A 57,671-nucleotide genomic window follows, 5' to 3' on the forward strand; every position below is an offset into this window, starting at 1 on the left:
CACCGAAGCAGGTGGGCGACGCGTCATGTTTGTTTGCGGTGACGACGGCGACGCAAAAAAAGCCGTCTCATCAATGCTGTCATCAACGGGATTCTGCCCAATTGACCTTGGCAGCCTCGCGCAAGGTGGCCGGATCCAACAGTTCGGGGCACCGCTCGCGGGACCGAACCTGTTGGCGTTATGAGCAGCAGTGCCAGGCGTGCATGCTTCAACCTTCGGCGTGATCGTATCAATGTGGGTCACGCGCGTGACCCGATGGATCGAATAAGCCAATCACAGGCTCACTGATCGCCGGCATGAAAAACATCGACACCAGCGCTCCCAATTGTTGCCACAGGTCGTTGACCCCGGCGCACTGGCTGCGCCGGCTTGAGAGCGCCTGTCGCCTAGAAGCGATGCGTCATCCCGAAAATGGCCGCAACCGCGTGGCTCGTGCTCGAGTACGTCGAGCCGCTGAAGTTCGCCACGGCGGCCTTGCCGGTCGAATCCGTCCCCGCAGCAGCTTGATAGAAGCCATCCGCATAGAGCGACGTGCGCTTCGTGATCGCGTAGGTCGCGCCCAGGTTCACCTGGTTGTAGTGGGCACTGTCGTAGTTGCCGGCGCCGCTGTTGTGGGTATAGATATAGGCTGCGGCAAGCGTCAGGCTGGGATTGACTGCGTACTTGACGTTCAGTTCTCCAGAATTGAACGTGGCCGTACCACCGTGGTATTGCGTACCGTAGCTTCCGCCGGCGTTGACCTCGCCGAGATTCTGGAACTGCGTGTTCGAATACAGCACCGCCACCGTTACCGTCCCGAGCACGTACGAGCCGCCCGCAGTCACGATCTGCTGGGAACCGGCCGACGCATAGCCGCCAAAAATGCGGCTTGGCATGTTGTTGTTGGTGCCGGTGGCGGAGGTCGAGGAGTTCCCCTGATTGCCGAAGGTCGCGTAGTACGGGTCCTTCGTGAACATGTAGCTCGCGCCTAGTTTGACGGGCCCGTTGGCATACGCGAGCGCCACGTCCTTGACGGAGTTCTGGCCGAAGTTGCCAGCAACGTTGCCGAAACTGTAGAGCACGCCGAGCGTGAAGCCGCCGACGTTCGGGCTCGTGTACTTCACGGCGTTCTGGATGCGGTTGGACGTATCGACGTTGTCGACGTCGGCAGCGCGCGTGCCGTAACCGAGTCCCGAAGCCGCCCAGTCGGCACCCGATGCAAACGAGCTTGTTGCGTCGTTGCTGGCCGAGTACTGCCGCCCGGCGGTGACAGTACCCCACGTCACGCTGCTCAGGCCCACGAATGCCTTGCGTCCGAACAGCAGGCCGCCCTGCCCCAGTGCGCCGGTACCCACCGTGAAGCCGTTTTCGATATCGAAAATTGTCTTGAGGCCGCCGCCCAGATCCTCGGCGCCGAGCAGGCCCCAGCGCGACGACGTGCCGGACGACAGGCCGTACAGCGCCCCGCCTTTCACATTGTTGTTGTACAGGAAGCCGGCATCGACAATGCCGTAAAGGGTGACGCTGCTTTGCGCGTGCGCGGCGCCGGCAACGAGGCCGAGCGAGAGAGCCGCTGCGCTGAACTTGTTGAATTTCATCTGCGATGTGTTCTTGGGTGATTGTGGACTAGTCGACAACGTGCGTGTGTAAGTGCAGCGGACCGGCACGAAGAGGCGGCGACGACAAGCAAAGTGCTGCCTTGCCCAATCCGCGGGCACCGAGTCTATTCACTCCGCATTCCTTTTCAAAACAAGTTATTTGTCTAAGCTTTACGACGGACAGGCGGATCGTGGGCACCTCAGCGCAAAGCGATGATCCGTGAAGCGCGTCATTCATCTACCGTGATTTTGATTTGGATTCCTCTATAATTGATCAACACAGGTGGAACAAAGCGCATGACGGAACCCACGGCACGCCGCACACAACTGAGCTGCCCACATTCGAACGAATCGCGCTGAGCAAATCACGATAGGTTGGTTTGTTGCGGGCCGAGCCGTCACTACACTCTTCAGCGACCTTCCATCTGACGCGATCGCAGTGTGCTACGTGGCATGCGTTCCGCCGCTGCCCACAGGAGACCCTCACCACGATGAGCCACATCCCCGCCCCCGTTCTCGATCACGTCGTCGTCAACGTCAAGGACCAGCTCGACGACGCCTCGCACACGTATCGCAAGCTCGGCTTCGCGCTGACCGCGCGCGGTCATCATTCGCTTGGGTCGAGCAATCACCTCGCCATCTTCGGCGAGAACTATCTGGAACTCCTCGGGTTCGAGCACGGCAAGAGCGTGGACCGTCCCGACATTGTCAACGCGCCCCCCGGCCTGTCCGGGCTCGTGTTCAAGACGGACGATTCGCTCGCGCTGCATGAAGCGATCACTGCGCGCGGCATTGCCGTCGAGCCACCCGCCGAATTTTTCAGACCCGTTCAACTGCCGGACGGTGCAGAGGACGCACGCTTTCGCACCGTGCGTCTGGGCGCCGAGCTGGTGCGCAACGGCCGCACGTTCTTCTGCCATCACTTCACGCCGCAACTCGTGTGGCGCGACGAGGACCGGCGCCATCCGAACGGCGTGACGGATATCGTCGGTTTCGTCGTCGCTGCGCCTGCACCTGAGCAGGTCGCGGATCTTTATGAGCGGCTGTTCGGGCCCGGCATCGTCGAGCGCGCCGGCAACGATCACTATCGCCTGCCGGCCGGGCGAGCGACTGTCGAGTTCGTCACGCCCGCCGAGGCAGAACGTCGCTACGGCGCGGTCGCGGCCACGCAAGACGGAAGTGAGCGTTATGTGGCGCTCGATCTTCGCGTTCGCTCGCTCGACGCGCTGCGCCAATTGTTCGAGCGCAATGGCGTCGCTTTTGCCACGATCGCGGACGGCTCCGTGCGCGTTGCCGCCGCGCACGCCGCGGGCGTTGCGCTGCGCTTCGTCGAAGGCGGCGCGGCATGAGCGAGGCAGCCGCCTTTTGGCATTACTTCGCTCCCGACTATGCTTCGGCGCGCGAACGGTTCGTCGCCAGCGCCCAACGCGCTGGCGCGCAACTCGCGAGCTACCGGCATCCGCATGCAAGCGGCCCGGGCGGCATCGCGCTCAGCATCGACGTCGCGCGTCTCGGAGCGCAGCACGCGCCAAAGCAGCTTCTCGCTATCAGCGGCACGCACGGTCTTGAAGGCGCCGCGGGCTCGGCTGTGCAGATTGCGTGGCTTGAAAACGCGGCAGCCAGCCTGCCGCCCGATGTCGCCGTCACGCTCGTACACGGCCTCAACCCTTACGGTTTCGCGCACGCTTCGCGCACCACCGAAAACAACGTCGACCTGAATCGCAATTTCGTCGATCACGACGAGCCGCACCCGCACAATGCGCATTACGCAGCGCTGCACGAGTGGCTGATTCCGCCGCGCTGGGACCACGACACGCTCGCGGCCGCGAAGGCGGCAACCGACCGCTTTCGCGACACACACGGCGCCGACGCCCTCTTCAACACGCTCGCGAGCGGTCAGTACACACACGCTGACGGTCTGATCTACGGCGGCCGCGAACGCGAATGGTCGAACCTCACGCTGCAGCGCGTGGTCGAGGACCATCTGGCGCACGCACAGCGCGTGGCGTTCATCGACTGGCATACCGGCATTGGCGAATACGGCGAGCCGTTCTTTCTCTGCTTCAACGCGGAAGGCAGCGAACTTCAGCAGCGCGCCGCGCAATGGTGGGGCGCCGGGCGCGTGCTGGGTCAGCGCCCGCACGGTCTCGCGCGGCCCGACTATCGCGGGCTCGTGTTCCGCGGCGTCGAGCGGTTTCTCGCGGGACGGCCGATGGCCGGCGCCGTGGTCGAGTTCGGCACGCGCGGGCCGAATGTGAGCCTCGCGTCGCGGCTCGACCAGTGGCTGCGTTTTCGCGCCCCGCAAGCACCCGAACCCGAGCGCGACGCACAGCTGCGCGCCGATCTGCTCGATGCGTTCGTACCCGTTTCTTCGCTCTGGCGCGACAGCGTGATCCGGCATGGCCTCGCAATCACGGCGCAAACGCTAGACGGGCTCACTCGCTGGTAACCAATATTCATCGTACTTCGAAGTTATCCACGTTTTCGTCTCCATCATGAAAGCTATTGTTTTGCGCGAGCACGGCGGCCTCGACAAGCTGCGGCTCGAAACTGCGTTCCCCGATCCGGCGGCCGGTCCCGGTGATGTCGTGCTCCGCGTGAAAGCCGCTTCGTTGAACTACCACGACGTGTTCACACGCCGCGGCATGCCGGGCATCAATCTGCCCTTTCCCGTCATTATCGGGCTCGACGTGGCGGGCGAAATCGTCGCGGTCGGCGAAGGCGTGCGCGACTGGCGGCCAGGCGATCGCGTGCTCGTCGACCCCATCGATCGCGTGGACGGCGGCCTCGTCGGCGAGACCACGCACGGCGGTCTGGCCGAACTGTGCCGCGTGCCGGCGCATCAGCTGATCCGCTTGCCCGACGATGTGAGCTTCGACGAAGCGGCCGCATTGCCGGTCGCCTACGGCACCGCACTGCGCATGATGCGCCGCATCGGCCAGATCGAGGCCGGCGAGCGCGTGCTGATTCTCGGCGCGAGCGGCGGTGTAGGCGTGTGCGCGGTGCAGCTCGCGAAGCTCGCGGGCGCAGAAGTGATCGCTTGCGCGGGTTCGCCGGAAAAGGCACAGCGCCTGCGCGATCTCGGCGCGGATCACGTCATTCTGTACACCGAAGAAGACTTCATGCGGGCCGTACACGCGAAGTTCGGCAAGCCCGCGCGGCGACGCAACGCCGCGCAACGCGGCGGCGTGGACGTGGTCGTGAACTTCACCGGCGGCGACACCTGGACGCGTTCGCTGCGCTGCCTGCGTCTGGGCGGGCGCCTGCTCACCTGCGGGGCGACCGCGGGCTATGCCCCGCCTGAAGATATCCGTTACATCTGGACCTTCGAATTGCAGATTCGCGGCTCGAACGGCTGGGAGCGCGAAGACCTGCACGAACTGCTCGATCTCGTTCAGCGTCGCCAGTTGCGCGTGCTGATCGACCGGAAGTGGCCGCTGGAAGAAGGCGCGCAGGCACTGGCGACGCTCGAAAACCGCGAGGTGGTCGGCAAGGTGCTGGTGGCGTCATGAGCGAAGCGCGCGACATGCTCACGATCGAGCAGATCCAGCAGGCGTTCGACCGTTCACCCTACATCGCCTCGCTGCGCATGCGCGTGACCGGGGCCGACCACGAAGCGCAGGCGCTGCGCGTACACATACCGTTTCAGCCCGGTTTCGAGCGGGGCGCGGGCACGGGTCAATGGCATGGCGGCGCGCTCGCGGCGATCATCGATACGGTCGGCGACTTTGCGGTCGGCATGCTGGTCGGGCGCGGTCTGCCCACCATCAACTTTCGCGTCGACTATTTGCGGCCCGCCATCGAGACCGGCATCGAGGCCGTCGCCACCGTGCGGCGCCTCGGCCGCAGCGTGAGTGTGGCCGACGTCGAACTCTACAACGACAAAGGTGTGCTGCTCGCCATCGGCCGCGCCAGCTACGCCACCGCGTGAGACCACGACGGCTCGCGATCCCTCCAGAACCCACGCTACGCCGGCCCGTGCGGGTCGCCCCATTTCGTCATGAAGAAGAATCCGCCCTACTCCCGACGCTCCTTTCTTTCCTTGACCGCTCGCGGCGCGCTCGCAGCCGGTGCCGGCGTTAGCGGCATCGGCGGTCTCGCCACAGCGGGCCGCGCCATCGCGGCCACGCCCGCCCCGCAAACCGTCGCGCCCAGACGCGGCGGCGCGCTGGTGGCGAGCTGGGGCGGACTTGAACCCCAGGCGCTGTTCGTGCCCGGCGGCGGCGGCTCCAGCCCGCTGCAGACGTCCACGAAGATCCTCGAGCGCCTGCTCAAGCTCGACAGCACGCTTGCGTTCCAGCCGGTGCTCGCCACGAGTGTGAGCGCTTCGCCCGACTTCCAGACCTACACCATCAAGCTGCGCCCGAACGTGCGCTGGCACGACGGCCAGCCGTTCACGGCGGACGACGTCGTCTTCAATGTGCTCGAATACTGGAAGCCCATTTCCGCGGGCATCGCGCTCAAGACGCTGCAAAGCGCAAAGGCCCTCGATCCGCTCACGGTCGAACTGCGCTTCACGCGGCCCGTGCCCGACTTCTTCCTGAAATCGGTGCTGGCGGGTCAGTACCAGGTGCTGCTGCCGAAGCACCGCTATGCCGGCAAGGAAATCCTCACGAATCCGCTGAACAACGCGCCGGTCGGTACTGGCGCGTGGAAATACGGCGAGTGGGTGCGCGGCAGCCACGTCGAGTACCGGCGCAACGATCAATACTGGGGCGCGGGTCAGCCGTATCTCGACAAGCTGGTCGTCTCGTGGTGGGGCGACTCCGCCTCGCGCTCGGCAGCACTCGAAACCGGCGAGCTTGCACTCGCGTACTCGAACCCGGTGCCGGTGCGCGATATCGACCGGCTCGTGAAAACCGGCAAGGTGGTCGTCGATACCATGGGCTACGAAGATTCCGCGTGGACGGTCACGGTCGAGTTCAACCAGCGCCGCGCCAACGTGCAGCGCCGTGAAGTCCGCCAGGCGTTGCTGCATGCCATCGACCGCAAGTTCATCGTCGACACGATCTACTTCGGGCGCGGCCGTCCCGCCGTCTCGCCGATCTTTCACAGCAATCCGCTCTTCTTCACCGACGACGTGCCCCATTACCCCTTCGACCCGAAGCGCGCAGGCGCGCTGCTCGACGCGGCGGGGCTGCCGAACCGCGAGGGCGGCCGCTTCACCGTGAACCTGCTCGCGGCCGCGTGGTTCGAGGAGAACGCGAAGCTCGGCCAGTACCTGAAGCAGGCGTTCGAAGACGTTGGCGTGAAGGTGAGGCTCGATTCCGTGGACCGCGCGACCGCGCTCAAGCGCATCTACACCGACTACGACTACGACATCGCCATTTCGAACTTCACCGCGCCGCTCGAACCGGTGCCGGTAGTCACGCAATATTTCACGACCGATGGCATCGTGAAGGGCGGGGCGTTCCGTAACGCGACCGGCTATTCGAACCCGGCCATGGATGCGCTCGTCGACAAACTCAGCACCGAGACGAACCCCGACAAGCGCAAGCAGCTCGCGCACGACTTCGCGCGCCTCGCCTCGACCGAGGTGCCCATCGTGCCGCTCGTCGAAATGCAGTCGTTCACGCTCGCGCGAGCGAACGTGCGCGATTTCACCGCCAGCTCGAACGTGCAGGGCGACTCGCTCAACGCGGTCTGGCTGGCCGCGTGAGAGGGGCGCAGTCATGATCGCGCGCCTGATCGTACGCCGGCTGTTGCAGGCCGTTCCGCTGCTGCTGGGCGTCATCGTGCTCAACTTCTTCTTGATTCACTCGGTGCCGGGCAGCTTCCTCGACGTGATGACCGCCGACCAGCAGGTCACCGACCCCGCGCTGATCGAGCGTCTGCGCGTGCTTTACGGCATGGATCAACCGCTGTGGCAGCAACTGCTGCATTACATCGGCGCGGTCGCGCATCTCGATCTCGGCTACTCGTACCGGCACAACGAACCGGTGTTCGACGTGATCGTCGAGCACCTGCCCGCCACGCTCGTGCTGATGCTCTCCAGCATCGCGATCGCGGTGCTCGTCGGCGTGAGCGCCGGTGTAATCGCCGCGGTCAAGGTGAACACGTGGTGGGACACGCTCGTTTCCGCCGCGGCCGTGCTGTGTTTCGCGGCGCCGAGCTTTTGGCTCGGCATCATGCTCATCATCCTGTTTTCGGTGCGGCTCGAATGGTTTCCCGTGGGCGGGATGACCACCATCGGCGCCGACTATGGCGGCGGGCTCGCGGGCCAGTGGCATGCCGCGCTCGATGTCGCGCGCCACCTCGTGTTGCCGGCCACCACGCTGGGGCTCTTTTATGCCGCCACCTATGCGCGCGTGATGCGCGCGTCGATGCTCGAAGTGAGCCGCCTCGACTTCGTTCGAACCGCCTACGCCAAGGGCCTCACGCGCCTGCGCGTCGTGCTCTCCCATATGGTGCGCAACGCGCTGCTGCCCGTTCTCACGCTGCTCGGCATCCAGCTCGGCGCGGTGCTGGGCGGCAGCATCGTCGTCGAGGCCGTATTCAGCTGGCCGGGCATCGGCGGCGTGCTGTTCGACAGCGTGATGAGCCGAAACTACCCCGTCGTGCTGGGCATCCTCGTGCTCAGCTCGCTGCTCGTCGTGCTCGCCAATCTCGTGGTTGACCTGCTCTACGCGCGGCTCGATCCGCGCATTCGTACGGAGGCGCCATGACGACGCTCGATCCGCTCGCCGGCGCCGCGCCCGTTGCACGCGAGCCTTCGCCCGCGCGCGGCGGCGCATGGCGACAGTTCCTGCGCCATCGAGGCGCGGTGCTGGGCGCACTGCAGCTCGCGTTCACGGTGGCCATCGCCGTCGCGGCAGGCTGGCTCTATCCTGGCGACCCGCTGCGTATCGTCGGTGCGCCCGAGACCTGGCCCTTCCAGACGCGCGACTTTCCGCTCGGCACCGACGCACTCGGACGCGACATCGCGGCACTGCTCGCGCACGGTGCGCGCGCCACGCTGCTCGCGAGCCTTTGCGCCAGCCTCGTCGCAACGCTGATCGGCGTCGCGATCGGCCTCGCCGCCGCGTGGTACGGCGGCTGGATCGACGCCCTTCTCATGCGCACGACCGAGTTGTTCCAGATCGTACCCAACGTCGTGTTCGTGCTGACTATCGTCTCGATTCTCGGCCCGCGCCTGCAAAACACCGTGATCGCCGTGGCGCTCGTCTCGTGGCCGGCAATCGCCCGGCTCACGCGCGCGCAATGCCTGAGCTTCAAGAGCCGCGACTTCGTGGCGGCGTGCCGCACCGTCGGACTCAGCCCGTGGCGCATTGCGTTCGGCGAGATCCTGCCCAACGCACTGCCGCCCGTGCTCGTGATGGGCACGCTAGTCATAGCGGGCGCGATCCTCTATGAATCGGTCGTGTCGTTCCTCGGGCTCGGCGACCCGAACCTCGCGAGCTGGGGGCGCCAGATCGGCGAGGGGCGCACGCTCATCAGGTCCTCCTGGTACCTGTGCGCCGAGCCCGGCATGGCGATCATGCTCGTCGTGCTGGCGCTCAACCTGATCGGCGACGGCCTGAACGACGCGCTCAATCCCGTGTTCCGCAAGCGCTAGGCGCGCGGTCGCGTTTTTTCAAACTTATCAAGAAGGATTCCTGATCATGACACGATGGACCAATCTCGGCAGCCTGGTCGATCGCTCGCTCGATCTCGACAGCCCCGCCATTATCGATCTGCGTGACGCCTCGCGTCCCGTCACATGGACACACGCCCAGGTCGACCGTCTCGCGAACGGCGTGGCGGCCGCGCTCCTCGCGCGCGGGTTGCAGGCTGGCACGCATGTCGCCATTGCCTCGCTGAATCGGGCCGAATATCTGATCGCCTACTTCGGCATCATGCGGGCAGGACTCGTAGCGGTGCCGATCAACATCAAGCAGTCCCAGGAGAACCTGGACTACGTGCTGCAGGACGCCGAAGTGGCGCTAGCGTTCGTCGACGCGGACCGCCGCGAGGCGCTGGCCGCACGCGTACCCGTGATCGACTTCGACGACGCCGGGCCCGAAGGCTTCGCGGCGCGCATCGCGCCAGCCGACTTCGAAGCCGTCGCCGCGAACCCCGGCCAGGTCGCGCAGATGCTCTACACGTCGGGCTCGACGGGCAAGCCGAAGGGGGTGCCGCTCACGCACGCGGGCCAGTTGTGGGCGCTCGAGGCGACCTGGGTCAAGCCCGCCGCCCCTGGCGCGGAGCGCTATCTGCTCGCGCAGCCGCTCTTTCATATGAACGGGCTGTTCATGGCCAAGCGCGCCTTCTCGGTGAACGGCCTGCTCGTGATCCAGCCAGGCTTCGACGTGGCCGCCTACGTGGATGCGCTCGAACGCTACCGCATTACCGTGCTCGCCGCGGTCCCCACCATGTTCGCGCGCATCGTGAAGGATCCCGCGCACTACGCCGGCCGCGACTTTTCCGCGCTCGGGCGCGTCATGCTCGGCTCCGCGCCGATGAGCCTCGCGTTGTTCGAGCGCATCCAGGCGGTGTTCGCGCAGGCGCGCATCGTCCACGGCTACGGGACCACAGAAGCCGGGCCGAGCGTGTTCGGGCCGCATCCGCAAGGCTTGCCCACGCCCCCGCTTGCCCTCGGCTACCCGCTTTCGGCCGATGCGGTGCGTCTCGTGAACGGTCCGGATGAAAACGAAGGCGTGCTGCTCATGCGCAATCCCGCCGTGATGCACGGCTACCACCGGCTGCCGGAAAAGACCGCGCAAGTGCTCGACGACGGCTGGTACAACAGCGGCGACGTGATGCGCCGCGACGCGAACGGCTTCTTCTACTTCGTAGGCCGCGCCGACGACATGTTCGTCTGCGCGGGCGAGAACATCTATCCGGTCGAGGTCGAAAAACTGCTCGAGTCGCACCCCGAAGTGCGCCAGGCGAGCGTTGTGCCGCTGCCCGACGAGGAACGCGCCGCCGTGCCCGTGGCTTTCGTCGTGCGGCAGCCCGGCAGCGCGCTGTCGGCCGATGCGCTCAAGCAGCATGCGCTGGCGAACGGGCCAGCCTATCAGCACCCGCGCCGTATTGCGTTCGTCGCGGAACTGCCGTGGGCGGGCACGAACAAGGTCGATCGCCACGCGCTGCTGCAGCGCGCACGCGAGCTGGAAGCCGCCGGCGGCTGGAGTCGCGACAAGCTGGCCGCGCCGGGAGTCCTGGCATGAGCGCCGCCCAGAACGTCAACGCCGTGCCCGGGAGCCTCGCGGGCAAAGTCGCGCTCGTCACGGGCGCGAGCCGTGGCATCGGCCGTGCGATCGCGCTCGCGCTTGGCCGGCGTGGCGCGTTCGTCGCGGTGCATTTCGGCAGCGCGCATGAAAAGGCCGAGCAAGTCGCACGCGAAATCGCGGATGCAGGCGGCCAGGCCTTCGTGCTAGGCGCGGACCTCGCCAGCACCGATGGCGTGCGCGTGCTGCTCGACGGCCTGCGCGCCGCGCTGCGCGAGCGCGGCCTGCCCGAAGCCTTTGACATCCTCGTCAACAACGCCGGCGAGGGCTTGCGCGCACGCATTGCCGAGGTGCAGCCCGACGACTACGACCGCATCATGCAGGTCAACCTGAAAACGCCCTTCTTCCTGATCCAGCAGTCGTTGGCGTTGCTGCGCGACAGCGGGCGCATTGTCAACATCTCGTCGATGGGCACGCGCGCCGCCTATCCGCGCATGAGCGTCTATGCGCCCGCCAAGGCCGGGCTCGAAGCGCTGACGCTCGTGCTCGCCGCCGAACTCGGCAGCCGCGGCATCACCGTGAACGCCGTGCTGCCCGGCGCGACCGCGACGGACCTGAACCGCGACGCGAGCGACCCGGTCGCGAGCGTGGCCATCGCGCAAACCGTCGCGCTAGGCCGCGTGGGCCAGCCCGACGACGTTGCCGACATCGTCGCCTTTCTCGCAAGCCACGAGGGCCGCTGGGTCACGGGCCAGAAAATCGACGCAAGCGGCGGCCAGCGCCTCTAACCCAGGAAACGCGATGACTACGCTGCTCGAAGTACGCAACCTCACGGTCGACCTGCCCGCAGGCGCCGACCGGCCGCACGCGTTGCGCGACGTATCGCTCTCGCTCGACGAGGGCGAACTGCTGTGCATGGTCGGAGAAAGCGGCTCCGGCAAATCGATGACCGCCGGCGCCCTGCTGGGACTGTTACCGGAAGGCGTGCGCGTGACGGGCGGCAATCTGCTGTGGCGTGGCGATACCGATTTGCTGACACTGCCGCACGCGCAGTTGCGCCGCTGGCGCGGCAGCCGCATTGGCATGATCTTCCAGGAGCCGATGACAGCACTCAATCCGCTGCGCACGATCGGCGACCAGATTGCCGAAGTCTTTCGCACGCACACGCGCCTTGGCCGCGGCCAGATTCGCGCGCGCTCGCTGGAACTGCTCGACGCCGTGCAGATTCCCACACCGGAACACGCGCTGCGCCGCTACCCGCACGAGCTCTCCGGCGGCCAGCGTCAGCGCGCGATGATCGCCATGGCGCTCGCGCTCGAACCGGCGCTCTTGATCGCCGACGAACCGACCACGGCGCTCGACGTGACGACGCAAGCGCAAATCCTCCATCTGATTCGCGACCTGCAGCGCCGCAACGGCACCGCCGTGTTGTTCATCACGCACGACTTCGGCGTGGTGGCCGAAGTTGCCGATCGCATCGCGGTCATGCGGCATGGCGAAGTCGTCGAACAAGGCGCGGCCCGCGAAGTGCTGAACCGGCCGCGTCATACCTATACGCAGACGCTGATCGACGCAGTGCCACCGGCGCCTGCGGCAACTCGCGTCGACGCCGCGCCGCCCTTCACGCAAGGGGCCGCGCCGGCGTTGCTGAGCGTCGAAGGACTGTCGAAGACGTACCGCGCCCGCGGCCGGCGCGCGCAAGCCACCGCCGCCTTACGCGACGTCTCGTTCGAGGTGCAGCAAGGCGCGACGCTCGGCATCGTCGGCGAAAGCGGCTCGGGAAAATCGACGCTCGCGCGCGCCATCATGCAACTCGTCGCCCCCGACGCCGGCGCGATCCGCTACGGCGGCGACGACCTGGCCCGCCGCGCCCGCACCCGCGCGACGCGCGCGCACCGCCTCGGCATACAGATGGTGTTTCAGGACCCCTACGGTTCGCTGAACCCACGGCGGCGCGTGGGCGACATCGTCACGCAAGGGCCGATCGCGCGCGGCGTGGAGCCGGCGCGCGCCTATACCCGCGCGCGCGAACTGTTCGCGCTGGTCGGTCTCGCACCCGACGCGCTCACGCGCTTTCCTCATGAATTCTCCGGCGGACAGCGTCAGCGCATCGGGCTCGCGCGCGCGCTCGCACTCGAGCCGAAGCTGCTTGTCGCCGACGAGCCGGTATCGGCACTGGACGTTTCGGTGCAAGCGCAGGTGCTGAAGCTGCTCGCGCGACTGAAGGACGAACTCGGCCTGTCGATGCTGTTCATCACGCACGACCTGCGCGTGGCGGCGCAACTGTGCGACCGCGTCGCGGTCATGAAGGGCGGCAGCATCGTCGAGTACGGCGCGCCGGGCGAGATATTCTCCGCGCCGGCCCACCCCTATACGCGCACGCTGCTCGAATCGGTGCCGGGGCGGGACTGGAATCCGCCGCGGCGGCGCGAGGTCACGGCGCTTGCGCAAATCGGCTGACCGCGCGAGCGCACGTGGGCGCTCGCGCATTCACACCGAGCGCTCACCCGCGCTTGCCGCCGACCGCCTCCGGCCCCCGCCCCCTACGCCGTTGGCGGCCTGATTCGATTGCGAGCTGCGCCCGACTTCGAGCCGGTACTCGCGCACGAAACCCTCGGGCTTGAAGATCAGCGCGAGTATCAGCCCCAGTCCGACCAGCATGAGCCGCAACGCCGCGAGCTGGCTCGAAGACAACCATGTCACGTAGTCGTTCAGGAATCGCGTGCCCTCGAGCAGTAGCACTACCGTGAACGTGCTGAGCAGCATGCCGCGATTGCTGCCCCTGCCGCCGATGATCACGTTCATGAATGCGTAAGCGGTGAGAATGGGACCGAATTGCGTCGGGTCGATGTACTGGTAGTAAAAGGCATGCAGGCAGCCTGCCAACCCGATCGCGCCGCCGCCCAGCGCGAACAGGCGCAGCCGCAGCGCCAGCACGTTCTTGCCGAGCGTCGCGGCGACCAGCGGGTCGTCGCGGATCGCGCGGGCCGCACGCCCGAGCGGTGCGCGCGCAACGAGTTCGAATAGCACGAACACGCCCGCGAGCAACGCGAGCGTGAGGAGCAGAAGCGACGCGTCGCCCGCGACGGGCCGTGCGATGTTCGAGATGCCGAGGCTTCCGCGCGTGAGCCATTCCTCATGAACCACCACGAGCTTCAGACATTCCGCCGCACCGAGCGTGACGATGGCGAGATAGTCGTCGGACAGACGAATCGAGATGAGGCTGACACACGCGCTCGCCAACGCGGTAACGACGACGGCGCAGACCATCGCGAGCCACGGGTTGAGACCCGTCTTCGTGAGCTGTGCGCACACGTACGCCGCAAGCATGTAGAAACCGAAGAGCCCGAAGTTGACGAGACCCGTCAGGCCCCATTGCGCGTTCAGCCCGAGCGCTGCGATGCCCGCAATCGCGATCAGCATCATCAGAGAAAGAAAATACGGCGCCATGTCCTTGACCTATCGAGTAACGCGCGCCTGCCCAAACACGCCCCAGGGGCGTGCGAGCAGCAGCGCGGCGAGCACGGCAAAAGCGACCACGGTGCGGTAGTGCGACGCGATGACGAGCGTCGAGAGTTCGGATGCCACGCCCATGACGAGCGCGCCGAACACGGCGGCCATCGGCTTGTCGATGCCGCCGAGAATCGCCGCGGCGAACACCGGCAACAGGTAGTTCCAGCCCATTTGCGGATCGAGCGTGGCGTCGAGCCCGACGAGCAGGCCGCCGGCCGTGGCGAGCGCGCCGCTCACGAACCACATCGCGGCCACCGTCCGGTTGAGTGAGACGCCGCGCACCGCGGCAAGCGCCGCGTTGTCCGCGACCGCCCGCATCGCCCGTCCCAGACGCGAATAGCCGAACAGCGCCCACACGGCGACGAGACTGCCGAGACCAACTGCAGCGATCAGCCACTGCTCGTGATTCACACGCAAGCCGCCGAGCGCGTCGAGCGACGGGAACCGCGTCGGCCGCGCCGGCTCCACGTCGTAGCCCAGCGGCGTGCCGCCCGCCACGAAGCGCACTGCGTTTTCCATGACCAGCGCGACGCCCATGCTCGCGACCAGCAGCGTCACGCCGGAGCGGCCGCGCAACGGGCGATAGACCAGCCAGTCGATCACGACCGCGATCAGTCCGCCCAGCAGGATACCGGCCAGCGCCGCGAACGGGATTGGCCAGCCCAGCGCGACATTGAAGAAGTAGATCACGTAGGCCCCGAGCGTGAGCATTGCGCCGATCGCAAAGTTCGCGAAACGCAGAATGCTGAAGCTCAGCGCCAACGCCAGTGCGGGCAGTGCGACGAGCAGCCCGGAGACAAGACCATTGAAAAGGATCTGCAGCATGGTGCGAGGCAATCAGAGAGTCTCGGGCACGCCGGGCTGCGTGCCGAGGTAAAGACGATGCAGCCGGTCATCGGCGAGCAGTTCCTGCGCTGGCGCGAGCAGGCGAACCTGTCCCGCGACGAGCACGAGGCCGCGATCCGCTGCTGCGAGGCCGAGCTTCACGTTCTGTTCGATCATCAGCAGCGTGATGCCCGTCGCGCGAATGCGCGCGATCGATTCGAACAGAAGTGCCGCGTTGCGTGGCGAGAGGCCCGCCGAGGGCTCGTCCAGCACCAGCAGCGAAGGGGTCTGCATCAGCGCGGACGCGATCGCCACCATCTGGCGCTGCCCGCCGCTCAGCAAGCCGGCGCTCGCCGAAAGGCGGTCGCGGATCTCGGGAAAGAGTTGCAGAACGTAATCGAGCCGGTCGCGCCGTGCGGATATCTCCATGCGCGGATGCAGAAACTCCCAGCCGAGCCGCAGGTTGTCGCCAACGGTGAGATTGGCGAACACATTGCGCTCCTGCGGCACATACGCGAGCCCGAGACGCGATCGCGCGAGCGCATTCAACGCTTCGACAGGCTTGCCGCTCAGCGCGATCGATCCACGCGACAGCGGCAATAGCCCGACCACCGCCTTGAGCAGCGTCGATTTGCCCGAGCCGTTGGGCCCGACGACGGTGAGCGCGCCGCCCGCCTCCAGCTCGATATCGACGCCATGAAGAATGTCCTTGCCGGCGTATCCCGCATGCAGGCGCTGCAGTGACAGGGCCGCGCTCATGCCGGCGCTCCGAGCCAGGCTTCCTGCACGCGCGCATCGGCGGTGACGGCATCGAACGTGCCCTGGGTCAGCACACGGCCTTCCGCGAGCACATACACGTGATCGCACAGCGCCGCCATCAGTTCCATGTTGTGTTCGACGATGCCGAACGTCATGCCTTCATTGCGCAGATCCACAATGAACTCGCCGAGTTCGCCGATGAGCGCAGGATTGACGCCCGCGGCGGGTTCGTCGAGCAGCAGGATGGACGGTTCGAGCATCAGCGCGCGGCATAGCTCCAGCAGCTTCTTCTGACCGCCCGAGAGGACCCCCGCCGGTTCGTCGGCCAGGTGTGTCAGACGTACGCGCGCGAGCAGCGACAGCGCCTCTTCCGTGGCCAGCGCTTCGGCGCGCCGCACGCTGCGACGCGAGAACACTGCGCCCACGAGACTTTCGCCGCGCTGTGCGGGCGCGGCGAGCAACAGATTCTCGAGCACCGTGAGGCTATCCAGTTCGCGTGACAGCTGAAAGGTGCGTCCGATGCCCGCATGCGCGCGCGCATGGACCGCGAGCCGTGTGATGTCGCGGCCGCGCAGCATCACCGTGCCGCGCTGCGGTCGCAGCGTGCCCGCGAGCACATTGAAGAGACTCGACTTGCCCGCGCCGTTCGGCCCAACGAGCCCGGTGATCTGGCCGGCCCGCAAACCGAGCGATGCGCCGTCGAGGGCGTGCACGCCACCGAAAGCAACGCTGACATGCTCGGCGCTCAACGCGATGTCGTCGTTCATCCGAGCGTGTCGACCAGTTGATTCGCGCCGTTCTTGATGACGAAGTGCCCGTACTCGCGGTTGAGCTGATCGCCGGTCGGCGTGAAGCGGAAACTCGACCCCGCGCCGCTGTAGGCGATCGCCTGCTTCGCGCGCAGCGCCTTGAGGCCATCGACCGGATTCTCGACCGTTTTGGGATTCGGCCCCGTGCCGTTGACGACCGGCAAGATGAACTTCGCGAACACGGCGGGGTCGGCACTGCCCGCGCGTTCGATCGCGAGCGCCAGCACCGAAATCTCGTCCCACACGTTGGAAGGAAAGATTGCGAGCGTGTTCGCCGGAATGCTCGCCCGCTGCGCGAAGGTCTTGTACGCGGTCGAGCTTGCGCTCGGAATCGACTGAATGTGATGAATGCCCTCGGCCACGCTCTTGCCGACGTTCTTGATGAATGCGCCCTCCGCGTCCGCCGCCGACGAGTTCGCATAGATACGCGAGTCGCTGAAGCCGCTGCGATAGACTTCGCGCGTGATCGCCGAGAGGTCCGGCAGATAGCTCGGCAGGAACACGGCGTCGGGCTTCTTGCCGAACACCTTCTCCACTTCCGCGCGATACGAAGCCTGATCCGGGTTGTAATACACCACGTCGAGAATCTTCCCGCCACCCTTTTTGAAGGTATCGACGAACGGATTCACCATGCTCAGCGTGAACGGCGTTTGCAACGCGAGCACCGAAGCCGTATGCGCGCCGTCTTTCAGCGCGGCGCGCGCGAATGCCGCGCCCCAGTCGGTGCCGCGCGCCTGGAAGCGCCAGACGAGGCCCTTGTTGTCGCCTTGCGTGACTTCGTCGCCGGAGCCGGTCACGAACAGCGGCACGCCCTTTTCGATAGTGAGCGGCTTGATCGCCATCGCAACCGCGCTGCTCCACACCCCTGTGATCGCCACGACCTTCGAGACGTCGAGCAGCTTGCGTGCGGCGGCAACGCCCGCGGTCGGATTGCTTTCGTCGTCTTCGACGAGGATCTCGATCTTGCGGCCGCCCAGCACACCGCCGCCCTCAGTGTTGATGAAGTCCGCGGCCTTTTTCGCGGCGTTGACCATGCCTTCGCCATAGGCGCCGCCCGCGCCGGTAAGTGGCGCGAGCAGCCCGATGCGGACAGGACCACGGTCCTGTGAAAATGCGAGACGCGGAGCGGCAAGTGCGGCGAGCGCGGCACTCGCCACACCCAGGAAGGCACGGCGGTCGAAGGTGGAATCGGACATGACTAACGGTGAAAAGCGGTGAAAAGCGGTGAAAAGGAGCGGTTAAGCCGGATGCACGGCAGTCGGGTCTTCGCCGATCTGCAGCGCCTGGTTGAAGCGGTTGAAGAAGCCGCACAGCGCGATGCGCAAGGTCAGTTCGACGATCTGCGCCTCGCTGAAGTGCTCGCGCAGACGCTCGAACACCTGGTCGCGAATGCGCTGCGGCGCGTTGGTCACCGCGATCGCGTATTCCACCACCAGCTTGTCGACGGCATCCAGTTCCGGATGGTTCCGATACTCGAGCAACGAGCGCGCACCGGCCTCGCTCACGCCTTCGATCGCGAGACGCGGTGCGTGATTGCTCACACAGTACTCGCAGTCGTTCAGCAGCGAGACCACGACGATCGCCATTTCGATGTACCGGTACGGCACCGCATTTCGCGCTTTCAGTTCAAGCAGCATGCGCGGCAAATGCTCGACCGCGGGCGCGACGTGCGAAAGTACGGAGAACTGATCGGCGAAATGTGCGCCATTACCGGTGAATGCATCGAAGAGTTCACGCAGTCCGGCGGAAAAATTGGAAGGATTGGGTTCGCTGACGCGGGGCATAGGGGGTTCTACTGTTAAAGGAAGGGGATGAAGGGCTCGTACTCACTGCGCCGCGCCGGAATCGAAGCGAAAGCGCGCGCCTGCGTGTGGCGCTTCGAGATGCGCACCCTGTCCGAGCAGCTTCTCGCGCAGCGTGCCTTCTTCATAAGATGTTTTGTATGCGCCGCGCCGCTGCAGTTCGGGCACGAGGTAATCCACGACATCGTGGAACGTGCGCGGAGATTCGACCCACGCGAGATTGAAACCGTCGATGCCTGTTTCCTCCACCAGCGACTGCAGTTCGTCCGCGACCTGCGCGGCATCGCCGACGATCACGGCGCCGCGTCCGCCGATCGTCACGAACTCGACCGCGTCGCGCACCGTCCATTCGCGATCCGGATCGAGCTTGCTGAACGACGCGAGCGCGGACTGGCCCGCATCCGTATCGACATAGTGCAGCGTATCCTCGGGCTTGTAACGCGACAGATCGATTCCCGTCCAGCCTGAAAGCAGCGCCAGTGCGCCCTCGTAGCTCGCACGTTGCCGGTAGGCTTCGTAACGCGCCTGTGCCCGTTGCGCGGTTTCGTCGACGATGACAGTGCACATTGCAAACAGCAACGCGCTGTCGGACGCGCGTCCCGCTTCTCCGAGCGCCGCGCGGATCGCCTGGACCGATTTGCGAAGACCGTTGCGCGTGGGCGCGCCAACGAAGATGCATTCCGCGTGCTTCGCGGCAAACTGCGTGCCGCGTGTGGACCCGCCGGCCTGAAACAGCAGCGGCGTGCGCTGCGGCGACGGCTCGCACTGGAAAATGCCTTCGCTCTGGAAGTAACGGCCCTTGTGCACGATCGGGCGAACCTGTTGCGGGTCGGCGTAGATGCCTCGCGCCGCGTCCCGCTTCACGGCCCCGTCTGCCCAACTCCCCTCCCACAGCTTGTAGCAGACTTCCAGGAACTCGTCGGCGCGATCGTAGCGTTCGTCGTGCGCGCGCAGTTGCGTCTCGCCAAGACTGCGGGCACCGCTTTGCAGATACGACGTCACGATGTTCCAGGCTACGCGTCCTTTCGTCAGGTGATCGAGTGTCGTGAAACGTCGTGCAAGCAGGTAGGGAGCTTCATAGGCGACCGAGACGGTCACGCCAAAGCCGAGCGACTTCGTGGCGTGCGCCATCAGGGGAATGAGCGGAACGGGGTCGTTCATCGGCACCTGCGCGGCCGTGCGCACGGCGGCTGCAGGGCTTGCGCCGAAAACGTCGTAGATGCCGGTCACGTCGCCGAGGAAGAGCCCGTCGAAGAGTCCGCGCTCCAACACTTTCGCGAGGTCGACCCAGTAGTCGGTATCGAGGTAGCCGATTGAATTGTCGGCGGGGCCGGTCCACTGTCCGGGCGCAAGATGCCCGACACAATTCATCATGAAAGCGTTCAAGCGGATCTGGCGGGGCATGGCAGCAGGGAACGGCGTGTGAAACGGCTGATTGTATTGCTCGCTCATGGCCAGGTGAACGCTGCTCTTCTTATATCCTTATGGGGGCCTTCATCAAAAGCAGCACACGATTTCGAATATGGTCTTGAAGCATTGCGCAATGCGCTGTGCGAGCACGGCCATCGCGGACTCCATCTAGCCGATGGCAGGCGAACGCACGATCCGCACGGTGATTTCGGGCTTGAAGTCGCTCACCTGCACGACGGAAACCGGAATTGATTCGATGTTCGTATTATCGGCGGCCGATATGTAAATCTCGAATTGATATTGGCCGTAGTTCAAGGCGAAAACCATAATCGGCAATGAGCGGCTCTCGCCCCACACGCGCGCTCGCCCTGACGTGAAACGCGCGCTCTCAACCCCAACTGGACCGCTGCGGCTGCGAACGCTTGCGCCACACGGTGATACGCCTCGCGCCAGCGGCTGCATACAGGAGGTAACGTCTTGAGTACCACTGATCGGGCAGCTATGGCTCGGCGTGCTCGGTCAGGCCTCATAAGCCGCGCATTTTCGCGCAGCAAAGCGTTGCCGGCCGCTGTCCTTACGCCAACGAATTCCGTACAGCGATCCTGCACAACGATACCTGCAAAGGCTATCGGCAGCCCGACTAGTTCCCGCGTTGGCACGAACGCATTGCGGCGCGCGAGGCGCGCCGAATCCCGTTTCCACCACTGGAGGCACGATGAGTATCGACCGCAGGGCTTTCCTGCAACTTTCCGCGAGCCTGCTCGCGAGCGGAGCCGGCATGCCGCTCGCGGCGCGCGCACAGACGGCCGCCGCATCCCCCACGCCTGCAGCGGGCGGCACTCTCACCTACGCGGTCCAGCAGGAGCCCCCCGGCCTCGTCTCGCTGCTCGACACCAATACGGTGATCCGCAACATCAGCGCGAAAATTTCCGAAGGACTGCTGCGCTATGACGCACAGTTCCGTCCGCAGCCGCTGCTCGCGGTGCGCTGGTCGGTGAGCGACGACGGCCTGCGTTATACGTTTGCGCTGCGTCCCGACGTGCGCTGGCACGACGGCCAGCCGTTCACATCGAACGATGTGCGTTTTTCCGTACTCACGCAAAAGCGCCTCGGCCCGCGCGGGCGCATCACGCTGGCGAACGTCTCCCGCGTGGACACGCCCGACGCGCTGACAGCCATACTCGTGCTCGACAAGCCCACGCCGTATCTGCTCAAGGCGCTCGCTTCGGCCGAACTGCCGATCGTGCCGCAACACCGCTACGGCGAAGGCGATCCCGTGACGAACCCTAACGTGCTCGCGCCCGTCGGCACAGGTCCGTTCGTTTTCGACAAATGGGTGCGCGGCACGTACATCAGCCTCAAGCGCAACCCCGACTACTGGCGCAAGGGCGCGCCGCATCTCGACCACGTGGTGTATCGCATCACGCCCGATCAAGGCGCGATTTCGGCGGCGCTCGAAACGGGCGAAGTCGACGCCGCCACCAACGTCGCGCTCGCCGACTTGCCGCGGCTTGCGAGCCTGCCACATCTGCGCGTGGACGACAGCTATGACGCGTACCTCAACAATGCAGCGTTCCTCGAATTCAATCTCGACAATCCGGTGTTCGCGAACGCTGACGTGCGCCGCGCCATCGCGCATGCGGTCGATCGCAACTTCCTGCGCGATCACGTGTTCTACGGCCGTTCGCAGGTCGTCAATTCGCCGGTGCCGCCCGTGCTCGCCGACTACTACGACGACAGCACCTTCGCCTATCCGTACGACGTCGCAAAGGCCAATGCGCTGCTCGACGCCGCCGGTCAAAAACGTGGCGCGGACGGCCAGCGCTTCACGGTGAAGATCAACTACATCACGGGCAGCGATTTCCGGCGCAGCGCCGAATACCTGCGTGCGGCGCTGTCTCGCGTGGGCATCAGGGCGACGATTCTCGACGGCGATCTGCCCACGTATCTGCGCCGCGCTTATACCGCACGCGACTTCGATCTCAACATCAACGGGCTCGGGCGCCTCTACGACCCGACCGTGGGCGTGCAGCGCATCTATTGGGGCGACGGCGTGACGCATCCGCTCATCTGGATCAACGCGTCGCATTACCAGAATCAGGAGATCGACGCGCTCTTCAAGGCAGCGGCCGTCGAGCAGAACGACGCTCGGCGCGCGGCGAACTTCAAGCAGATCCAGCAGATCGTCGGCCGCGATTTGCCCGTGTTCCCGCTCGTGACCGTGCCCTCGGCGGTACAGGTTTACAACCGTCGCGTGCACAACCTCAACAACAGCATCGATCTCACGGCCGGAGACCTGTCCGACGCATGGATCGCACCGGCCTGAGCCGACCTGACCACAAGGAAAGCCACACCATGAGCACCACCAACCTGCACGACACCGACACCGACACTGCCAGCGTGCTCGATGCGCTCGCCTTCGCAAGCGCGAGCGAACAAGCCCGCGCGCTCTCCGAAGGCCGCGTGAGCGCACTCGAGTTGCTCGAACATAGCCTCGCGCGCATCGACCGCTTCGACGGCGTGATCAACGCGGTCGTCGTGCGCGACGACGAACGCGCCCGCGCCGACGCCCGTGCCGCGGACGCCGCGCTCGCACGCGGCGAGCGCAAGCCACTGCTCGGCGTACCCATCACCGTGAAGGAATCGTTCGATGCCGAAGGGCTCGTCACGACGGTCGGCAAGCCCGAACTGACTGAAAACCGCGCGCAGCGCGATTCAGCGGTGGTCGCCGCGTTGCGCGAGGCAGGCGCAGTCGTGATCGGCAAGACCAACGTGCCGCTCGGGCTCACCGATTTGCAGAGCTATAACGCGGTCTATGGCAACACCAGTAATCCGTGGGACCTTGCGCGTACGCCTGGCGGCTCATCGGGCGGCGGTGCGGCGGCCGTCGCGGCGGGCTATGTCGCGCTCGAAGTCGGCTCGGATATTGGCGGCTCCGTGCGTATTCCGGCGCATTTCACGGGTGTCTATGGGCACAAGGCGAGCTATGGCCTCATCGCCACGCGGGGCTCGGGCCTGCCGCCCGGCCGTCACGCACCACGCGATCTCGGCGTGGCCGGGCCGCTGGCGCGCTCCGCCGCCGATCTCGATCTCGCGCTCGGCCTGCTGCTCAACCGCGACCCGGAGTTGAACAAGGCTTGGCGCGTCACGCTGCCGCCGCCGCGCCACTCGCGGCTCGCCGAGTTTCGCGTGCTCGTGATCGATCGCTGGCCAGGCGTGGAGCCGAGCGCCTCGGAGCGGCTCGTTGTCGATCGAGTAGTCGAGCGCCTGAACGCGCAGCGCGTGAAATTCCAGCGCCCCGCCGATTTGCCCGATGGCCTGCTGCCCGATCTGCGCGCTTCGCACACGGTGTACCGGACGCTGCTCGGTTCATCGGCGGTGCAGCCGTTGCCCGACAAGACTGCGCAAGCGCGCCTCGCCGCCCTCGCGCACGACGACGACAGCCACGAAGCCGCCACGCTGCGCGCGCCTTCGATCTCGCATCGCGACTGGCTGGCCGCCAACGAGCGCCGTTTCGCGCTGCGCTCGCAATGGGAAGCGCTCTTCGAAGCGTTCGACGTGGTGGTCACGCCCGTCGCCCCCACGCCGGCTTTCCGCCACGATCACAGCGAACCCAAGGACCAGCGCGGGTTCGCCGTGACGTTCGCGGACGGCGTGCGTACGCTGCGTTTTAGCGACTTCTTCTACTGGGCCGGCTTGCCGGTGCTGCCGGGCCTGCCCGCGACGAGCTTCCCGCTGGGCCTGGACGACGACGGACTGCCGATCGGCGCACAGGCGGTCGGACCGTGGCTGGAAGATCGCACGCCGATCGCGTTCGCACGCCTGCTGGAAGATGCGTATGGCGGCTTCCAGGCGCCGCCGGGCTATGGCTCGGGCGAATGAGCGGCACGACTGCACGTCGCGCCGAGTGGCGGACACGCCGGCCGCGCGCTCAGGAGGCGGTCTGCGCCGCGAGCGGGCCGCCCAGGTAAGCGTCACGAATGCGCTCGTCGGCGAGCAGCGCGCCAGCCTCGCCCGAGAGCACCACACGCCCGGTTTGCAGCACGTAGCCGCGATGCGCGATCTGCAACGCGAGGCTCGCGTTCTGCTCGACCATGAAGAACGTCACGCCCTGAGCGTTGACCGTGCGGATCAGGTCGAGCACCTTGTCGACGTAAAGCGGCGACAGTCCCATCGTCGGCTCGTCCATGCACACGAGCCTCGGTCGGCTCATCAACGCGCGCGCCATCGCCAGCATCTGCTGCTCGCCGCCGGAGAGCGTGCCCGCGCGCTGGCTGAGCCGCTCCTTCACACGTGGGAACAACGTCAGCATGCGTTCGTAGTCCTCGGCAATGCCTTCGCGGTCGCGCCGCGTGAAGGCGCCCATCAGCAGATTCTCGCGCACGCTCATGTCACCGAACAGCCGCCGCGCCTCCGGCACGGAGGCGATCCCGCGGCGCACGATCTGTGCGGTGCTGAGCCCGTCGAGCGGCGCGCCGTCGAAGTTCACCGTGCCCGCGCGCGGCTTGTGCAGGCCGAGAATCACCTTCATGGTCGTCGATTTGCCACTCGCGTTGCCGCCTAGCAGGCAGACGATCTCCCCGCGCGGCACCTCGACAGTCACGCCGAAATGGACCTGACTCTGGCCGTAGAACGTGTCGATGCGCTCGAGTTTCAGAAGCGGCGTGGTCATGGCGCGGCGTTCGCGTGAAGCGTCGTTGAAAAGTGGAATGACGTGCGCCTCGCTCATAGGCCCACCGCACGCGATAGATCGTCGGCGCCGACATGGCGATGACCGAGATAGGCTTCGATCACTGCCGGATCATGACGCACCTCGTGCGGCGCGCCCGCTGCGATGACGCGGCCCTCGTCGAGCACGAGCACGCGGTCGGACAGCGTCATCACGAGTTCGAGTTTGTGCTCGATGAGCAGAATGGTCAGCCCTTCGCGCTTGAGATCGAGCAGCAGCGCGAGCATCTCGGCCGTTTCGGATTCGTTCATGCCGGCGGTCGGTTCATCGAGCAGCAGAATGCGTGGACCGAGCATCAACGCGCGCGCGATCTCCACGCGCCGCCGGTTCGCATAGGAGAGGCTATGCGCGGGCTGATCGACGCGCGGCGCGAGACGCTCGCCAAAGCGCGCGATCACGGCGTGCGCTTCGGCGCGCAGCGCCGCCTCCTCTCGCCTCACTGCGGGCGGCTGGAACAACGCGCGCAGCAATTCCACCACTGCCCCGGCAACCGGCAAGCCTTTGCGCGCGGCGTCAAGGCGTGCATGCGCGCCCATCAGGACGTTGTCGAGCACGCTCAGGTTGCCAAATACGCGGCCGTGCTGGAACGTGCGCGCGAGGCCGCGCGCGGCAAGCTGCTCGGGCGCATAGCCCGTTACATCCTCGCCTTCGAAGCGGATCACGCCTTCGTTGGGCATGTCGGCGCCCGCGAGCAGGTTGAAGAGCGTGGACTTGCCCGCGCCGTTGGGGCCAATCACGCTCACGCATTCGCCTCGCGCAATGGAAAGGCTCACGCCCGCAACCGCGGTCAGTCCGTCGAACCGGCGCGTGACATTACGCACGTCGAAGAGGATTTCGGCTTGCGCCGTGGAATGGATGGACATCGCAGATCCCCCTTCAGACCGAACCGAACAGACCCTGCGGCCTGAATCGCACGAGCAACAGAAGCACGACACCGTACACAAGCATTCGATACTCCGCCGCGAAGCGGAACAGCTCGGGCAGGCCAATGAGCGCCGTCGCGCCGATCAGTGCGCCCGCAACGTTTCCGAGTCCGCCCAGGATCACCATCGTCAGGCCGAGAATCGACACCTGCGAATCGAAAGTCTGGTAGTTGATATAGCTGTACAGGTGCGCGGCAATGCCGCCGCCTATCCCCGCCGCGAAGCCGCCCCACGCAAACGCAAGGGCTTTGTAGCGGTTCGGACGCACGCCGTACGCACGCGCGGCCACGTCGTCTTCGCGCACCGCGCGCCATGTGCGGCCCAGATGCGAACGCAGCAGCCGCAGTTGCAGCAGCGCGAGCACGATCAGAACGGTGAGCGTGAACCAGTAAACCTGGCGCGCGCCTTCGAGCGTCCAGCCGAAAAGCGAGAGCGGCGCGATCCCCGACACCCCGCTCGGGCCGCGCGTGAGACTGTCCCAATTGAGCACGATCAGTCCCACGATTTCGCCAATGCCGAGCGTTGCGATCGAAACGTAGTGGCCGCGAAGGCGGAACGACGGATAGACCAGCAGCGTGCCGAGCGCCGCCGTCAGCAATCCTGCCAGCACAATGGTCAACGCGGGCGTCCATCCGAAATGGGCGCTGAGCAGCGCCGAGGCATAGGCGCCGATCAACAGCAGCGCCGCGTGGCCCAGCGAGATCTGCCCCACGGTGCCCGCCACGAGCGTGAGACTCAGCGCGAGCAGGCCATAAATCCATGCGTTCGTGAGCGTTTGCAGCACATACGGCGAAGCGACCACGAACGGCAGCGCGGCCGCGATCACGATCAGGGCGGCGATCGCGGGCCTCGGCACGCTCAGCGCCCGCCGATTCGAAACAAAGGTGCCCGTGAGCGGCTCCGGCGGCAAGCGCCGGTTTGCGCTGAACAAGCCGTTGGGACGCCACACCAGAAACGCCAGCAGCAGCACGAACGCAAACAGATCGCGATAGCTCGTGCCAAAGAGCGCCACGCCATAGCTCTCCACGAGCCCGAGAATGAGGCTGCCCGCGATCGCGCCCGGCACATTGCCGAGCCCGCCGATCAGCAGCGCCACGACGCCTTTGAGCGTGGCCTGGAAGCCCATCGCCGGGTCGATGCTGTTGTAGTACATGCCGACGAGCAGCCCGCTCAGTCCGCCGAGGCCGCACGCGATGGCGAACACCGCACGGTTGACCGCGTTGACGTCGACACCCATCTGCTGCGCGGCGTCGCGGTCCTGGGCCGTCGCTCGCACGGCCCAGCCAAGGCGGCTGAAGCGCAGGAAGGCGTAGAGCACGCCGGCTGCACCGATGCCGATCGCCGCGATCAGCACGTCAAGCGAGCCCAGCGTGGCCCCGCCGATCGCGAGCGTCCAGTTCGGCAGCGGCGACGGCACGGGACGCGGATCGGGCCCGAAGGCGAGCTGCGCGAGCTGATCGAGCACGAAGCTGATGCCGATGGTGGCGAGCAGCGGTGCGATGCGCGCGGCCCCTTGCAGCGGACGCAAACCGATGCGCTCGATCGCCATGCCGAGCAGCGCGCATCCCGCCACGGTGGCAATGAGCGCGAGCGGCAACGGCAGGCCGAGCCGCGTGAGACACAGCCAGCCGATGAACGCGCCGACCATATACACGGAACCGTGCGCGAAGTTGATGAGGTGCGAGACGCCGAAGATCAGCGCCAGCCCAACCGCCAGCAACGCATAGATGTTGCCGACGATCAGGCCGTTGAGGGTGTAGTCAAGCCATGCGCTCATGGTCGCGGAGGTTCCGTATGGGAAGTGCGAAAAACACGGCGCCTACTGCGCGCGCAGCGCGCTCGCGCCGTCCCAGCGCGCGAACTTGCCGTCCTTGACGACGAGATCCTGATTCTTCGCGCCCGCCACGCGGCGCGTTTGCGGGTCGAAGCGAAAGCGCCCGAAGATCACGCTCGGCACATCGTCGATTTGCGCGAGGCCGTCATGCACAGCGGCGCGCGTCGCGCCGTAGCGGCGCAACAATTCACCCGCGAGGATCATCGCGTCGTAGGCGCGCGCGGCGAACGTGTCGGGATCGGCGCCGTACTTCGCGCGATAACGCTGCACGAAGCTCTGCACCTCGGGGCGCGGATCGCCGGGAAAGAAGTTCGACTCGGTATAGACGCCGTTTACGGTGTTCCCGCCGAGTTCGAGAAACTTCGGCGAATACACCGATCCGACGGCGGCAATGGGCAGCGTGACACCCGCGGTGCGCGCCTGGCGCACGATCTGCGCGCCGTCCGAGTAGTAGGAGATCAGCACGATCGAATCGGGGTTGGCGCTGCGCACGCGGGTGAGTGTTGCGCGGAAATCCTTTTCGTCGGGCGGGTAACCTTCGGCGGCCACGATCTGCGCGCCGTGTGCACGCGCGGCCTTCGCAAAGATGTCCTCGCTGGTGCGGCCCCAATCGCTATTCAGATAAAGCACGGCGATCTTCCTGAAACCAAGGCCGCCGGTTACGTATTTCGCGAGCATCGGCTGCTCCTCCGCCTGGCTGATCGCCGTGCTCCACATATAGTCGCCGCCCTTGGTGAAGTCGGGATGCGAGTTCGTGAAGCCGAACTGCACGAGCCCCGCGCGCTGATAGACGGGCGAAGCCGCCATCGAAGCGCCGCTCGAGAGGTCGCCCAGTTCCAGCAGGATGCGGCTGTCGCCCGCGAACTTCTGTGCGATGGCCACGGCCTGGCGTGGGTCGCTGCGGCTGTCTTCGAAGTCGTATTGCAGCGGGTGGCCATGAATGCCGCCGCTGCCGTTGATCTGATCGAGCGCGAGGTCGAAGCCGCGTTTCCACTGCTCGCCGTACTGGGCGTCCTGACCCGTGAGCGGTCCGCTCACGCCTACCCAGTATGGGTCGGCGGCGTGCGCCGCGCACGGCAGCGCAAGCGCGCCGAAGCACGCCAGCGCGCGCAGCCACCTGAATGACGCCAATGCGCCGCCCTCTTTGCCTACCCCGTTTGCCATGCTCTGTTCCCGTACAACGGATTGATGTGCCGAGATCTAATCACGCGGCAAAGAGGCGGACCAACCAAGTTTCGTGTCAAAGCTTTTAAGCGCGGCTGTGAAATGCTTATTCGCATTGCTGAAATGCGCTTTACGCCTGTTGAACGACGCGCCCGGCGCACTTCGCGAAGCGGAACCGGGCTCTTGCGAGCCGCATATCGATAGTTGAATCGCTTTGTTGTGCAGACGGTGGGCACGTTGGAGACTCGACAGGAAATCGCTTTCCATTCACGTGAACTCAACGAATCCACAAAGGAAGCACAGCCATGACAACATCATTTCGTGAGGCAAGACGCAAGCTGCTCGCCCGCCTCGCGGTAGCGCTCGTGCTCGCGCCAGGCGGCGCAGGCTTTCTCGCGTTTGGCACAAACGCGCAAGCCGCGGCTGCGACGGGCGAACCCGTCTGGTTCGGGGTGAGCGGTCCGCTCACGGGCCCGAACGCGCAGTACGGCGCCCAATGGCAAGCGGGCTTCGATCTCGCGCTCGACCAGATCAACGCGCAAGGCGGCATCAACGGTCATCCGCTGCGCTACGTGTTCGAGGACAGCCAGAGCGACCCGCGCCAGGCCGTCACCATCGCGCAGAAGTTCGTCTCCGATCCTCGCATCCTGATCGAGCTTGGCGATTTTTCGAGCCCGGCTTCCATGGCGGCCTCGCCGATCTATCAGCGCGCGGGCCTCGTGCAGCTCGGCTTCACGAACTCGCACCCTGACTTCACCAAGGGCGGCGACTATATCTGGAGCCCATCGGTCAGCCAGGCCGACGCGCAGCCGCTCATCGCCGACCTCGCCGTGAAGCAGGGCTTCAAGCGCGTGGCAGTGCTCTATCAGAACACCGACTGGGGGCGCGCCAGCAAGGACGTGTTCGTGAAGGCCGCCGACGCACGCGGTGCGCAGGTCATTGCCGCCGAAGGCTATCAGCCCACTGACAAGGACTTTCGCGCAACGCTCATTCGCGTGCGGGACACGCACCCGGATGCCCTCGTGCTGATCGCTTATTACGCCGATGGCGCGCAGATCGTGCGCCAGGCGCGCGAAAGCGGGATCGGCCTGCCGGTGGTCGCGGCGGGCTCCGTCTATTCACCGAAATTTCTCGAGCTGGGCGGCGACGCCGTGAACGGGGTGACAACGAACACGAGCTTCTTTCCCGGCGACCCGCGCCCCGAGGTTCAGCGCTTCGTGCAGGGCTTCAAGGCAAAATATCATCGGGACCCCGACGCGTTCAACGCCTACGCGTACGACGCGGCCATCATCGCCGCCTATGCGCTGCGCGCGGGCGGCACGACACGCCAGGGCGTGCACGACGCGCTACCGAAGCTGCACGACGTGCCGAGCGTGGTATTCGGCAAGGCGACCTTCGATCCGCATACGCGCCGTATCGACGGCGTGAAAAGCATCGACCTCGTGGTGCGCGAGCATCAATGGGCGTTGTTGCCCGTGCAGCAGACCGTTGCCGTCAGGCAGTAACAAAAAAGGGCGGCGCGTGGATGCATGCCGTGCGCCGCTTTGGCATCCAGCCGTCAGGACAGCCTCGGGCCGCCCGGGGCCGAGGTGAAAAGCCTGCGAAATTGGGCGGCACCCGAACGCGGCCCAATGTGACGTCCAGCGCAATGCGCCGATCCGGCGTATCGTTGGTGCTCCCTGTTTCCCGATGACGCCCTCGGCGCTCCACCATGAAACGTCAACGACAACTGCATCTCGGTGCCTTCATGCGCCCAGTCAGCCTGCATACCGGCGCGTGGCGTCATCCGGACGCGTGGCCGGACGCCAACTTCAACCTGACGCACCTGAGGCGCTGCATCCAGACGCTCGAACGCGCTCGCTTCGACGCATTCTTCATGGCCGATCATCTTGCAGTCCTGAACATGCCGATCGAGTCGCTCAAGCGCAGCCACACGGTGACGTCGTTCGAGCCGCTCACGCTGCTGTCCGCGCTCGCCATGGTTACCGAGCGCATCGGCCTCGTCGCGACCGCTTCGACGACGTTCGAGGCGCCCTATCACGTCGCGCGCCGATTTGCCTCGCTCGATCACTTGAGCGGCGGGCGCGCCGGATGGAATCTCGTGACCACTTCGAATCCGGACGCCGCCCTGAATTTCGGCCTCGACGAGCACGTGGAGCACGATGCCCGCTATCATCGCGCGCGCGAATTCTTCGACGTCGTCACGGGCCTATGGGACAGCTGGGCTGACGACGCGTTCGTGCGCGATGCCGAAAGTGGCCTGTATTTTGACCCGCAAAAGCTCCACGTCCTCGGCCACAAGGGCGAACATTTTTCCGTGCGCGGCCCGCTGAATATCGCGCGCCCGGTGCAGGGCTGGCCCGTCGTCGTGCAGGCCGGTTCGTCGGAGGCCGGCCGCCAGCTGGCCGCCGAAACGGCCGAAGCCGTGTTCACGGCGCAGTCGTCGCTCGACGCCGCCAAGCGCTTCTATGCCGACGTCAAAGGACGACTCGATGCGCTCGGCAGGCAGCGTGATCACCTGAAGATTCTCCCCGGTGCGTTCGTCGTGGTAGGCGATTCGCTCGAGCAAGCGCGCGAGAAGCGCGAGCGCCTCGATTCGTTCGTGCATTACGACAGCGGTATCGCATCGCTGTCGATCGCACTGGGCCATGACGTTTCGGGCCTGGAGCCCGATGGGCCGCTGCCCGAAATTCCTGAGAGCAATGCGAGTCGCACGTCCCGGCAACGTGTGATCGAAATGGCCCAAACTGAAGGGCTGACGGTGCGCCAGCTTGCACAACGCGTTGGCGGCTACTCCGGCTTGCAGATGACCGGCACGCCGGAGATGATCGCCGACGAAATGGAGCAGTGGCTTGTAGAGGAAGGCTCGGACGGGTTCAACGTCATGTTTCCATACCTGCCGGACGGGCTCGACGATTTCGCGCAGAAGGTCGTGCCCGAATTGCAGAGGCGCGGCATTTTCAGGCGCGAATACGAAGGGACGACGCTGCGCGAACATCTGGGCCTCCCGCGTCCGGACAACCGATTTTTCCCGGTGCGCGAGGCGACCTGAGATTCGCCTGAGTGCCCCGTGTCCTGCCGATGCCGCGCGACCCGCAACCGGGCGCATCGCGTCTCGCCTGCACGGGCGGCCAGCCAGTGTGTGCACGGCGCGCTTGACCCCGACAAACCGGTACGCCAAAAGCGCCGATTGCGCAATAAAGTGTCCGGCGAGGTCGTCCCTCTCCTGTGCTCCTCTTCAGGCTGACGGTCTGGTCCAGGATCCGTGAGGCGTATTGCTCTGATGAGTGATATAAAGATTGCTTACCCTGCTTCGTTAAGAAACAACCATCGAGAAGACTTTCTCCCGAAAGCGACCTGACCGGACTTTGCGGTCAAGCACAAGCAGGACGAGATCTCTGCCCTGCCGGTACAGGGTACCCTCTTCCAGCCGCTGCATGCGCTCGAATGGCTTGCCGCTACCCATGCTCGTTTCGAGGAACAGCGGCCATTCGTCCAAGCCCAGACAAAGATCCCTGGCAGGAATCGAATACTTCAGGAAGGAACGTGTAGGTTCAACGTCCTCCCAGTGAATAGTTTTGGGTTTGCAGTTCATGATCAGTATTGCTCAGGGTGGTGTCCAAGGGCGGCCATCGCATGAAAGGCCGCGTAGACCGGGTCCATCGTGGGCGACTTTTTTGCAGTGTCCGTCGATTGTTGCATGCGTGGCGCCCGGTCTTTGACGGGTGCCAGGCCACGCTTGAAATGGCGTTCGCCACTTCGGCTGTCGCGCTGCGAAACATGCACGTCGCCGCTCAACACTAGTGCCCTAAGCACGTTTGTTAGTCGCCGGCCAGCTACACCCGAGGCTGCCGCCAACTGCGCGACGCTCTGTTGCGCTCCATCAGCTAGCACATCCAGCAATCGCGCTTCCAGCGTCCCGACAAATTGTTGTTCGGTCGTCATCGCCCCTCCGTCTTTCAAGTTGATAAATCAACTATAATTGAAATTGTAAGTAATTTGTATGCGTCGGTGAGTCGCCAATGGCCGTTTAAATCTGGGTGTGGGCCTTCGGAAAACGCTGACCATGCACCCGCAAACGTGGGGAGATACCGCGGGCAGTTGTACCCCCGTAGGCAAGCATTGGTGTAGTGCCAGTCTGCAAGGCTGTTCAGAGCCGAAATACGTCCGCCCAGCGACGCATGCTCAGAGTGGCTCGTCATCGCCCGGCATCGGGGCACGCGCGACATGGACGCGCGGCAACGGTCTGTCCGAGCCACGCACGGCGGCTAGCAGAGGGTGACGGGAGAAGGAGGTCGCGAGTGCGCGCCTGCCTGGATCCTTCTCTGTATTCGCGCGAGTTGAAAGTTGGGGAAGCCGCGCCCAAAACGCATCGACCTGATTTTCGTCTTTGGCCCAAGACGTTACGAGACGAATCACAGAACGAATCGACGCCGAGATCTAGCAGATGCTCAGCGCCGTCAGCAGTCCCTTCGTCCAGTCAGGATCTGATAAACGCGAGAAGGTCGGGGTTGAGGACGTCCGCGTGGGTGGTCAGCATGCCATGCGGGAAGCCAGGGTATGCCTTCAGCGTACCGTTCGCGAGCAGGTCGACCGCGCGCGGCACCGAACTGGCGAACGGGACGATTTGATCGTCTTCGCCGTGCATGACGAGGACCGGCACACGGATCTTCTTCAGATCTTCGGTGTAGTCCTCCAGCCAGGAGAAGACGGTCTCATAGTGGGCCTGGGCGCTGCCGGCCATGCCCTGGCGCCACCAGTTCGCAATCACTGCCTCAGACGGCTTGGCGCCCGGGCGGTTGAATCCGTAGAACGGCCCCTCCGGGACTGCCCGGTAAAACTCCGACCGGTTGCCCAGCACGCCCGACTTAACCGCTTCGAACCACTCTTGCGGCTGACCGCCGGGGTTCGCGTCGGTTTTCACCATGTTCGGCGTCAACGAGGCCACCAGCACTGCCTTGGCGACCCGCTCCTGGTGGCGGGCGACGTAGCGGGCCACCTCACCGCCGCCGGTGGAGTGGCCGATGTGGATCGCGTCGCGGATATCGAGTTGCTCGGTCAGTGCAGCGAGGTCGGCGACCCAGTGGTCCATGTCGTTGCCGGTGCCGACCTGGTCGGACCGACCGTGCCCGCGCCGGTCGTGGGCGATCACCCGGTAGCCGTGGTGCAGGAAAAACGTCATCTGGGCGTCCCAGTCGTCGGCCGACAGGGGCCAGCCATGGCTGAAGAGGATCGGCTGACCGGACCCCCAATCCTTGTAGAAGATTTCTACCCCATCCGGGGTAGTGATCGTAGGCATCGCTGGCACCTCCTCTCGTGGTTTGTCCTGTGGCATCTCGCGGGGTCCACACCGTAGAACACGCTCCTGGGTATGCCGCCAGAAGCGTAGTTAATTTGTCAGCATCGCTGTAGGGAGTTTCAGCGGCGGTACGTTGGATACCGCACATTCCGTCTGGATTTTTTCAGTCCACCCGATCCCTGACTTTCGCCCCACACCGACCGGCTGGTATCTCAGACGAATACGGCATCGCCGGCCGCCGGTTCGTGCAACGGTGGCAGCCATAGGCCCATGTGCAGCTAACGGCGAAATCGGCGAGCGCGCGATCGGCCAGGAGGAGCCATACAATCACGTCGTCGCTTGTTGCAAGACCCTTAAATCCGGATGTTCCACAGCCGATGCGCTCAGGTTTGATTTGCTTCCGCGGAACGTCGGTTTGAGTGTCCTGCCAATACCGCGGTCGTCTTGATGACTTCAGACACGGAGTTGCTTCCTGGCCGAATGCCTCGTTGAGGGCCCGCATCGACAAGCCCCGGGCGAAACCATCATCGCCCGGATGTGGACATGTCTACATAATCGCACTGGCACTGGGTTCGAGCTCGGAGTGGTTTTCCCCTGCACCGGGCCGGATCTTGAACCAGATCGAATACATCGCCGGCAGAAACACCAACGTCAGAATCGTGCCGGCGAACGTCCCTCCTATCAGCGTATAAGCCAACGTGCCCCAAAATACAGAATGGGTCAGCGGAATGAAGGCGAGCATCGCGGCTAGCGCGGTCAGGATCACAGGCCTGGAGCGCTGGAGGGTGGCCTCCACCACCGCATCGAACGGCGTCATGCCCTCGCGCGCGTTCTGCTCGATCTGGCCGATCAGGATGAGCGTATTGCGCATCAGGATGCCGGAGAGCGCAATGAGCCCCACCAGCGCATTGATCCCGAAGGGCTGGTCGAACAGCAGCAGTGTCGGCACAACGCCGATCAAACCCAGCGGACTGGTCGCGAACACCATCATGGTCGCGGCAATCGAGCGTGTCTGGAAAATGATGATGAGCAGCGTCAGCGCGATCATGATCGGGAACAGGGGTGCGAGCGCCTTCGTCGCCTTGTTAGCTTCCTCGATGGAACCCGCCTCCTCTATCCGGTAGCCTTCTGGCAGCTTCGCGACAACAGGCTGAAGCTGCGCGAGCATCGCGGTCGACACGTCGGGCGGTTGCAGCCCCTCCGCGATATCGCCACGCACAGTGATCGTCGGCGTCCGATCGCGGCGGCGAAGAATCGGCTCTTCCATGCGGATATCGACCTTGCCGACCTGCGAGAGCGGCACGCGCTGACCTGCCGCGCCGATCAGCGTAAATCCGTCGATGCGCTGTGGATCGAGCCGGATGTCGCCCGCCGATCTCGCGACGAGTTCCACCGAACGAATGTCCTCGCGCACGTGCGTGACGGGAATGCCGGTCAGCAGGAATTGCAGTTGTTGTGCGACGGAGCTCGACGTCAAGCCAAACGCACCGAGTCGATTCTGATCCAGCGTGAAATGCACCGTGGGAACGCGCGGCCCCCAGTCGGCGTTCACCGTTCGCATCATCGGGCTCGCGTTCAGGGTCCGTTCGACCTGCGCGGCGATCGTGCGCAAGGTCTGGGAATCCGGGCCCATGACCCTGAACGCAACGGGGTAAGGCGAGTAAGGGCCGAACACCAGTTGGGTAACGCGCACCTGAGCCCCTGGCACCAGGCCTTCGGCAATCACTTTGCGCAGACGGAATTTGAGCGCCTCCCGCTGCTTCTCGTCATTCGTGCGGATCACCATCTTCGCGAAGGATGAATCCGGCAACTCAGGCGACATCGCCAGATAGAAGCGCGGCGCCCCCTGCCCAATGTACGACGTCACGATCTTCGCTTCCGGCTGCTTCGCGAGCCAGGCCTCGACTTTCTCCGTCGCCGCGGAAGTTTGTTCGATCGACGTACCGTAAGGCATCTGCACTTCCACGAGTACTTCCGGGCGATCGGAGGTCGGGAAGAACTGCTTTTTCACGAGTCCCATGCCCATCACGGCAATCACGAACGAGCCCACCACGATCCCCGCGACCAGCCACTTTCGCCGGATCACGCGCCCCAGGAACCGGCGAAAACGCTGGTAGTTCGGCGTGTTGTAGATCGCGGCGTGGCCGCCTTCGATCACGGGAATGTCGGGCAACAGCTTGACGCCGAGATACGGCGTGAACACAACGGCCACGATCCATGAAGTCATCAAGGCGATGCCGACAATCCAGAACATGTTGCTCGTGTATTCGCCGGCCGTCGACCGCGCAAAGCCATTCGGCATGAAGCCGACGGCCGTGACCAGCGTGCCCGAGAGCATCGGCGCCGCCGTGTGGCTCCACGCATACGCCGATGCCTGAACGCGGCTATAGCCCTCCTCCATTTTCACGACCATCATCTCAATGGCGATGATCGCGTCGTCGACAAGCAGGCCCAGCGCGAGAATCAGTGAACCCAGTGTGATGCGGTCGAAGCTCTTGCCCGTTGCGGCCATGACGACGAACACGCCCGCGAGCGTCAGCGGCACCGCAGCCGACACCACAATGCCGACGCGCCACCCCATGCTCGCGAAGCTCACGACCATCACCACGAGCAGCGCAACGAAGAACTTGATCATGAACTCGTCGATCGCCGAATGAATATTGACGGCCTGATCGGTCACCTTCGTGAAACTCATCCCGAGCGGCAATCCGGCGTTGATCGACGCGACTTCCGTGTCGAGCGCCTGCCCCAGGCTGAGTCCGTTCCAGCCGTCCCGCATCACGACGCCAAGCAGTAGCGCCGGTTCGCCGTTATTGCGAATCTGGAAGCTAGCCGGGTCTTCGTAACCGCGCTCGACGCTCGCCACGTCCGAGAGCTTCAAGGTTCGGCCCTGAATGACGATGGGCGTGTCGCGGATGGTCTGCAGCTTGTCGAAAGCCCCTTCGACACGAATGAAAACCTGCGCGCCTTTGGTATCGATCGACCCCGCGGGCGTCAGCACGTTCTGGTTATTCAGGGCTGCGAAGATGTCCTGAGGCGTCACGCCGAGCGTCGCGAGGCGGTCGTGCGAAAACGAAACATAGATTCGTTCCGCCTGCTCGCCGATAATGTTCACCTTCTTGACGCCCGGCACATGAAGGAGCCGCTGGCGCAGTCCCTCTGCGTCGCGCACCAGCAATCGTTGCGGCTCGCCTTTCGCCTTGAGCGCAAACAGCGCGAACGTCACGTCGGAATACTCATCATTGACGAGCGGACCGATCACGCCGGGCGGCAGGCTGCCCGCTTCGTCGGAGAGTTTTTTGCGCGCCTGATAGAACTCCTCGGGAACGTCCGCGGGTGGCGTGCTATCGAGCAAGGTCACGGTGGTGAAAGCCAGCCCCGGACGCGTATAGGTCTCAGTACGGTCGTACCAGCGCAACTCCTGCATGCGCTTCTCGAGCGGCTCGGCCACCTGATCCTGCATTTCCTGCGCGGTAGCGCCCGGCCATGCTGTGATGACCGTCATCGACTTGACGGTGAATGGCGGGTCTTCGGCCCGCCCCAGTTTGAAGAAGGCAACGACGCCTGCGATGGAAATCAGAAGGATCAGAAACAGCGTGACCGAGCGCTCCCGCACCGCAAGCGCAGATAAATTGAAGCCGCTCATTGCGCGGCTCCTTGCCGGGAGACCGACGCCGTCGACACGGCATCGTGGGCGAGGCGCACGCGTTCTCCGTCGTGAATCAGCTGGGCGCCGAGCGCAACGACCTGGTCGCCTTCGTGAAGATCGCCGGTCACCGTTGCAGTGTCGTCGCTCAAGGCGGTGACACGAACCTTGTGCCAGCTCGCCCGCGCCTGCGATCTGTCGACGGTCCAGACGCCCGTGCCCGTGCCCGGGTCGAACAAGGCGCCGACCGGCACTTCCATCGCGGCCGGTCCCTGGCTGGCATCGCCGGCCAGATCGATGGTCACGGTCGCACCGAGCGGCGCATTCGACAGCGCGCCCTCGAGTACGTACCTTGCCTCGTAGGTCCGCGTCAGCCGGTCGGCCGAATCGGAGAGCTGACGCAAGGCGGCGGGCACCGGCTTCTTGTCCGCGCCATACAGCGTCGCCTCGGCAATCGAGCCCGGTGCGGGACGCAGCGTCTCGGGAAGCTGGACGACGGCCTCGCGGGGCCCGGCATGCGCGAGACGCACGACGATCTGCCCCGGCGCAACCACTTGACCCGGCTCTGCCAGCGTCTCTACCACCACGCCGTCGGCGTCCGCCACGAGAACGGCGTATCCGGACGCGTTGCTGGCGAGCGCCGCCTGCGCCTTCGCCGCGACGAGCTGCGCCCTCGCGGCATCGGCGGCCGCCTTGAGCTGCTCATAGGTCGACGCCGACACCGCGCCGGCCGCAACGAGATCCCGATAGCGCGCCTCGTCGGCGGCCGTCTGCGTGGCGCGTGCCTGTGCGGCATCCACGAGTTCCTGCTGCGAGCGGGCCTGCAATCCCAGATCAATCGGGTCGATGCGCATCAGCGGCTGGCCGCGCTTGACCGATTGGCCCACGTCGACCAGACGCTCAATGACCTTTCCCTGCACCCGGAAGCCGAGATCGCTCTGAACGCGAGCGCCCACGACGCCCGAAAACGACCGGCTTGCGCCCGACGCGCCGTGGACAGCGCTTGTCTGCACGAGCGGCGCCTCAGTACGCGGATCAGCGGCAGGCCGCTCGCCGCACGCCGCGAGGGCGAGCGAAACCAGGCTCAGTGCGCAGACAAAATGATGGTGCCGGAACATGAGGTCGCCCCTCGCAAAGAACAGGAGGCCTCATTTTGATTCCAGTGACCATATCAGTCAATAGTCACTATCAAATTTATGGAGCAAGACTTCTGAGTACCAGGCTCGCGAGCTGAACCGTTGCCTCGTCGGCAGCATCGAGGTTGTACTGGAGCAGCAAAGGATTGAAGTAAGGCTTCATCACCAGAAAGATCGCATTCACGGCCTCGTCCAGTGGCGTCTTGCGCTCGAATTCGCCGGTTTCGCGTCCGAGCCGCAGGATATCGGCAATGAGTTGCCGGATCTGTTCTTCATAGCCTGCGACAGAAGGCCAGGGCGAGCCGGCCGCCACGGCGGCGATATCGTAGAGCTTGCGATCCTGGAAGAAAAGCTGGCTTCCTGCTGCCAGCAAGGTCTTGAACATACGTCGAAATTTTTCCGTCGCGCTGTGCGCGTCGTCGACGTTTTCGCTGACGGCCGCAATCATGGCGGCGAGGCGATTGGCGCAGATGACTTCGCCGATCGCCTGTTTCGAGTCGAAAAATTTGTAGATATAGGCCTTCGAAAACCCGATTTCCTTCGCAAGGTCGGAGACCGTGGTCTTTTCATAGCCGTAGCGACTGAAGTATTCCGTTGCGGCTTCGACGATCTGGGCACGAACTTCGTGGTCTGAGGGGCCACGGGACGGGGAGGCGGTGGGAATGGGCTTGTTCATGTCTCAAGCTTAGCCCCTCACCCAGCAGTTGACAACTTGTGACCATATTGTATATTGGTCACACTTTCACCGCTTCCGATGTCGCTCCCGAGATGATCATGTCTTTGCGCCGTCCACTCGCTCTCCTGACTAGCGTCGCCGCCCTTTCGGCCTGCGCCGTGGGTCCCGACTACCATCGCCCGGATGCGCCGCTGGCGCAGCGCTATGCGACCCAGCCGCCGTCCGCCAGCGCTGCAAAGGCTCCGGCTGCCGATCTGTCAGCATGGTGGGAAGGCTTCAACGACCCGCTGCTTACGCACTATGTTTCTCTGGCGCTGGCCCAGAATCTGGACCTGGCCCAGGCCGTAGCGCAAATCGCTCAGGCGCGCGCGCGCCTCGGCACGGCCAACGCCGCGCTGCTTCCCTCTGCCTCGGTTTCGGCCTCGGCGGCGCGAGCCTACCAGTCGGTCGACACGCCGGTGGGCCAGTTGCTCAATGCCACGCCGGGTTACGAGCGCTGGGGCACCGAGTACGAAACCAACCTGGAGGCCGGTTGGGAGATCGACATTTTTGGCGGCCTGCGGCGCCAGCGTGAAGCCGCGCTCGCCGACTATTCGGCGACGCAGGCGGCGGCGGTCGCCACCCGGCTCGCCGTCGCGGCCCAGACTGCGGATATCTACGTCACGATACGCGGCCTCCAGGCGCGTCTGGATATCGCAAACCGGCAGGTGCAGACACAGCAGGCGCTGCTTGCGGACGTGCAACTCCTGTATTCGAAGGGTGCGGCCGCCGACTATCAGGTTCAGCAGGCGCAAGGCTCGCTCGACCAGGTTCAGGCCAGTGTGCCCGTCCTCGATGCGGCGCTGGATGCAGCGTCGAATTCCCTCGACGTGATGTTAGGTGCGCCGCCCGGCACGCACCGGGCCGAGTTGAACCCGCCGTCGTTGATCCCTGTTGCGCCCACGCTCGCAGATTTGGGCACGCCGGCCGAACTGCTGCAAAGACGTCCCGATCTGATCGCCGCAGAACGTCACCTCGCCGCCGCCAATGCGCGCATTGGCGCTGCGATCAGCGAGTACTACCCAACGATCTCGCTGAACGCCTTCCTCGGCAGCGCGACCGCGGCCGCGGCCGGCACGTTGTTCTCGGGCGGCGCCAGCCAGGCGGCCGGGCTCGTCGGGCTGCGCTGGCGCCTGTTCGATTTCGCGCGCATCAACGCCGATGTCAACGAGGCGAAAGGCGCCGACGAGCAAGCGCTCGCGGCTTATCGCCAGTCCGTCCTCCGAGCCACCGAGGACGTGGAAAATTCGCTTTCGTCATTGGTGAATCGCGAAGCACAAGCGGCCACGCTGACGCACGCGGAATCGTCCTTATCCAAGGCCAAGGACTCGTCGATGACCGCGTACCGGAGCGGCGCGGCGAGCTTCATCGATGTATTGCACGCCAACGAAACCCTGCTCCAGGCCGCCGACGCGCGCGCGCAAGCGCAAACGGAATCCGCGCATGCAGCGATCTCGACGTTCAAGGCGCTCGGCGGTGGCTGGGATCCGGTCTCGCTCCAGATTCCGCCGTCGCTGTCTTCGCGCTGACGAAGCCACCCGGTGGTGGAGCGCGCAACGAAAATCGATACGAGCCTTGCGACCATCGCTTCGGACTGCGGCTTTTTCGCTCAGAGCCAGTTTTCGCGGGTGTTCTCGCGCCTCGAAGGGTGCGGGCCGAAGCACCGGCGCCAACAGAAGCGATAGCGTCGTGTATGCGCAAGCGTCGTTATCGACGCTTGTACGTCCGCGCGATGCTCGCCGACACACAACGCGCCGGATTTCCCTCGCCTTCGCCATTCCCCTGCAACACGAGCGACGGCAACAGATGCGCGAAGACCGCCCGCGATTTGTCCATCGAATCGTTGTTTTATCCAAGATCGGTCTGGCACCCAACAGGTACGCTTTCTCCACATCGACGAGTCGATGCCTCCGCCCCTCATCGCCCGTTGATCGAGAGGCCACCGCAGCGCGGCAGTTTCGTCACTCGCCGCGCCCGCAGCAATAGCACGCTGATTTGCCCGTAAAGCCTCGCGCGTGCGCCAGCCTGGAACGCTACGGCGCTGCGCCGGTCCCGCACAACCTTCCTGGAGTCGTGGCATGACAAATCGCGATACGTCTACGCGTCTTGATCACGCAACGGGTGCGCCCGTTGTCGACAATCTGAACATCGAAACGGCCGGGCCGCGTGGTCCCGCGCTGCTGCAGGATATCTGGCTGATCGAAAAGCTCGCGCACTTCGACCGCGAGGTCATTCCTGAACGACGCATGCACGCCAAAGGATCAGGCGCCCACGGCGTATTCACCGTCACGCACGACATCACGCAGTACACCAGGGCGAAACTCTTTTCGGAAATTGGCAAGACCACGCCGGTATTCCTGCGCTTCTCGACCGTGGCCGGCGAGCGCGGCGCCGCCGACGCCGAGCGCGATATCCGGGGCTTCGCAGTGAAGTTCTACACGGAAGAAGGGAACTGGGACATTGTGGGCAATAACACGCCGGTGTTCTTTTTCCGTGACCCGCTGCGTTTTCCCGACCTCAACCATGCGATCAAGCGCGACCCGCGCACGGGACTGCGCAGCGCAAACAGCAACTGGGACTTCTGGACGCTTTTGCCGGAGGCGCTCCACCAGGTCACGATCGTCATGAGCGATCGAGGTATTCCGCGCAGCTATCGTCACATGCACGGATTCGGCAGCCATACGTTTAGTCTTATCGATGCCGACAATCGCCGGACGTGGGTAAAGTTTCACCTTCGTACGCAGCAAGGCATCGAAAATCTGACCGATAGCGAAGCCGAGCACCTTGTGGGCAAGGATCGCGAGACGCATGGCCGCGATCTTTATGAAAGCATAGAGCGCGGCGACTTTCCTCGTTGGACGCTCTTCATTCAGGTGATGAACGACGATGAGGCCAGGTCTCTGCCATTCAATCCGTTCGATCTCACCAAGGTCTGGCCGAAAGGCGATTTCCCCTTGATCGAGGTGGGCGTTCTCGAATTGAACCGCAACCCCGGCAACTTTTTCGCCGAGGTCGAACAGGCAGCCTTCTCGCCCGCGAACGTGGTCCCCGGGATCGGCTTCTCGCCCGACAAGATGCTCCAGGCGCGCCTCTTCTCCTATGGCGACACGCAACGGTATCGGCTCGGCGTGAACTTCAATCACATTCCCGTCAATGCGCCGAAGTGCCCCGTCCACAGCTACCACCGCGACGGCGCCATGCGCACCGACGACAACCTCGGCGGCACACCGTCTTACTACCCAAACAGTTCCGGCGAGTGGGAGGTGCGTCCCGAACTTCACGAACCGCCGCTGCGAATCGACGGCGACGCCGCCCATTGGGACCATCGCGTGGACGTGGATCATTTCGCGCAGCCCGGCGATCTGTTTCGTCTGATGAACGAGGCGCAGCAGCAGTTGCTGTTCGATAACACCGCTCGCCAGATGGCCTCCGTTCAGGCGCATATCCAGGAACGCCACATCCTCAATTGCTCGAAGGCCGACCCCGAGTACGGCGCGGGCGTTCGCGAGGCCCTCGCAAGACACAGGGCGATGACTGCAACGAAGTAGCAGACCATTCGCGCGCGGCGTCTGCCAGGACGTCAACGCGCGCTCACATCTCGATGGAGAAACGTCATGTCACAGTTCGTTCAGGATGTCTCCGTACCCGACAGTCAGCTCGCACGGGAAATTACCGAGTTCGTGCGCGACACGTCCAGCCCGCTGCTCTTTCATCATTCGAGCCGTGTGTATTTGTTCGGCGCACTGGAGGGCCTGCGCCGCGGCCTGAAATTCGACCCGGAACTGTTGTACGCGGGCGCCATGTTTCATGACGTGGGCCTGGCCGGTGCGTACAGCAGCGCCACCGAGCGATTCGAAGTCGACGGGGCCAATGCAGCCCGCGACTTTCTCTCGGCCCGGGGCATCACCGCGAGCGACATCGATCTCGTCTGGACGGCCATCGCATTGCACACCACGCCCGGTATTCCGCGCCATATGCACCCGATCGTCGCGCTGGTGACGGCCGGTGTCGAGATGGACGTGCTCGGACTCTCCTACCACGAGTATTCCCACGAGGAACGCGAAGCCGTGACGCACGCGCATCCGCGCCCGCCCCACTTCAAGGAGGCAATCATTCAGGCCTTTTACGACGGCATCAAACACAAACCGGAGACCACCTTCGGCAACGTGAAAGCCGACGTGATCGCCGACAAGGAGCCGCATTTCCATCGCGGCAATTTCTGCTCGGTGATTCGCAATTCGCCGTGGCCGGGCTAAAGAAAAAGTCCTGCGGGACGATACGCGGCGATTCGTGCTACGCCATGCGATTGGCACTTCGATATCGCGACGCCGCATCGGCCCGGGGTGGCAGAAAACATTGGCGATCGCATCGTACGCGACGCGACGTCGGCTTCTATCAGCGGATTCATTCACACTGAGGTGAAAATCATGAGCAAGCTTGCAGGGAAAGTGGCGGTTGTCACCGGCGCGTCGAAAGGGATCGGCGCGGCCATTGCGAAGTCGCTTGCGGCAGAGGGAGCGTCGGTTGTCGTGAACTACGCGAGCAGCAAGAGTGGCGCGGATGCCGTGGTGTCCGCCATCACCACGGCCGGAGGCAAGGCGATTTCCGTGGGCGGAGACGTATCGAAGGCCGCCGACGCAAAAGGCATCGTCGAGGCGGCAATCGAAACCTATGGCCGCCTCGACATCCTCGTCAACAATTCCGGCGTCTACGAATTCGCGCCTATCGACGCGTTCACGGAAGCGCAATACCGCAAACAGTTCGACATCAACGTGCTCGGTGTTTTGCTCACCACGCAGGCTGCCGTCAAGCATCTTGGCGAGGGCGCAAGCATCATCAACGTCAGTTCGGTCGTCTCGACGCTCACGCCCGCCACGACCGCCGTGTACAGCGGCACCAAGGGAGCGGTCGATTCCATCACCGGCGCGCTCGCACGCGAACTCGGGCCGCGCAAGATTCGCGTGAACACGATCAATCCAGGCGTGATCGTGACCGAAGGCGCACAGCTCGCCGGAGTGATCGGATCGGAGTTCGAAAGTTCGGCGGTCAGCCAGACGCCGCTCGGGCGCGTGGGCAGACCGGACGACGTGGCGTCGATCGCGGTTTTCCTCGCCTCCGACGATGCAAAGTGGTTGACGGGCGAACATATCATCGCCAGTGGCGGGATGCGATGAGGCAGGTTCGCGTAACTGCGCACGCATGGTCGTTCTCCTGGAATCCGCAAAACAAACGTCACGTTCGTTCTGGATTCCGCGGGTTTTAGTGTGTTGCCACGTCTAGTTGAAGTGTGACGACCGAGCGGCGCTGACACAAAATGAGCACGCGCGCGCTTAACGGTAACGCACACTCGCAGGTCACCTCCCTCCCGCCCGGTCAGTTATAGCAAGCCTGGCGGCGACTCCGGGCGCCGGCCGTCAGCCATTTCAGACGACGGCGCCCGGTTAGCGCAGCAGTAATAAAATTCGGTTAGATTAACGATTCCTTCTTTTCACCTGATACCCCGCAACGGCAGAGCCGTCGGCACGGTCCCTTCGCGAGCGAGATCGATGAACGAAAGAAGCCCTGTGGATCTGAACCCGCCGTCTCTGGAGGAGGCGCTCGCCAAGCGGTTCAACCTGCTGGAAGCGCCGACCGTGCGCGCAGGCATCGTTTCGCAAGGCCCCCCGATCTCTTTTTCGAGGCTGACAAACGACCGGCCGCAACCCGGACGCTCTCTGACGCCACAACCGGAAGAGGCATTCGTCTTTCAAATTCCGCTTATTGCGTGTCCGGATTCCGACGTACGTTGTTCAGGTGCAAGCGTCTACGGGTCGACATCCTGCGTACCGGGCTACAGCTATCTGCTTGATCTGCGCGCGGGGCCGACGCGCCGGCTCGACTTGCCATTCGACAATATCCGGCTCTATCTCTCGCAGAGCACGATCGAGGAGTTCGCCTGGCAAAAAGGGCGACGGCGCATCGGGGGTCTCATGCAACGGGAATTCGGCGCGAGCGACCCTGTCCTGTATCGCCTTTCACAAACACTGCAGGCTGTTCTGGAAAAATCGGACACGGCGAGTTCATTGTTTGTCGACTACATCGCCCTCGCCTTTTGCGAGCACGTGGTGATGCGATATGGCAACGCCAATAGATCGAACCGCCCTCGCCGCGCTGGACTCGCGCCGTGGCAGATGCGGCGAATCGAAGAATTTTTCGACGCTCACCTGCACGGCAATCCGTCCATTCTCGACCTCGCGCGCCAGTGCAACCTCTCCACGAGCTATTTCACCGATGCGTTCAAACAGACAACCGGGCTCACACCCCATCAGTGGCTGCTGAAGCACCGGATCGAACGAGCGAAATCCCAATTGCGCGAGACCGACGCGAGCCTTGCCACCATCGCGTCCAACTGCGGCTTTTTCGACCAGAGCCACTTCTCACGTGTGTTTTCGCGCCTTGAAGGGTGCGGGCCGAGGGAGTGGCGTCAGCACAATCGCAGACGCTAGGTTCACGCCAACATCGCCGTTGACAGCTTCGAAGCCGAACCCGTTCGACTTTTGCAGCAACCGCCCGTGGTTTGTCCAACGTATCGTCGCTTCGTCCAAGACCACCCCGGTTCCGGCAGGTACGCTGGGCATCCAGAACGCCGGTTTCAACAGGGCGAACTATTCGAAATCGCTGATTCGGCCCGATGGCCGTATTGCTCTGCCTGAAGTATCCCTTCCATTTTTATCAACAAGGAATACGTAATGAGCTATTTCAAGTCCACGGACGGCACCGAAATTTTCTACAAAGACTGGGGCACCGGCACCCCGATCGTCTTCTCCCACGGCTGGCCTCTCTGTGCCGACGCCTGGGATGCACAGATGCTGTTTTTCGGATCCAAAGGCTATCGCGTCATTGCGCATGATCGCCGCGGTCACGGCCGCTCCGGTCAGCCGTGGGAAGGCAACAACATGGATCATGTATGCCGACGACCTCGCAGCGTTATTAAATCATCTCGATCTAAAGGGAGCGGTCCTGGTCGGGCATTCGACCGGCGGCGGCGAGGTCGCCCATTACATTGGGCGTCATGGAACAGGGCGCGTCGCGAAGGCGGTGCTGATCGGAGCCGTTCCGCCCATCATGCTGAAGACTACGGAAAATCCCGGGGGTCTGCCGATGGACGTATTCGATGGACTTCGTGCCGGAGTCGTCAACAATCGCTCGCAGCTCTACAAGGATCTGGCCGTCCCCTTCTACAACTTTAATCGTTCGGGTGCGCAAGTGTCACAGGGGACGATTGATGCCTTCCAGGTTCAAGGGTTGATGGGCTCGATCAAAGGACAATTCGATTGCATTCGTGAATTCTCCGAAGTCGACTATACGGAGGATTTGAAAAAAATCGACGTCCCCCTCCTTATTCTGCATGGCGACGACGATCAGATCGTCCCCATCGACACATCGGCGCGACGATCGGTCGAAATTGCCCCGAATGCAAGACTCAAGGTTTACCCCGGCGGTTCGCACGGCATGGCCACGATAAACGCGAACGCAGTCAACCTGGATCTTCTCGAGTTCCTGGAAAACTGAACAGTTTGTCTGCGATGGTGTGCCTGTATAGCGATCCATACAGGCCTCGCGCAACAAATTGCAGCCCCGCCGAGGCTCGCGGGCGAGACAGAGGAGACGTCGCGTGGATCGATCACTTGAACACGCCATCGAGATCATCGTTCAGACTCGTGCCGGTCAACAAAGGATGCCGGTCGTCCGGTCGTTTTTTGACGAGGCCACGTTCACCGCGAGCTATGTCGTCCATGATCCGATTTCGCTTGCGGCAGCGATCATCGACCCCGTGCTCGACTTCAACGCGCCAACCTGCCGATATTCATCGAAGTCCGCCGAGGCCATCGTTGCGTATATTGAATCCGAGGGCCTTTCGACTGAATGGCTGCTCGAGACCCATGCGCATGCGGATCACCTGTCCGCCGCGCCTTACCTGCAGGCTCGTGTCGGCGGCACGCTCGCAATCGGGCGTGCCATAACGACGGTGCAGCAAATCTTCGGCGACCTGTTCAACGCCGGGCCGGAGTTTGCGCGCGACGGCTCGCAGTTCGATCATCTATTCGATGACGGCGAGGAATTCATAATCGGCTCGATCGGGTGCAGGGTGCTTGACGCGCCTGGCCATACGCCAGCCGGTGTCGCCTACGTAATCGGTGATTCCGTATTCTGCGGCAATACGTTGTTCATGCCGGACTATGGGACTGCAAGAACCGACCTGCCCGGCGGAGACGCGCGGCAACTTTTCCGCTCCATCCGGCGCTTACTCTGCCTTCCCGACGAAGCGCGACTTTTCTTGAGTCACGACTACAAAGCACCCGGCCGCGACACCTATGCCTGGGAAACCACCATCGGGGCCGAACGCATCGCAAACGTACATGCTCGTGATGGGATCACAGAGGGCGAGTTCGTCGCGGCACGCACCGCACGAGATGCAACGCTGGCCTTGCCGAAGCTGATTCTTCAAGCGATGCAGGTGAATATGCGGGCCGGTGCACTTCCACCTGTGGAAAGCAACGGCAAGCGCTACCTCAGAATCCCGCTGAACACGATCTGATGCAGTCGGCTTCAGACAAGGAGAACGTCATGGACTACATCGACACCCTGATGCGCCGTAACGTCGAGTTTGCCGAAAAGAGCTTCAATCCTGACCTCCGGATGATGCCGACAAGCAAAACGTTAATCATTGGATGCGTAGACCCGCGCGTCGATCCCATGGATATATTCAAGCTCGCGCCCGGCGAGGCGGGGATCTTCCGCAACGTCGGCGGTCGAGTGAATCCTGCTGTATTTGAAACGCTCGGGATTCTTCGCACAGTAGCCGTTGCCGCAGGTGGGGACATTGGCCCCGACTGGAACCTCATCGTCTTGCACCATACCGACTGCGGCATTAAGCGGTGCTACTGTCATGAACCGCGGCGCCTGGCAGCATATATGGGTGTGGCGATAGATGAACTCGCAAGCCTGGAAATCAACGACCCGTATAAAGCTGTGGCGCTCGATGTGGCAGCCTTCCGGGCGAACACCGGTGCCTTCGGGGGGTACACGGTCTCGGGTCTGGTCTACGACGTTGAGACGGGCAACGTCGAGATTGTTGTTCCACCTTCTCGAACACGGTCAAACGCGGGCTAAACTCTCCGCGCAGAAAACAGGTTCGGCTTCGCGCTGCGCGTCTCGACGCCTTGTCGTCGTCTTCCCGAGCGGCAGGTGGTCGCTGGCAACCCAAGCGCAAGTGCATACTGAATCGGTGGCATCGGCAAGATGCCGCCGCCGGTTGCCAGGTCGCCACCGCGCACGCATGAAACCGCGCACGGACAGCCCGACGGCTTCGAGGCCACTCTGAACGCGCTCGAGCAGGTCGGCTCCGACGAGCCTTGATGGCCCGCACACTAGCGGAGGTCATCTGCTCTCCGGCTTGAAGCGTGACGTTACGGCTGATAAGACGAATCGACGATCGTCCACAGCGCAGCTTTCGGCTTCAGGTTCGCATCGAAGGGCAACGGCAGGTTGTTGCGCGGCACCGGCGTCGACGTCAGCCACGTATGCTTGTCCGAATAGCCCCAGAACGTCACCGCCTTGATGCTCGGCTCCTGCTCGAACAGAGCGAACACCGCACGATATCGCTCGGCTTGCGCACGCATGATGTCGTTCGGCACGGGATGGCCGAGGTCCGGCAGACATGCATGCGGATTGCTCCAGCATTCGCCCGGATCGTTATAGAGACTCACGTCGAGCTCGGTCACCTGGTTTTCGAGGCCGAGTGCGGCGACGTCGTCGAACGCCTGCTTGATGTTCGGCAGCGGTGGCCATTTCACGCTGATATGCATTTGATGCCCGACTCCGTCAATCGGCACGCCCCGCGCACGCAGATCGCGGATCACCGCGAGCAGCTTCGCGCGCTTGCGCGGATCGTCAGTGCTGTACTCGTTGATATAGAGCTTCACGTTCGGGTCCGCCGCGCGCGCCGCGCGCAAAGCGATCGCGATGTAGTCCTTACCGAGCGCGCGATACCACGGACTGTCTTCGCGATACACCTGATGCGGGTCGTCGCTGATCACTTCGTTGACCACGTCCCATGCATAGACCTTGCCGCGGAAGTGTGTGACGACGTCGGTTACATATCGATCGAGCCGCTTCGCCACGATGTCGTGATAGTGAGGGTCTTTTGGATCGCCAGCGAAGAACCAGGCCGGCGCTTCGGTCCAGTCGCCCGCCTTGAAGTGCCAAACGAGCGTATGGCCGCGCACCGCGATGCCGTGCGCCTGAGCAAACGCGACGATCTGGTCGGCCGGTTCGAAGTTGTACTGGCCTTCCGCAACGCCGATCGTGCCCGGCTTCATCTTGTTCTCGGCGGTGAGGCTCGAGAACTGTGCGGCAATGAGCGCCGCGTCGGCGGGACTGTCGATCGAATCGGGTTCGATCGCCGCGCCGACCTTGAAGTGCGCGGCCATCACACTGCGCAGTGGCGGCAACGCTTCAGCGGGCGCCGCGGCGAGCGGCGCCCCGTCGTGGGCCGCCACCGTCGGGTTGTTCGCGCAGCCCGCGGTCCATGCGAGCGCGCCAACGGCCACGGCTGCGCAGAGCATGCGCATCGAAGTCCTCGAAGGACGCATTGCTGGTCTCCTTGTGATGTGACGCTCGTCCGGGTGGTTTCTAACCACTTGCAACGTTATCGGTAACAACGCGAATGTTAGGCAGTGCCCCGCGGAGCAGCTATGAGGGATTTACCTGAGGTATGAACGAGGCGATGCAAGGTGAACGAGTGTCGAGTCGATCGTTCAAATCGAAGAACACAGTACAAAAACTCGCGTGAAATTCGGCCCCAAGGCGGAAAGCCATGATGTGGCTACTTTCGTCGAGGCGGCGCTACACACGGAGGTTCGATAAGGCAGAACTGGCCGCTCACGGCATTTCAATCACGTATCGAGAAGTCCGGGTTGCCCCATCGCGTCCAGTCTCGCACAGGAGCCAGTAAGCGTGACGGCATCGACTGATCGTTGTTAATCGCCAAAACCTTCTGCTCGGTTCAATCGCCCCGGAATTGCGTTGGTGATTTTCCGGTCCATCGCTTGAATGCGCGAGCGAAATTGCTGGTGCTGGTGAATCCAAGCAAGAAAGCAATTTCGGTTACGGAGCCGGTTCGCTGCTGGATGTAATTGCAGGCCAGTTCCCGGCGCGTGTCGTCCATGATCTGCAGGAAATGAGTGCCGCGCTGCGCTAACCGCACCTGCAAAGTCGCCGGGCTCACGCACAGCGCTTCGGCTACCTTCTCCCTGCTGCACTCGCCGGAAGGCAGCAATTCGATGATTTTCTGCGTGACACCGGTCACCACGTCGCTCTTGTCCAGGCGTGCCAGATATTGATTCGCGATATTGTCGTTGACTTGCGCCAATTCCGGGCAGGCTCCGCCGAGCGGCTGCATCAATTCATGTCTGTCGAAAGTCAGCGTCGTGGCCCGATTCGAAAAACTGATCGGCGCTCGCATCAAGGCACGGTACGGCTCGTCGCCCTCACGCGGCATTGCACGATGGAATGCCACGGACAGCGGGTTGAACCCCGGTTTGTACAACATGCGCATCGTTTGCACCAGGAAACCGACGAAGGCGTCTTCAGTCTCGCCACAAACCTCGATCCTGAAATCGGTGGCGCGCACGGCGACTGTGTCGCCTTCTTCAATGACAAGAACGGTCGCCGATTGCGACACCAGCCGGAAGTGCCGCTCCAGCCGGCGACAGAAGTCGAGCAGCGTGCTGCTGGCGGCGAGCGCGTAGCCAAGCGCATGCAAGTTGGAAATATGGATGTGCCGGGCGACCGAGAGGCCGAAATACGGATTGTTGGTGGCCTCCACGCAGGCACGGTATAGCCGGGTCAGGGTGGCAACCGGCAGCCGGACCATCGGGCCGTTCACCATCTGGGGTGGCACGCCGACGGAGCGAAAAATGCGCTCGCTGTCCATTCCGCTGGCTTGCAGAGTCTTGGCGATTGCCGAGCAGTAGCCCGCTATGGTCGTCGCTTCCTGCCTTGCGACGATGGAGGGTTGGCGGTCGGATTTCAAGGCGCGGCAATCTTGGCAGACGGTGGTGCGGTCGATTCTACACCGCCATTGAACGAGTCAAGGCGCGCTTGCGGCCGCCGCCCTTCGTCCGTGCCGGGACGACACCCCTCCTTCCACAGTCGCTTCTCACAGGCGCGTTCCACGCACGATCACTGTGGATCGCTTTGCGGAATGCACTTTTCGTTCCAAAGAGCCGCGCGGTCATCGCCCCCTGCCTAATATCACTTCCTGCTGCGGACAGGTTTGTGCCTCGCCGCCACGACAACATTCATGCATCTCCCGGAGACGTTATGACCGAAGAAACCTTGCTGTTTGAACCAACCGGTGCGGTTGCACGCTTGACGCTGAATCGCCCCAAGGCGATGAACGCGATGAATATGGCGCTGCTGGCCGAACTGGACCGCCGGCTGGCACAGATCGCCGCCGACGATGACATTCGCGTCCTGGTCTTGACCGGCGCCGGCCCCGCATTCTGCGCCGGCGCGGATTTGAAGGAAGTATTGGCCAGTCAGAACACAGAGGCCGGCGAAGCGGATTTCCTCGACCGCGCCGACGCAACGCTTGCGCGCCTGCGCAATTTCCCCAAGCCGGTGATCGCAGCACTCAACGGCGTAACCATGGCCGGGGGGCTGGAGATGGCCATGTGCGCCGACATCGTCATCGCTGCGCAAAGCGCTGCCATCGGGGACGCTCATGCCAACTTTGGCGTCTATCCCGGCGCCGGCGGTGCAGCGGTTTTGCCGCGCCTCATTCCTCAGAACGTCGCCATGTATCTGCTGTTCACCGGCAAGACGCTTTCGGCAGCCGAGATGAAGGCTTACGGCTTCGTATCCGAAGTCCATCCCGATGGCGAACTGGCCGATGCAGCGATGAAACTCGCCGGGCAGATTGCCGGAAAGAGCCCTGTCGTGTTGCGGCGCATGAAGCAAGTCGCGCGCGTGTCCGCAGACAAGAGCCGGGACGACGCGTTGCTGCATGAGCAAGTGATGTTGCGTCGCCATCTGCGCAGCTTTGACCTGCAGGAGGGCTTGCAGGCCTTCGCCGAAAAACGCGCACCGCAATTCCAGGGCCGTTGAGCCGCCCCACGCCTTCATCCTGCACTTCTCATCCCTCTTTCCGGAATGACATGAACGATATCTATGTTGCCGGTGTCGGCATGACCCCGTTCGGGCGCTTGCTCGAACGCAGCGTATACGACATGGTCGGTGAGGCCGTCACCCTGGCCTTGAAAGATGCCGGCGCAGAGGCTGCCGACATCGGCCAGGCATTCTATGCAACGCTGACCAACGGTCAGTTCCAGGGGCAGACCGCGATTCCTGGGCCCATCGCCACGCGCCGCATCGGCATCGAAGGCATTCCGGTGTTCACCGTTGAAAATGCCTGTGCCGCCGGCTCTTCCGCATTCAACCTGGCTGTGCAGGCGCTGCGGGCTGGAACCTGCGACGTAGCCCTCGCCGTCGGCGCGGAAAAAATGCACATCGCCGACAAGGCCAGGATGTTTGCCGCGTTCGATGGCGGCTGGGACGTCTCGACTGTCGATGACAACAAGAAGACGCTGCTGGCATTGGGCGAAGGCGTGGAGCCCCCGCCCGGCACGATGTCCGATCGTCCATACAGCGTGTTCATGGACGTCTATGCCGCCATCTGCCGCAATCATATGAAGCGATACGGCACCACGCAGCAGCAGATCGCCGCGGTCGCGGCCAAGAACCATCAGCACTCGGTGCATAACCCTCTGGCGCAATTCCAGCAGCCCATGACGATCGACGAGGTACTGGCTTCGCCGCCGATCACTTACCCGCTGACCACGGCCATGTGCTCGCCGATCAGCGACGGCGCCGCCGCCGCTCTCCTGTGCACCGCCACCGGCCTGAAGCGCCTGCGGGGCGCCTCCGGCCGCGCCGTGCGCGTGCTGGCCAGCGTGATTCAGACCGGCACGACGCGAAGTCTCGAGGAGCCGCAAAAAATCATCGCGCACCTCGCGGCGAAGAAGGCCTACGAACAGGCCGGCGTCGTGCCCGAGGACGTTGACGTTGCCGAAGTGCACGACGCCTCGGCTATCGGCGAAATCCTCAACGCCGAATCGCTGATGCTCGTGCCGTTCGGCGAAGGCGGCCCCGCGGCCGCGCGCGGCGACTTCACAGTCGGAGGACGCATCCCGATCAATCCGTCCGGCGGCCTCGAATCGAAAGGCCATCCGATCGGCGCTACCGGTCTAGGCCAGATTCACGAACTGGTGACGCAGTTGCGCGGCGAAGCTGGACAGCGTCAGGTTCGAGACGCACGCATCGCCATTCAGGAAAACGGCGGCGGCCTGTATGGCATCGAAGAGGCCGTAGTCGGCGTCAACATACTGGCGAAACAATAAGGATACCAAAATGGGACACGTATTTCGCACTGAAGAGCAACAGGCTGCCATCGATGGACTGAGGCGCTTTCTCGACGCCGAGATCGATCCGATCTTCAGCAAGCAATACCGCGACAAGTTCGTGCCGCGCGACAAGATGGCCGAAATCATGCGTCGGCTGACGGAATTCGGGCTGGTGTCGGGCATCGCGAGCGAAGCCAACGGCGGCATGGGCCTGGATTGGCTGACTTCGCTGATGCTGTTCGAGGAGGTGGCTACCACTTCGGCCGACCTGTCGGTGCCGGTGCTGATCAATTCGTTTGGCGTAGTGCTGCTCGAGAAGGTTGCCCCCCCGCACTTGCGTGAACGCTACCTGCCCGGCCTGTTGAGCGGAGACAGTTTCGTCTCGATGGGCATTTCGGAACCGGACGTCGGCTCGAACGTACTGGAGATCAGAACGCGGGCGCGCCGCGATGGCGATCATTTCATCATCAACGGCGAAAAGACCTGGATCAGTAATGGCGAGTACTCGGACTTCCTGATCTGCACTTGCCGTACTAGCGACGACCCGCGCAAGGGGCTCACCCACTTTCTGCTCGACCGCAAAGAACACCCCTACGAAGTCCGCGGCATCCATAAGATCGGCTTCAACAGCCAGTCGACCGCACAGATCTTCCTGACTGACGTGCGCGTGCCGGCCTCCAACATGATCGGCAACGAAGGCGAGGGACTGCGCAATACGCTCTCGCTGTTCGAACGGTCGCGCGTATTCGTCGCCGCCCAGGGACTGGGCATTGGCCGCCGCGCGCTCGAAGAAGCGATTCGTTATGCGAAGGATCGACGCCAGCACGGCAAGGTCATCGCGGGTCACCAGTTGATCGCGGCGATGCTGGCCGAAATGGCGACCAACGTCGACGCAGCGCGCCTGTTGACCTACCGCGCAGCGTCGATGATCGAAGCCGGCGTACCGGCCGAAATGGAAGCGGCAATGGCCAAGTATTTCGCCTGCGAGGCAGCCGTGAAAATCGCTCGCCAGGCCGTGCAGATCCACGGGGGTAATGGCGTCACGACCGAGTTCCTCGTCGAGAAGCTCGCGCGCGAGGCGATCGTCGCACCGATTCCGGAAGGCACGACGCAGATTCAGCAACTCATCATCGGCCGCGCCTTGACTGGCGTGCCAGCGTTCTAAGGCGCTCAGGCGCATTCAAAATCCACAGGACACGTCATGCGTATTGAAGGAAAAGTCATTGTCATTACCGGCGGCGCTTCGGGTCTCGGGCTCGCCACGGCTCGCTATCTGGTACAGGAAAAGGGCGCGCGCGTCGCCATCTTTGATCTGAACGCCGAGGCCGGCGCCAAGGCGCTCGAGGATGTCGGCGCCGACCAGGCGATGTTCGTGCAAACCGACGTCGCCAGCGAGGAATCGGTCCGGAACGCGGTCGCCGCTGTGACCGCCCGCTTCGGCACGGTTCACGTCTGCATCAATTGCGCGGCGTTGCCCACACCGTGCAAGGTGCTCGGCAGGGACGGCCAGGCCACGCCGCTGGCGAAGTTCGCACAAGTGACTGCGGTCAACGTCAACGGCGTGTTCAACGTCATGTCGAAATGCGCCGAGCAGATGGTCACGAACGAAGCAGAGGCCGGCGAGGAACGTGGCGTGATCATCAACATCTCTTCGGGTGCCGCCTACGAGGCACAGATCGGACAAGTCGCCTATGCCGCCTCCAAGGCGGCGCTGCTCGGCATGAACATGCCGGCTGCGCGGGAACTCGGTGACGTTGGCATCCGTGTCAACGCCATTGCGCCCGGCCTGTTCCTGACGCCCATGGTGCAGACACTCGACGAAAAGATCGTAGCCGCGCTGAAGACGCAGATCGAAGCCCCGAGGCGCCTGGGCGACATGCGCGAGTTCGCGCACTGCTGCGCTTTCATCATCGAGAACGCCTACCTCAACGCGCACACGATCCGCCTGGACGCAGCGTCACGCCTGCGCGCGCGCTAATCGCGCAGCACTGGTGACAGAACTGCCCTTCCTCTAAAAAGAGGGAGGGCAAAAGAACCAAGGAGACAAGTCCATGAAGATGAACTTTTGCCGCATCATGCGACTGATGACGCTGCGCTTTCGCGACCGGCAAGCGATTGTCAATGTGGAGCGCGGCCGCAGCTACAGTTACCACGACTACCATCTGCTGACCAACCGCATAGCCGATGTGCTGCGCAACACGCTCGGGGTCGGCAAAGGCGACAAGTTTCTGCTCATCCTGGACAACGACAACCTGAGCCTGATGTTGTTGCCAACCGTCCTCAAGCAGGAAGGCACGGTGGTCATGACCAACCTGCGCGACGCGCCGCAAGAACATGCGCGTCAGATCGAACTGGTCAAGCCGAAGGTCGTATTCATCGAAACGCGCCTGCTCGATGGCTACTACGCCATGTTGCGCGCGGCCGGCTGCGAGATCGTCGTCATGGACGACCCGGCGCCGGAACAGGCCTCGCGCCCCGGCGTGCGCGCGTTCTGGAGCCTGGTCGACACGGCCTCCGAACTCGACGCCAACGTCGAGCTGGACGACGACGAGCACATCTTCATGTTGCGCTTCACCGGCGGCACGACTGGCCAGGGCAAATGCGCGATGTACTCGATCGACAATCTGATGGCTTGCCGCGACGGCGGCTTCAGCAACCCGGATTTCGGCTTCGACTATCGCACACGCACGTTGCATGTGGCGCCGCTCTCGCATGGCACGCTGGTCGTTTTCTTACCGACTTTTTATGCCGGCGGCACCAACCTGACGCTCAATCAGCTCGATCTCGAGCAATGGCGGCAAACGGTCGAACAGCAGCGCGTTACCCATTCGTTCCTGGTGCCGACCGTGCTGTACCGTCTGCTCGAATTGCAGCACCACAACCCACGCGATCTCTCTTCGCTGAACACCCTGATCTACGGTGCAGCACCGATGAGTCCCACCAGGCTCGAAGACTTGATCAAATGCTTCGGCCCAATCTTCGCGCAAGTCTACGCCGCCACCGAAGTCCCCATGTTCGTGTCGACGCTCGACAAGCCCGAGCACGAAATCGGACAGCAGACTCAAAGCGACATCCAACGTCTATCCTCGGCTGGCCGGCCGACGCCAGGCGTCGAAATTTACGTGACCGATGAGCACGGCAACCCGCTGCCAACCGGCCAGTCAGGCGAAATCCACATCCGCAGCCGGGCCGTCATCAAGGGGTACTACAACAATTCGGAAACGACCGCCGCAGAGTTTGCCGACGGGGCGTGGAAGTCGGGCGACCTCGGCTACATCGACGAGGACGGTTACCTGTACATCGTCGATCGTTTGAAAGACATGATCATCAGCGGCGGCTTCAACGTCTACGCGATCGAAGTCGAAGCGGCACTGGCCTCCCATCCGGCCGTCATGATGTCCGCTGTGGTCGGCGTTCCCCATCCTGAGTGGGGAGAGGCTGTGCATGCGGAAGTGTTGCTGCGTCCCGGCGCTTCGGTCGAGGCCGCCGAACTGATCGCGCACGCGAAGGAAAAACTCGGCAGCTACAAGGCGCCGAAGTCGTTGGTGTTCGTCGAGCAACTGCCGACCTCGGTGGTCGGCAAAGTACTGCGGCGCGCGGTCAAGGAAAAGTACTGGCAAAACATGCAGCGCAAGGTCAGCTAGCCATTCCTGGCAAGGCACGCGTGCCTTGATGTGTATCCACCACACCTGCTGATTCCGTGCATCACAACAATAGGAGTATTGATGAAAAGTATTCAGGCACGCGCGTTGACGATTGCCGCATTGATGCTGGCCGCCAGCAGCGCATGGTCGCAGCCAGGCCAGACGGCCAGTGTACCTGCGGGTCTGCCGGCTGCATCGGCTACGCAAAGCGCAGCGGCTCCCGTCAGCGCAAGGAAAGCCGATCGTGCGCTGCGCCGGCAGGTGTATGCCGCCATCGGCAAGCACAAGGA

Annotated in this window: 48 protein-coding genes and 2 pseudogenes (1 of these 50 running past the window's edge); 29 read left to right on the forward strand and 21 right to left on the reverse strand. The window is 63.9% G+C overall.

Translation table 11 applies throughout. The features are described 5' to 3' along the window. Window positions 1-184: pseudogene (locus U5A58_RS16050) on the forward strand (NADP oxidoreductase); the annotation flags it as partial. A gap of 202 nt (window positions 185-386) precedes the next feature. On the opposite strand, the gene U5A58_RS16055 reads toward U5A58_RS16050, so the two are convergent. After that, window positions 387-1,577, reverse strand: a complete 1,191-nt coding sequence (locus U5A58_RS16055; protein WP_321911141.1) for a porin — start codon at window positions 1,575-1,577, stop codon at window positions 387-389. A 491-nt stretch (window positions 1,578-2,068) separates the two neighbouring features. Here U5A58_RS16055 and U5A58_RS16060 point away from each other — a divergent pair, with 491 nt between their 5' ends. The 10 genes from U5A58_RS16060 to U5A58_RS16105 all read left to right on the forward strand — a co-directional run bounded on the left by U5A58_RS16060 (window position 2,069) and on the right by U5A58_RS16105 (window position 13,186). Next, window positions 2,069-2,926 (forward strand): VOC family protein, encoded by an 858-nt coding sequence (locus U5A58_RS16060; RefSeq protein WP_321962161.1) that lies wholly within the window; start codon window positions 2,069-2,071, stop codon window positions 2,924-2,926. Next, entirely contained in the window at window positions 2,923-4,026 is a 1,104-nt protein-coding gene (locus tag U5A58_RS16065) for a M14 family metallopeptidase (protein ID WP_321962162.1), read from the forward strand. Before U5A58_RS16060 ends, U5A58_RS16065 begins: the two co-directional genes overlap by 4 nt. A gap of 46 nt (window positions 4,027-4,072) precedes the next feature. After that, a complete protein-coding gene (locus U5A58_RS16070; RefSeq protein WP_321945717.1) occupies window positions 4,073-5,089 on the forward strand; it encodes a quinone oxidoreductase family protein in 1,017 nt (338 codons plus the stop codon). After that, window positions 5,086-5,508: a PaaI family thioesterase gene (locus tag U5A58_RS16075; RefSeq protein ID WP_321962163.1), complete on the forward strand. Its 423-nt coding sequence runs from the start codon at window positions 5,086-5,088 to the stop codon at window positions 5,506-5,508. The genes U5A58_RS16070 and U5A58_RS16075 overlap by 4 nt, the downstream gene beginning before the upstream one ends. Before the next feature lie 69 nt (window positions 5,509-5,577). Beyond that, window positions 5,578-7,236, forward strand: a complete 1,659-nt coding sequence (locus tag U5A58_RS16080; RefSeq protein ID WP_321962164.1) for an ABC transporter substrate-binding protein — start codon at window positions 5,578-5,580, stop codon at window positions 7,234-7,236. Window positions 7,237-7,249: 13 nt separating this feature from the next. Further along, entirely contained in the window at window positions 7,250-8,242 is a 993-nt protein-coding gene (locus U5A58_RS16085) for an ABC transporter permease (RefSeq protein WP_321962165.1), read from the forward strand. After that, window positions 8,239-9,132 (forward strand): ABC transporter permease, encoded by an 894-nt coding sequence (locus U5A58_RS16090; RefSeq protein ID WP_321962166.1) that lies wholly within the window; start codon window positions 8,239-8,241, stop codon window positions 9,130-9,132. Before U5A58_RS16085 ends, U5A58_RS16090 begins: the two co-directional genes overlap by 4 nt. 46 nt (window positions 9,133-9,178) lie before the next feature. Continuing rightward, entirely contained in the window at window positions 9,179-10,726 is a 1,548-nt protein-coding gene (locus tag U5A58_RS16095; protein WP_321962167.1) for a class I adenylate-forming enzyme family protein, read from the forward strand. Continuing rightward, complete coding sequence (locus U5A58_RS16100) at window positions 10,723-11,514, forward strand: SDR family oxidoreductase (protein WP_321962168.1); 792 nt, start codon at window positions 10,723-10,725, stop codon at window positions 11,512-11,514. The genes U5A58_RS16095 and U5A58_RS16100 overlap by 4 nt, the downstream gene beginning before the upstream one ends. Window positions 11,515-11,527: 13 nt before the next feature. Beyond that, entirely contained in the window at window positions 11,528-13,186 is a 1,659-nt protein-coding gene (locus U5A58_RS16105) for an ABC transporter ATP-binding protein (protein WP_321962169.1), read from the forward strand. Window positions 13,187-13,216: 30 nt separating this feature from the next. On the opposite strand, the gene U5A58_RS16110 is transcribed toward U5A58_RS16105, so the two are convergent. The 8 genes from U5A58_RS16110 to U5A58_RS16145 all read right to left on the reverse strand — a co-directional run bounded on the left by U5A58_RS16110 (window position 13,217) and on the right by U5A58_RS16145 (window position 20,201). Further along, window positions 13,217-14,176 carry a branched-chain amino acid ABC transporter permease gene (locus U5A58_RS16110; protein ID WP_321962170.1) on the reverse strand — a complete coding sequence of 320 codons (960 nt, stop codon included), beginning with the start codon at window positions 14,174-14,176 and terminating at the stop codon, window positions 13,217-13,219. A gap of 9 nt (window positions 14,177-14,185) precedes the next feature. Then, entirely contained in the window at window positions 14,186-15,064 is an 879-nt protein-coding gene (locus U5A58_RS16115; RefSeq protein WP_321962171.1) for a branched-chain amino acid ABC transporter permease, read from the reverse strand. Between the two features lie 12 nt (window positions 15,065-15,076). After that, window positions 15,077-15,823, reverse strand: a complete 747-nt coding sequence (locus U5A58_RS16120) for an ABC transporter ATP-binding protein (protein WP_321962172.1) — start codon at window positions 15,821-15,823, stop codon at window positions 15,077-15,079. After that, window positions 15,820-16,590, reverse strand: a complete 771-nt coding sequence (locus U5A58_RS16125) for an ABC transporter ATP-binding protein (protein ID WP_321962173.1) — start codon at window positions 16,588-16,590, stop codon at window positions 15,820-15,822. The genes U5A58_RS16120 and U5A58_RS16125 overlap by 4 nt, the downstream gene beginning before the upstream one ends. Next, window positions 16,587-17,828: an ABC transporter substrate-binding protein gene (locus U5A58_RS16130; protein ID WP_321911166.1), complete on the reverse strand. Its 1,242-nt coding sequence runs from the start codon at window positions 17,826-17,828 to the stop codon at window positions 16,587-16,589. The genes U5A58_RS16125 and U5A58_RS16130 overlap by 4 nt, the downstream gene beginning before the upstream one ends. A 42-nt stretch (window positions 17,829-17,870) precedes the next feature. After that, the gene (locus tag U5A58_RS16135; protein ID WP_321962174.1) at window positions 17,871-18,416 is read right to left on the reverse strand and encodes a carboxymuconolactone decarboxylase family protein; all 546 of its coding nucleotides are present in this window, start codon (window positions 18,414-18,416) and stop codon (window positions 17,871-17,873) included. A 42-nt stretch (window positions 18,417-18,458) separates the two neighbouring features. Beyond that, the gene (locus tag U5A58_RS16140) at window positions 18,459-19,838 is read right to left on the reverse strand and encodes an LLM class flavin-dependent oxidoreductase (RefSeq protein WP_321962362.1); all 1,380 of its coding nucleotides are present in this window, start codon (window positions 19,836-19,838) and stop codon (window positions 18,459-18,461) included. A gap of 174 nt (window positions 19,839-20,012) precedes the next feature. After that, window positions 20,013-20,201: a hypothetical protein gene (locus U5A58_RS16145; protein ID WP_321962175.1), complete on the reverse strand. Its 189-nt coding sequence runs from the start codon at window positions 20,199-20,201 to the stop codon at window positions 20,013-20,015. Window positions 20,202-20,559: 358 nt separating this feature from the next. Between U5A58_RS16145 and U5A58_RS16150 the strand changes: the two genes are divergently transcribed. Further along, window positions 20,560-22,170 (forward strand): ABC transporter substrate-binding protein, encoded by a 1,611-nt coding sequence (locus tag U5A58_RS16150; RefSeq protein WP_321962176.1) that lies wholly within the window; start codon window positions 20,560-20,562, stop codon window positions 22,168-22,170. A gap of 29 nt (window positions 22,171-22,199) precedes the next feature. Continuing rightward, entirely contained in the window at window positions 22,200-23,726 is a 1,527-nt protein-coding gene (locus U5A58_RS16155) for an amidase (protein ID WP_321962177.1), read from the forward strand. A gap of 49 nt (window positions 23,727-23,775) precedes the next feature. On the opposite strand, the gene U5A58_RS16160 is transcribed toward U5A58_RS16155, so the two are convergent. The 4 genes from U5A58_RS16160 to U5A58_RS16175 are packed head-to-tail and all read right to left on the reverse strand — an operon-like array spanning window position 23,776 to window position 28,494. Then, entirely contained in the window at window positions 23,776-24,516 is a 741-nt protein-coding gene (locus tag U5A58_RS16160; RefSeq protein WP_321962178.1) for an ABC transporter ATP-binding protein, read from the reverse strand. 53 nt (window positions 24,517-24,569) lie between these two features. Continuing rightward, the gene (locus U5A58_RS16165; protein WP_321962179.1) at window positions 24,570-25,436 is read right to left on the reverse strand and encodes an ABC transporter ATP-binding protein; all 867 of its coding nucleotides are present in this window, start codon (window positions 25,434-25,436) and stop codon (window positions 24,570-24,572) included. Between the two features lie 13 nt (window positions 25,437-25,449). After that, window positions 25,450-27,273, reverse strand: coding sequence for an ABC transporter permease (locus U5A58_RS16170; protein WP_321962180.1), 1,824 nt, complete (start codon window positions 27,271-27,273; stop codon window positions 25,450-25,452). A gap of 42 nt (window positions 27,274-27,315) precedes the next feature. Continuing rightward, window positions 27,316-28,494 carry an ABC transporter substrate-binding protein gene (locus U5A58_RS16175; RefSeq protein ID WP_321962181.1) on the reverse strand — a complete coding sequence of 393 codons (1,179 nt, stop codon included), beginning with the start codon at window positions 28,492-28,494 and terminating at the stop codon, window positions 27,316-27,318. A 305-nt stretch (window positions 28,495-28,799) separates the two neighbouring features. Here U5A58_RS16175 and U5A58_RS16180 point away from each other — a divergent pair, with 305 nt between their 5' ends. After that, on the forward strand, window positions 28,800-29,999 hold the full coding sequence (locus tag U5A58_RS16180) for an ABC transporter substrate-binding protein (RefSeq protein ID WP_321962182.1): 1,200 nt from the start codon (window positions 28,800-28,802) through the stop codon (window positions 29,997-29,999). 206 nt (window positions 30,000-30,205) lie between these two features. Then, window positions 30,206-31,546: an LLM class flavin-dependent oxidoreductase gene (locus U5A58_RS16185; protein ID WP_321962183.1), complete on the forward strand. Its 1,341-nt coding sequence runs from the start codon at window positions 30,206-30,208 to the stop codon at window positions 31,544-31,546. Between the two features lie 264 nt (window positions 31,547-31,810). On the opposite strand, the gene U5A58_RS16190 is transcribed toward U5A58_RS16185, so the two are convergent. The 6 genes from U5A58_RS16190 to U5A58_RS16215 all read right to left on the reverse strand — a co-directional run bounded on the left by U5A58_RS16190 (window position 31,811) and on the right by U5A58_RS16215 (window position 39,251). Further along, window positions 31,811-32,089 carry a hypothetical protein gene (locus U5A58_RS16190; RefSeq protein ID WP_321962184.1) on the reverse strand — a complete coding sequence of 93 codons (279 nt, stop codon included), beginning with the start codon at window positions 32,087-32,089 and terminating at the stop codon, window positions 31,811-31,813. Window positions 32,090-32,091: 2 nt separating this feature from the next. Further along, entirely contained in the window at window positions 32,092-32,439 is a 348-nt protein-coding gene (locus U5A58_RS16195) for a hypothetical protein (RefSeq protein WP_321945697.1), read from the reverse strand. A 535-nt stretch (window positions 32,440-32,974) separates the two neighbouring features. Then, window positions 32,975-33,793: an alpha/beta hydrolase gene (locus U5A58_RS16200; protein ID WP_321962185.1), complete on the reverse strand. Its 819-nt coding sequence runs from the start codon at window positions 33,791-33,793 to the stop codon at window positions 32,975-32,977. A 547-nt stretch (window positions 33,794-34,340) separates the two neighbouring features. After that, window positions 34,341-37,439, reverse strand: coding sequence for an efflux RND transporter permease subunit (locus U5A58_RS16205; protein WP_321962186.1), 3,099 nt, complete (start codon window positions 37,437-37,439; stop codon window positions 34,341-34,343). Next, window positions 37,436-38,557, reverse strand: coding sequence for an efflux RND transporter periplasmic adaptor subunit (locus U5A58_RS16210; protein WP_321962187.1), 1,122 nt, complete (start codon window positions 38,555-38,557; stop codon window positions 37,436-37,438). The genes U5A58_RS16205 and U5A58_RS16210 overlap by 4 nt, the downstream gene beginning before the upstream one ends. Window positions 38,558-38,633: 76 nt before the next feature. After that, on the reverse strand, window positions 38,634-39,251 hold the full coding sequence (locus U5A58_RS16215) for a TetR/AcrR family transcriptional regulator (protein WP_321911192.1): 618 nt from the start codon (window positions 39,249-39,251) through the stop codon (window positions 38,634-38,636). A 98-nt stretch (window positions 39,252-39,349) separates the two neighbouring features. Between U5A58_RS16215 and U5A58_RS16220 the strand changes: the two genes are divergently transcribed. From U5A58_RS16220 to U5A58_RS16255, 8 genes and pseudogenes are all read left to right on the forward strand, one after another. After that, a complete protein-coding gene (locus tag U5A58_RS16220; protein WP_321962188.1) occupies window positions 39,350-40,819 on the forward strand; it encodes an efflux transporter outer membrane subunit in 1,470 nt (489 codons plus the stop codon). 549 nt (window positions 40,820-41,368) lie between these two features. After that, window positions 41,369-42,838, forward strand: coding sequence for a catalase (locus U5A58_RS16225; RefSeq protein WP_321962189.1), 1,470 nt, complete (start codon window positions 41,369-41,371; stop codon window positions 42,836-42,838). A 66-nt stretch (window positions 42,839-42,904) separates the two neighbouring features. After that, the gene (locus tag U5A58_RS16230) at window positions 42,905-43,546 is read left to right on the forward strand and encodes an HD domain-containing protein (protein ID WP_321962190.1); all 642 of its coding nucleotides are present in this window, start codon (window positions 42,905-42,907) and stop codon (window positions 43,544-43,546) included. Between the two features lie 171 nt (window positions 43,547-43,717). Continuing rightward, on the forward strand, window positions 43,718-44,464 hold the full coding sequence (locus tag U5A58_RS16235) for a glucose 1-dehydrogenase (RefSeq protein ID WP_321962191.1): 747 nt from the start codon (window positions 43,718-43,720) through the stop codon (window positions 44,462-44,464). Between the two features lie 996 nt (window positions 44,465-45,460). Next, entirely contained in the window at window positions 45,461-45,775 is a 315-nt protein-coding gene (locus U5A58_RS40850) for an AraC family transcriptional regulator (protein ID WP_415764311.1), read from the forward strand. Between the two features lie 243 nt (window positions 45,776-46,018). Then, window positions 46,019-46,841 (forward strand): annotated as a pseudogene (locus U5A58_RS16245) (alpha/beta fold hydrolase). 103 nt (window positions 46,842-46,944) lie between these two features. Further along, window positions 46,945-47,868, forward strand: a complete 924-nt coding sequence (locus tag U5A58_RS16250) for an MBL fold metallo-hydrolase (protein WP_321962193.1) — start codon at window positions 46,945-46,947, stop codon at window positions 47,866-47,868. A 29-nt stretch (window positions 47,869-47,897) separates the two neighbouring features. Continuing rightward, complete coding sequence (locus U5A58_RS16255) at window positions 47,898-48,443, forward strand: carbonic anhydrase (RefSeq protein WP_321911203.1); 546 nt, start codon at window positions 47,898-47,900, stop codon at window positions 48,441-48,443. Between the two features lie 296 nt (window positions 48,444-48,739). Here U5A58_RS16255 and U5A58_RS16260 read toward each other — a convergent pair whose 3' ends face one another. Further along, window positions 48,740-49,924 (reverse strand): endo-1,4-beta-xylanase, encoded by a 1,185-nt coding sequence (locus tag U5A58_RS16260; RefSeq protein ID WP_321962194.1) that lies wholly within the window; start codon window positions 49,922-49,924, stop codon window positions 48,740-48,742. A 413-nt stretch (window positions 49,925-50,337) separates the two neighbouring features. Next, window positions 50,338-51,366 (reverse strand): AraC family transcriptional regulator, encoded by a 1,029-nt coding sequence (locus U5A58_RS16265; protein ID WP_321962195.1) that lies wholly within the window; start codon window positions 51,364-51,366, stop codon window positions 50,338-50,340. Between the two features lie 290 nt (window positions 51,367-51,656). Between U5A58_RS16265 and U5A58_RS16270 the strand changes: the two genes are divergently transcribed. From U5A58_RS16270 to U5A58_RS16295, 6 genes are all read left to right on the forward strand, one after another. Next, on the forward strand, window positions 51,657-52,442 hold the full coding sequence (locus U5A58_RS16270; protein ID WP_321962197.1) for an enoyl-CoA hydratase/isomerase family protein: 786 nt from the start codon (window positions 51,657-51,659) through the stop codon (window positions 52,440-52,442). Window positions 52,443-52,492: 50 nt separating this feature from the next. Continuing rightward, window positions 52,493-53,734, forward strand: a complete 1,242-nt coding sequence (locus U5A58_RS16275; protein ID WP_321962198.1) for a thiolase family protein — start codon at window positions 52,493-52,495, stop codon at window positions 53,732-53,734. Between the two features lie 10 nt (window positions 53,735-53,744). Continuing rightward, window positions 53,745-54,902 carry an acyl-CoA dehydrogenase family protein gene (locus U5A58_RS16280; protein WP_321962199.1) on the forward strand — a complete coding sequence of 386 codons (1,158 nt, stop codon included), beginning with the start codon at window positions 53,745-53,747 and terminating at the stop codon, window positions 54,900-54,902. 36 nt (window positions 54,903-54,938) lie between these two features. After that, the gene (locus tag U5A58_RS16285) at window positions 54,939-55,715 is read left to right on the forward strand and encodes an SDR family NAD(P)-dependent oxidoreductase (protein ID WP_321962200.1); all 777 of its coding nucleotides are present in this window, start codon (window positions 54,939-54,941) and stop codon (window positions 55,713-55,715) included. A gap of 106 nt (window positions 55,716-55,821) precedes the next feature. Then, window positions 55,822-57,381, forward strand: coding sequence for a class I adenylate-forming enzyme family protein (locus U5A58_RS16290; RefSeq protein WP_321962201.1), 1,560 nt, complete (start codon window positions 55,822-55,824; stop codon window positions 57,379-57,381). Between the two features lie 81 nt (window positions 57,382-57,462). Then, window positions 57,463-57,671 carry the 5' portion of a BON domain-containing protein gene (locus tag U5A58_RS16295; RefSeq protein WP_321962202.1) on the forward strand. The gene runs 172 nt beyond the window's last position, so the window shows 209 of its 381 coding nt (coding positions 1-209); it begins with the start codon at window positions 57,463-57,465; its stop codon lies off the right edge, out of view.

Origin of the sequence: Paraburkholderia sp. J7, assembly GCF_905220155.1 — a bacterium.
Lineage (GTDB): Bacteria > Pseudomonadota > Gammaproteobacteria > Burkholderiales > Burkholderiaceae > Paraburkholderia.

Bases quoted from the DNA above. Each gene is read 5' to 3' on its own strand.
- U5A58_RS16085 (WP_321962165.1), top strand. From the start codon at position 7,250: ATGATCGCGCGCCTGATCGTACGCCGGCTGTTGCAGGCCGTTCCGCTG.
- U5A58_RS16200 (WP_321962185.1), bottom strand. From the start codon at position 33,793: ATGCCTACGATCACTACCCCGGATGGGGTAGAAATCTTCTACAAGGAT.
- U5A58_RS16135 (WP_321962174.1), bottom strand. From the start codon at position 18,416: ATGCCCCGCGTCAGCGAACCCAATCCTTCCAATTTTTCCGCCGGACTG.
- U5A58_RS16055 (WP_321911141.1), bottom strand. From the start codon at position 1,577: ATGAAATTCAACAAGTTCAGCGCAGCGGCTCTCTCGCTCGGCCTCGTT.
- U5A58_RS16115 (WP_321962171.1), bottom strand. From the start codon at position 15,064: ATGCTGCAGATCCTTTTCAATGGTCTTGTCTCCGGGCTGCTCGTCGCA.
- U5A58_RS16235 (WP_321962191.1), top strand. From the start codon at position 43,718: ATGAGCAAGCTTGCAGGGAAAGTGGCGGTTGTCACCGGCGCGTCGAAA.
- U5A58_RS16230 (WP_321962190.1), top strand. From the start codon at position 42,905: ATGTCACAGTTCGTTCAGGATGTCTCCGTACCCGACAGTCAGCTCGCA.
- U5A58_RS16290 (WP_321962201.1), top strand. From the start codon at position 55,822: ATGACGCTGCGCTTTCGCGACCGGCAAGCGATTGTCAATGTGGAGCGC.
- U5A58_RS16125 (WP_321962173.1), bottom strand. From the start codon at position 16,590: ATGAACGACGACATCGCGTTGAGCGCCGAGCATGTCAGCGTTGCTTTC.
- U5A58_RS16170 (WP_321962180.1), bottom strand. From the start codon at position 27,273: ATGAGCGCATGGCTTGACTACACCCTCAACGGCCTGATCGTCGGCAAC.
- U5A58_RS16185 (WP_321962183.1), top strand. From the start codon at position 30,206: ATGAAACGTCAACGACAACTGCATCTCGGTGCCTTCATGCGCCCAGTC.
- U5A58_RS16095 (WP_321962167.1), top strand. From the start codon at position 9,179: ATGACACGATGGACCAATCTCGGCAGCCTGGTCGATCGCTCGCTCGAT.
- U5A58_RS16165 (WP_321962179.1), bottom strand. From the start codon at position 25,436: ATGTCCATCCATTCCACGGCGCAAGCCGAAATCCTCTTCGACGTGCGT.
- U5A58_RS16205 (WP_321962186.1), bottom strand. From the start codon at position 37,439: ATGAGCGGCTTCAATTTATCTGCGCTTGCGGTGCGGGAGCGCTCGGTC.
- U5A58_RS16285 (WP_321962200.1), top strand. From the start codon at position 54,939: ATGCGTATTGAAGGAAAAGTCATTGTCATTACCGGCGGCGCTTCGGGT.
- U5A58_RS16105 (WP_321962169.1), top strand. From the start codon at position 11,528: ATGACTACGCTGCTCGAAGTACGCAACCTCACGGTCGACCTGCCCGCA.
- U5A58_RS16175 (WP_321962181.1), bottom strand. From the start codon at position 28,494: ATGGCAAACGGGGTAGGCAAAGAGGGCGGCGCATTGGCGTCATTCAGG.
- U5A58_RS16150 (WP_321962176.1), top strand. From the start codon at position 20,560: ATGAGTATCGACCGCAGGGCTTTCCTGCAACTTTCCGCGAGCCTGCTC.
- U5A58_RS16195 (WP_321945697.1), bottom strand. From the start codon at position 32,439: ATGACGACCGAACAACAATTTGTCGGGACGCTGGAAGCGCGATTGCTG.
- U5A58_RS16260 (WP_321962194.1), bottom strand. From the start codon at position 49,924: ATGCGTCCTTCGAGGACTTCGATGCGCATGCTCTGCGCAGCCGTGGCC.
- U5A58_RS16255 (WP_321911203.1), top strand. From the start codon at position 47,898: ATGGACTACATCGACACCCTGATGCGCCGTAACGTCGAGTTTGCCGAA.
- U5A58_RS16210 (WP_321962187.1), bottom strand. From the start codon at position 38,557: ATGTTCCGGCACCATCATTTTGTCTGCGCACTGAGCCTGGTTTCGCTC.
- U5A58_RS16215 (WP_321911192.1), bottom strand. From the start codon at position 39,251: ATGAACAAGCCCATTCCCACCGCCTCCCCGTCCCGTGGCCCCTCAGAC.
- U5A58_RS16075 (WP_321962163.1), top strand. From the start codon at position 5,086: ATGAGCGAAGCGCGCGACATGCTCACGATCGAGCAGATCCAGCAGGCG.
- U5A58_RS16090 (WP_321962166.1), top strand. From the start codon at position 8,239: ATGACGACGCTCGATCCGCTCGCCGGCGCCGCGCCCGTTGCACGCGAG.
- U5A58_RS40850 (WP_415764311.1), top strand. From the start codon at position 45,461: ATGCGGCGAATCGAAGAATTTTTCGACGCTCACCTGCACGGCAATCCG.
- U5A58_RS16070 (WP_321945717.1), top strand. From the start codon at position 4,073: ATGAAAGCTATTGTTTTGCGCGAGCACGGCGGCCTCGACAAGCTGCGG.
- U5A58_RS16100 (WP_321962168.1), top strand. From the start codon at position 10,723: ATGAGCGCCGCCCAGAACGTCAACGCCGTGCCCGGGAGCCTCGCGGGC.
- U5A58_RS16270 (WP_321962197.1), top strand. From the start codon at position 51,657: ATGACCGAAGAAACCTTGCTGTTTGAACCAACCGGTGCGGTTGCACGC.
- U5A58_RS16160 (WP_321962178.1), bottom strand. From the start codon at position 24,516: ATGACCACGCCGCTTCTGAAACTCGAGCGCATCGACACGTTCTACGGC.
- U5A58_RS16280 (WP_321962199.1), top strand. From the start codon at position 53,745: ATGGGACACGTATTTCGCACTGAAGAGCAACAGGCTGCCATCGATGGA.
- U5A58_RS16060 (WP_321962161.1), top strand. From the start codon at position 2,069: ATGAGCCACATCCCCGCCCCCGTTCTCGATCACGTCGTCGTCAACGTC.
- U5A58_RS16190 (WP_321962184.1), bottom strand. From the start codon at position 32,089: ATGAACTGCAAACCCAAAACTATTCACTGGGAGGACGTTGAACCTACA.
- U5A58_RS16065 (WP_321962162.1), top strand. From the start codon at position 2,923: ATGAGCGAGGCAGCCGCCTTTTGGCATTACTTCGCTCCCGACTATGCT.
- U5A58_RS16130 (WP_321911166.1), bottom strand. From the start codon at position 17,828: ATGTCCGATTCCACCTTCGACCGCCGTGCCTTCCTGGGTGTGGCGAGT.
- U5A58_RS16155 (WP_321962177.1), top strand. From the start codon at position 22,200: ATGAGCACCACCAACCTGCACGACACCGACACCGACACTGCCAGCGTG.
- U5A58_RS16275 (WP_321962198.1), top strand. From the start codon at position 52,493: ATGAACGATATCTATGTTGCCGGTGTCGGCATGACCCCGTTCGGGCGC.
- U5A58_RS16140 (WP_321962362.1), bottom strand. From the start codon at position 19,838: ATGCCCCGCCAGATCCGCTTGAACGCTTTCATGATGAATTGTGTCGGG.
- U5A58_RS16220 (WP_321962188.1), top strand. From the start codon at position 39,350: ATGTCTTTGCGCCGTCCACTCGCTCTCCTGACTAGCGTCGCCGCCCTT.
- U5A58_RS16180 (WP_321962182.1), top strand. From the start codon at position 28,800: ATGACAACATCATTTCGTGAGGCAAGACGCAAGCTGCTCGCCCGCCTC.
- U5A58_RS16080 (WP_321962164.1), top strand. From the start codon at position 5,578: ATGAAGAAGAATCCGCCCTACTCCCGACGCTCCTTTCTTTCCTTGACC.
- U5A58_RS16110 (WP_321962170.1), bottom strand. From the start codon at position 14,176: ATGGCGCCGTATTTTCTTTCTCTGATGATGCTGATCGCGATTGCGGGC.
- U5A58_RS16120 (WP_321962172.1), bottom strand. From the start codon at position 15,823: ATGAGCGCGGCCCTGTCACTGCAGCGCCTGCATGCGGGATACGCCGGC.
- U5A58_RS16225 (WP_321962189.1), top strand. From the start codon at position 41,369: ATGACAAATCGCGATACGTCTACGCGTCTTGATCACGCAACGGGTGCG.